The sequence below is a fragment of the Anaerotignum faecicola genome, assembly GCF_003865035.1.
GTDB lineage: Bacteria > Bacillota > Clostridia > Lachnospirales > Anaerotignaceae > Anaerotignum_A > Anaerotignum_A faecicola.
Window position 1 is genome coordinate 400,698 of sequence record NZ_BHVZ01000014.1, and the last position, 57,671, is coordinate 458,368.

52 protein-coding genes, 1 rRNA gene and 1 other annotated feature are annotated in these 57,671 nt (G+C 49.3%); of the genes, 45 read left to right on the forward strand and 8 right to left on the reverse strand.

Features of this window, described 5'->3' with window-relative positions:
• Positions 1-69 precede the first annotated feature (69 nt).
• Positions 70-316, reverse strand: a binding site (T-box leader).
• 341 nt (positions 317-657) lie between these two features.
• Both EJE48_RS11940 and EJE48_RS11945 read left to right on the forward strand, forming a co-directional pair.
• A complete protein-coding gene (locus EJE48_RS11940; RefSeq protein WP_016407420.1) occupies positions 658-2,115 on the forward strand; it encodes a nicotinate phosphoribosyltransferase in 1,458 nt (485 codons plus the stop codon).
• Between the two features lie 142 nt (positions 2,116-2,257).
• Positions 2,258-4,675 (forward strand): LuxR C-terminal-related transcriptional regulator, encoded by a 2,418-nt coding sequence (locus EJE48_RS11945; RefSeq protein WP_160117378.1) that lies wholly within the window; start codon positions 2,258-2,260, stop codon positions 4,673-4,675.
• A gap of 576 nt (positions 4,676-5,251) precedes the next feature.
• Here the strand turns inward: EJE48_RS11945 and gpr are convergent.
• Entirely contained in the window at positions 5,252-6,259 is a 1,008-nt protein-coding gene (gene gpr, locus EJE48_RS11950; RefSeq protein WP_124984589.1) for a GPR endopeptidase, read from the reverse strand.
• 263 nt (positions 6,260-6,522) lie between these two features.
• Here gpr and rpsT point away from each other — a divergent pair, with 263 nt between their 5' ends.
• The 8 genes from rpsT to ybaK all read left to right on the forward strand — a co-directional run bounded on the left by rpsT (position 6,523) and on the right by ybaK (position 13,871).
• Positions 6,523-6,783, forward strand: coding sequence for a 30S ribosomal protein S20 (rpsT, locus tag EJE48_RS11955; protein ID WP_016407417.1), 261 nt, complete (start codon positions 6,523-6,525; stop codon positions 6,781-6,783).
• 199 nt (positions 6,784-6,982) lie between these two features.
• Positions 6,983-8,332, forward strand: a complete 1,350-nt coding sequence (locus EJE48_RS11960; RefSeq protein WP_124984597.1) for a C-GCAxxG-C-C family (seleno)protein — start codon at positions 6,983-6,985, stop codon at positions 8,330-8,332.
• Positions 8,333-8,499: 167 nt separating this feature from the next.
• The gene (locus tag EJE48_RS11965) at positions 8,500-9,816 is read left to right on the forward strand and encodes a thymidine phosphorylase (RefSeq protein WP_124984590.1); all 1,317 of its coding nucleotides are present in this window, start codon (positions 8,500-8,502) and stop codon (positions 9,814-9,816) included.
• Positions 9,817-9,818: 2 nt separating this feature from the next.
• A complete protein-coding gene (locus tag EJE48_RS11970) occupies positions 9,819-11,000 on the forward strand; it encodes a phosphopentomutase (protein ID WP_118582153.1) in 1,182 nt (393 codons plus the stop codon).
• A gap of 75 nt (positions 11,001-11,075) precedes the next feature.
• Positions 11,076-11,633, forward strand: a complete 558-nt coding sequence (locus EJE48_RS11975; protein ID WP_118582150.1) for a GNAT family N-acetyltransferase — start codon at positions 11,076-11,078, stop codon at positions 11,631-11,633.
• A gap of 135 nt (positions 11,634-11,768) precedes the next feature.
• Positions 11,769-12,173 (forward strand): DUF6762 family protein, encoded by a 405-nt coding sequence (locus EJE48_RS11980; RefSeq protein WP_118582147.1) that lies wholly within the window; start codon positions 11,769-11,771, stop codon positions 12,171-12,173.
• Positions 12,163-13,377, forward strand: a complete 1,215-nt coding sequence (locus EJE48_RS11985; protein WP_118582144.1) for a hypothetical protein — start codon at positions 12,163-12,165, stop codon at positions 13,375-13,377. Before EJE48_RS11980 ends, EJE48_RS11985 begins: the two co-directional genes overlap by 11 nt.
• A 14-nt stretch (positions 13,378-13,391) precedes the next feature.
• Positions 13,392-13,871 (forward strand): Cys-tRNA(Pro) deacylase, encoded by a 480-nt coding sequence (gene ybaK / locus EJE48_RS11990; protein ID WP_016407410.1) that lies wholly within the window; start codon positions 13,392-13,394, stop codon positions 13,869-13,871.
• A 93-nt stretch (positions 13,872-13,964) separates the two neighbouring features.
• Here ybaK and EJE48_RS11995 read toward each other — a convergent pair whose 3' ends face one another.
• Positions 13,965-15,221: a stalk domain-containing protein gene (locus EJE48_RS11995; RefSeq protein ID WP_118582141.1), complete on the reverse strand. Its 1,257-nt coding sequence runs from the start codon at positions 15,219-15,221 to the stop codon at positions 13,965-13,967.
• Positions 15,222-15,371: 150 nt separating this feature from the next.
• On the opposite strand from EJE48_RS11995, the gene EJE48_RS12000 reads away from it, so the two are divergent.
• From EJE48_RS12000 to EJE48_RS12045, 10 genes are all read left to right on the forward strand, one after another.
• Positions 15,372-15,896 (forward strand): GNAT family N-acetyltransferase, encoded by a 525-nt coding sequence (locus EJE48_RS12000; protein WP_118582138.1) that lies wholly within the window; start codon positions 15,372-15,374, stop codon positions 15,894-15,896.
• Positions 15,896-16,861 (forward strand): ROK family glucokinase, encoded by a 966-nt coding sequence (locus EJE48_RS12005; protein ID WP_118582135.1) that lies wholly within the window; start codon positions 15,896-15,898, stop codon positions 16,859-16,861. The genes EJE48_RS12000 and EJE48_RS12005 overlap by 1 nt, the downstream gene beginning before the upstream one ends.
• Before the next feature lie 212 nt (positions 16,862-17,073).
• Positions 17,074-17,487: a hypothetical protein gene (locus EJE48_RS12010; RefSeq protein ID WP_016407406.1), complete on the forward strand. Its 414-nt coding sequence runs from the start codon at positions 17,074-17,076 to the stop codon at positions 17,485-17,487.
• Between the two features lie 531 nt (positions 17,488-18,018).
• Complete coding sequence (locus tag EJE48_RS12015; protein WP_118582132.1) at positions 18,019-19,326, forward strand: acetyl-CoA hydrolase/transferase family protein; 1,308 nt, start codon at positions 18,019-18,021, stop codon at positions 19,324-19,326.
• A gap of 106 nt (positions 19,327-19,432) precedes the next feature.
• Positions 19,433-19,876, forward strand: a complete 444-nt coding sequence (locus EJE48_RS12020) for a deoxycytidylate deaminase (protein ID WP_016407404.1) — start codon at positions 19,433-19,435, stop codon at positions 19,874-19,876.
• Positions 19,877-19,972: 96 nt separating this feature from the next.
• On the forward strand, positions 19,973-20,485 hold the full coding sequence (locus tag EJE48_RS12025) for a CarD family transcriptional regulator (protein WP_118582129.1): 513 nt from the start codon (positions 19,973-19,975) through the stop codon (positions 20,483-20,485).
• A gap of 132 nt (positions 20,486-20,617) precedes the next feature.
• Positions 20,618-21,226, forward strand: coding sequence for a Holliday junction branch migration protein RuvA (ruvA, locus tag EJE48_RS12030; protein WP_118582290.1), 609 nt, complete (start codon positions 20,618-20,620; stop codon positions 21,224-21,226).
• A 22-nt stretch (positions 21,227-21,248) separates the two neighbouring features.
• Positions 21,249-22,253, forward strand: a complete 1,005-nt coding sequence (gene ruvB, locus EJE48_RS12035; RefSeq protein ID WP_118582126.1) for a Holliday junction branch migration DNA helicase RuvB — start codon at positions 21,249-21,251, stop codon at positions 22,251-22,253.
• Between the two features lie 12 nt (positions 22,254-22,265).
• On the forward strand, positions 22,266-22,529 hold the full coding sequence (locus EJE48_RS12040; RefSeq protein ID WP_124984591.1) for a hypothetical protein: 264 nt from the start codon (positions 22,266-22,268) through the stop codon (positions 22,527-22,529).
• A 112-nt stretch (positions 22,530-22,641) separates the two neighbouring features.
• The gene (locus EJE48_RS12045; protein ID WP_124984592.1) at positions 22,642-23,394 is read left to right on the forward strand and encodes a DUF975 family protein; all 753 of its coding nucleotides are present in this window, start codon (positions 22,642-22,644) and stop codon (positions 23,392-23,394) included.
• 53 nt (positions 23,395-23,447) lie between these two features.
• Here the strand turns inward: EJE48_RS12045 and addB are convergent, their stop codons facing one another.
• Positions 23,448-26,846, reverse strand: coding sequence for a helicase-exonuclease AddAB subunit AddB (gene addB / locus EJE48_RS12050; protein WP_124984593.1), 3,399 nt, complete (start codon positions 26,844-26,846; stop codon positions 23,448-23,450).
• Positions 26,847-26,977: 131 nt separating this feature from the next.
• Between addB and EJE48_RS12055 the strand changes: the two genes are divergently transcribed.
• The 15 genes from EJE48_RS12055 to obgE all read left to right on the forward strand — a co-directional run bounded on the left by EJE48_RS12055 (position 26,978) and on the right by obgE (position 39,251).
• Positions 26,978-27,388: an FMN-binding protein gene (locus EJE48_RS12055; RefSeq protein ID WP_016407397.1), complete on the forward strand. Its 411-nt coding sequence runs from the start codon at positions 26,978-26,980 to the stop codon at positions 27,386-27,388.
• 51 nt (positions 27,389-27,439) lie between these two features.
• A complete protein-coding gene (locus EJE48_RS12060) occupies positions 27,440-27,802 on the forward strand; it encodes a hypothetical protein (protein ID WP_016407396.1) in 363 nt (120 codons plus the stop codon).
• A 1-nt stretch (position 27,803) separates the two neighbouring features.
• Positions 27,804-28,247, forward strand: a complete 444-nt coding sequence (locus tag EJE48_RS12065; RefSeq protein WP_160117379.1) for a M23 family metallopeptidase — start codon at positions 27,804-27,806, stop codon at positions 28,245-28,247.
• 344 nt (positions 28,248-28,591) lie between these two features.
• Complete coding sequence (locus tag EJE48_RS12070; protein WP_124984594.1) at positions 28,592-30,037, forward strand: Rne/Rng family ribonuclease; 1,446 nt, start codon at positions 28,592-28,594, stop codon at positions 30,035-30,037.
• Between the two features lie 201 nt (positions 30,038-30,238).
• Entirely contained in the window at positions 30,239-31,762 is a 1,524-nt protein-coding gene (rny, locus tag EJE48_RS12075; protein ID WP_118582109.1) for a ribonuclease Y, read from the forward strand.
• 77 nt (positions 31,763-31,839) lie between these two features.
• Complete coding sequence (locus EJE48_RS12080) at positions 31,840-32,205, forward strand: hypothetical protein (RefSeq protein WP_118582106.1); 366 nt, start codon at positions 31,840-31,842, stop codon at positions 32,203-32,205.
• 116 nt (positions 32,206-32,321) lie between these two features.
• Positions 32,322-32,543, forward strand: coding sequence for a hypothetical protein (locus tag EJE48_RS12085; RefSeq protein ID WP_016407391.1), 222 nt, complete (start codon positions 32,322-32,324; stop codon positions 32,541-32,543).
• Positions 32,544-32,821: 278 nt separating this feature from the next.
• The gene (locus EJE48_RS12090; RefSeq protein ID WP_118582103.1) at positions 32,822-33,475 is read left to right on the forward strand and encodes a hypothetical protein; all 654 of its coding nucleotides are present in this window, start codon (positions 32,822-32,824) and stop codon (positions 33,473-33,475) included.
• Entirely contained in the window at positions 33,472-33,687 is a 216-nt protein-coding gene (locus tag EJE48_RS12095) for a PF20097 family protein (RefSeq protein ID WP_118582100.1), read from the forward strand. Before EJE48_RS12090 ends, EJE48_RS12095 begins: the two co-directional genes overlap by 4 nt.
• A 109-nt stretch (positions 33,688-33,796) precedes the next feature.
• Complete coding sequence (locus EJE48_RS12100; RefSeq protein ID WP_160117380.1) at positions 33,797-34,420, forward strand: RecX family transcriptional regulator; 624 nt, start codon at positions 33,797-33,799, stop codon at positions 34,418-34,420.
• A gap of 6 nt (positions 34,421-34,426) precedes the next feature.
• Complete coding sequence (locus EJE48_RS12105) at positions 34,427-36,679, forward strand: tetratricopeptide repeat protein (protein WP_118582094.1); 2,253 nt, start codon at positions 34,427-34,429, stop codon at positions 36,677-36,679.
• 130 nt (positions 36,680-36,809) lie between these two features.
• Entirely contained in the window at positions 36,810-37,115 is a 306-nt protein-coding gene (rplU, locus tag EJE48_RS12110) for a 50S ribosomal protein L21 (protein ID WP_016407385.1), read from the forward strand.
• A 9-nt stretch (positions 37,116-37,124) separates the two neighbouring features.
• Positions 37,125-37,457 carry a ribosomal-processing cysteine protease Prp gene (locus EJE48_RS12115; RefSeq protein WP_016407384.1) on the forward strand — a complete coding sequence of 111 codons (333 nt, stop codon included), beginning with the start codon at positions 37,125-37,127 and terminating at the stop codon, positions 37,455-37,457.
• A gap of 3 nt (positions 37,458-37,460) precedes the next feature.
• Complete coding sequence (gene rpmA / locus EJE48_RS12120; protein WP_016407383.1) at positions 37,461-37,751, forward strand: 50S ribosomal protein L27; 291 nt, start codon at positions 37,461-37,463, stop codon at positions 37,749-37,751.
• A 222-nt stretch (positions 37,752-37,973) separates the two neighbouring features.
• Positions 37,974-39,251, forward strand: a complete 1,278-nt coding sequence (gene obgE / locus EJE48_RS12125) for a GTPase ObgE (protein ID WP_016407382.1) — start codon at positions 37,974-37,976, stop codon at positions 39,249-39,251.
• A 129-nt stretch (positions 39,252-39,380) separates the two neighbouring features.
• On the opposite strand, the gene EJE48_RS12130 is transcribed toward obgE, so the two are convergent.
• Both EJE48_RS12130 and EJE48_RS12135 read right to left on the reverse strand, forming a co-directional pair.
• Complete coding sequence (locus EJE48_RS12130) at positions 39,381-40,040, reverse strand: YczE/YyaS/YitT family protein (protein ID WP_016407381.1); 660 nt, start codon at positions 40,038-40,040, stop codon at positions 39,381-39,383.
• 26 nt (positions 40,041-40,066) lie between these two features.
• Positions 40,067-41,173: an FAD-binding protein gene (locus EJE48_RS12135; protein ID WP_118582091.1), complete on the reverse strand. Its 1,107-nt coding sequence runs from the start codon at positions 41,171-41,173 to the stop codon at positions 40,067-40,069.
• A 200-nt stretch (positions 41,174-41,373) separates the two neighbouring features.
• Here EJE48_RS12135 and EJE48_RS12140 point away from each other — a divergent pair, with 200 nt between their 5' ends.
• From EJE48_RS12140 to EJE48_RS12155, 4 genes are all read left to right on the forward strand, one after another.
• On the forward strand, positions 41,374-42,609 hold the full coding sequence (locus tag EJE48_RS12140; protein ID WP_118582088.1) for a M16 family metallopeptidase: 1,236 nt from the start codon (positions 41,374-41,376) through the stop codon (positions 42,607-42,609).
• Complete coding sequence (yfmH, locus tag EJE48_RS12145; RefSeq protein WP_160117381.1) at positions 42,599-43,831, forward strand: EF-P 5-aminopentanol modification-associated protein YfmH; 1,233 nt, start codon at positions 42,599-42,601, stop codon at positions 43,829-43,831. The genes EJE48_RS12140 and yfmH overlap by 11 nt, the downstream gene beginning before the upstream one ends.
• A gap of 170 nt (positions 43,832-44,001) precedes the next feature.
• The gene (gene lgt, locus EJE48_RS12150) at positions 44,002-44,868 is read left to right on the forward strand and encodes a prolipoprotein diacylglyceryl transferase (RefSeq protein WP_118582083.1); all 867 of its coding nucleotides are present in this window, start codon (positions 44,002-44,004) and stop codon (positions 44,866-44,868) included.
• Positions 44,865-46,778, forward strand: coding sequence for an ABC-F family ATP-binding cassette domain-containing protein (locus EJE48_RS12155; RefSeq protein ID WP_330548515.1), 1,914 nt, complete (start codon positions 44,865-44,867; stop codon positions 46,776-46,778). The genes lgt and EJE48_RS12155 overlap by 4 nt, the downstream gene beginning before the upstream one ends.
• A 102-nt stretch (positions 46,779-46,880) precedes the next feature.
• Here EJE48_RS12155 and EJE48_RS12160 read toward each other — a convergent pair whose 3' ends face one another.
• Positions 46,881-48,191 (reverse strand): Na+/H+ antiporter NhaC family protein, encoded by a 1,311-nt coding sequence (locus tag EJE48_RS12160; protein WP_174707778.1) that lies wholly within the window; start codon positions 48,189-48,191, stop codon positions 46,881-46,883.
• 249 nt (positions 48,192-48,440) lie between these two features.
• Here EJE48_RS12160 and EJE48_RS12165 point away from each other — a divergent pair, with 249 nt between their 5' ends.
• Entirely contained in the window at positions 48,441-49,700 is a 1,260-nt protein-coding gene (locus tag EJE48_RS12165; RefSeq protein WP_243108025.1) for a hemolysin family protein, read from the forward strand.
• A 322-nt stretch (positions 49,701-50,022) separates the two neighbouring features.
• On the opposite strand, the gene EJE48_RS12170 is transcribed toward EJE48_RS12165, so the two are convergent.
• Complete coding sequence (locus EJE48_RS12170) at positions 50,023-51,960, reverse strand: NAD(+) synthase (RefSeq protein ID WP_118582074.1); 1,938 nt, start codon at positions 51,958-51,960, stop codon at positions 50,023-50,025.
• Positions 51,961-51,974: 14 nt separating this feature from the next.
• Positions 51,975-52,583 carry a transcriptional repressor LexA gene (gene lexA / locus EJE48_RS12175; RefSeq protein WP_118582071.1) on the reverse strand — a complete coding sequence of 203 codons (609 nt, stop codon included), beginning with the start codon at positions 52,581-52,583 and terminating at the stop codon, positions 51,975-51,977.
• A gap of 250 nt (positions 52,584-52,833) precedes the next feature.
• Here lexA and yneA point away from each other — a divergent pair, with 250 nt between their 5' ends.
• From yneA to EJE48_RS12195, 5 genes are all read left to right on the forward strand, one after another.
• Entirely contained in the window at positions 52,834-53,154 is a 321-nt protein-coding gene (gene yneA, locus EJE48_RS12180) for a cell division suppressor protein YneA (RefSeq protein WP_016407371.1), read from the forward strand.
• Positions 53,155-53,366: 212 nt separating this feature from the next.
• Positions 53,367-53,831, forward strand: a complete 465-nt coding sequence (locus EJE48_RS12185) for an NfeD family protein (RefSeq protein WP_118582065.1) — start codon at positions 53,367-53,369, stop codon at positions 53,829-53,831.
• 15 nt (positions 53,832-53,846) lie between these two features.
• Positions 53,847-54,857: a flotillin-like protein FloA gene (floA, locus tag EJE48_RS12190; protein WP_118582062.1), complete on the forward strand. Its 1,011-nt coding sequence runs from the start codon at positions 53,847-53,849 to the stop codon at positions 54,855-54,857.
• Positions 54,858-55,029: 172 nt separating this feature from the next.
• Entirely contained in the window at positions 55,030-55,185 is a 156-nt protein-coding gene (locus EJE48_RS12315; protein ID WP_016407368.1) for a hypothetical protein, read from the forward strand.
• A gap of 695 nt (positions 55,186-55,880) precedes the next feature.
• A 16S ribosomal RNA gene (locus tag EJE48_RS12195) occupies positions 55,881-57,415 on the forward strand.
• Positions 57,416-57,671 lie beyond the last annotated feature (256 nt).

Below are 57,671 nucleotides of genomic sequence, written 5' to 3' on the forward strand. Positions count from 1 at the left end.
CAAGCTTATGAAAATTTATTCCTGCCTTGCATTCTTCGCTTTTTTGTAAATAAAAAAACCCTTTCATCCCTACAGGACGAAAGAGTTCGCGGTACCACCTGAATTGACGGCACAAAATGCCGCCCAGCTTATTGACATCACCATCATGATGCTTTCCCTTAACGCGGGCTACGGCAGAGCCTACTGAGCAAAAGAACGGTTCGGACTGCCACTCCGGAGTGATTTTCTGTATCTTCCTTGTCATCGGGCTCCCACCAAGCCCCCGACTCTCTGCAGGCAAGCTGAGGATACATACTGTCTCCTTCATAGTGTTTTTTCGTATTTACCTGTGTATTATACAATGCGTACAAAAACTTGTAAAGCATTTTTTGCAAAGAAACCAAAAGAATGGTGTATTCATGAAAACTGTATACAAAAGTACCGAAATTTCAAGAGAAAATAAGGGAAAAACGCGAAAAAAACGTGATTTTTGCATACAATGTGTAAATTTACATGTAAAGACAGTTAAAAAATTTGATTTTCCGAGAAAAACTATGTATAATTGGTAATCAGAACCACGCACGGTTCTGCTTTTGTAAATATTATCTTGACAGGGTGCAGAAAACAGAAAAAATAAGAAAACCGGACATCCTGTAACACCGAAAAGGAGATTTTAAAATGAAAGGTAGAGACTTTGCACTGCTGACAGACTTATATGAGCTGACCATGATGCAGGGCTACTATGAAACAGGCGCATATAACAGAAAGGTCGTATTCGATCTGTTCTATAGAAAGAACCCCAGCGGCAACGGCTTTGCAATTACCGCAGGGCTGCAGCAGGCGATTGAATATCTGGATGGGCTGCATTTTACAGAGGAGGATATTGCATATCTGGAAAGCTTAAATCTTTTCTCTGAGGACTTCATTGACTACCTGAGAAGCTTCCGCTTTACGGGCGAGGTTTATGCCGTTCCCGAAGGAACCATCGTATTCCCGCATGAGCCGCTGATGCGTATCAAGGCCCCCATCATTGAGGCACAGCTGATTGAAACCGCACTGCTGAACATCATCAACCACCAGAGCCTGATTGCAACAAAGGCTTCCCGTGTAGTACACGCAGCACAGGGCGACCCCGTTCTGGAATTTGGTCTGCGCCGTGCGCAGGGTCCCGATGCAGGTACGGTCGGTGCAAGAGCGGCAGTCATCGGCGGCTGTGTGGCAACAAGCAACGTGCTGACAGGCAAGCTGTATGATGTTCCCGTAAAGGGTACCCATGCGCATAGCTGGGTAATGAGTTTCCCCGATGAGCTGACAGCCTTCCGCACCTATGCAAATCTGTTCCCCGATGCGTGCATCCTTCTGGTAGATACCTATAATACACTGAAAAGCGGTGTTCCCCATGCCATTCAGGTGTTTGATGAAATGAAGGCGGCGGGCACATTGCCCGAAAAAGGCTATGGTATCCGTCTTGACAGCGGTGACCTTGCATATCTTTCCAAGAGAGCAAGACAGATGCTGGATGAGGCAGGCTATCCCAATGCAGTCATTTCTGCCTCCAGTGACTTGGATGAAAATCTGATTACAAGCCTGAAGCTGCAGGGCGCAACCATCACCCTCTGGGGCGTTGGTACAAAGCTGATTACCTCTGACGATTGCCCTGCCTTTGGCGGTGTGTATAAGCTGGCGGCAGAGGAAACCGAAAGCGGTGATTTTGAACCTAAGATTAAGCTGTCTAATAATGTAGAGAAGGTAACGAATCCCGGCATCAAGAAAATTATCCGTATTTATGATAAAAAGACAGGCAAGATTAAGGCTGACCTTCTGGCATTGGAGGAAGAAGAATTCACAGAGGATTCCGATTTGTATATCTATGATACGAATGCAAAATGGAAAAGCATGCAGCTGCCTGCCGGCAGCTTCACGCTTCGCGAACTGCTTGTTCCCATCTTTGTGGATGGTAAGTTGGTGTATGAATGCCCCAAGGCAATGGACATTCAGGCATACTGCAACAGAGAAAAGGATACCCTCTGGGAAGAACAGAAACGTCTGAAAAACCCCGATATTGTGCCGGTTGACCTTTCCGATAAGCTGAGTGCAATGAAGCTGAAGCTGATTGAAGCGGCAACAATGATTTAAAAAGTATAAAAAGAAAAGCAATGAAAACGCTGTGCGGAAACGAAAAAGCCGCATGGCGTTTTTTTGTGCTTTTCCGGGGATTCTTGCACAATCTGTGAAAAATTGGTATACTGATGCCAAGAAAAGGGGAGGGGGGATTTATTTGCAAACGATTTATTTTTCTGAAAGATTGCTGTGCCAGCTGGAACGGCTGCATACCGTGCCGCTGACGCTTGTAGAAGCACCTGCCGGCTATGGAAAAACAACCGCCCTGAAGCATGCCCTCAGAGATGTGCCGTATGGGGCATTGCGCTGGCATAATGCGCAGGATGCCACAGTCTGCTGCGATTGGCTCGTGCGCCAGATTGCACAGAAGGACTCTGCTCTGGCACAGCAGATTTTCGATTTATATCATGAAAACGGGCCTTTGGTGCATGCAAAGCCTGCGGAGGAATCCTCGCTTTATCTGATGATTGATAATTTTCAGGTGATTGCGGCGCAGTTCCCGTTTTCCGTTTTGCAGCTGCTTTCTGCCCTGAAGGGTACCGCTGTGCATGTTATTTTTCTTTCTCGCAGCTTTTGGCAGCTGCCGATACAGGATTTGATGCACGTCTGTTATATTTCCAAAAAGGATTTTTTCCTGCGAAAAGAGGATATTATCTGCTTTGCAGAGGAGCTGGGCATTTCCCTTACGGAAAAGCAGGCGATACATATTCAGAAGGAAACAGGCGGTTGGGCGGCGGTTGTTTCGCTGTATCTGCAAAACGGCTGCGAAGAGGTGGAATGGAAAAAGCTGAGCCGTCTGATGGAGGATTTATTCTGGAGAAGGCAGGAGGATATCCTTAAAAAGGCGCTGCTGCGTCTTGCGCAATTTGAAACGGTAGATGTAGAAATGGTGCGCGCGCTGACAGAGGACATTGCGGATTTGCAGCAGATGGGCGAGTGGTTTTATAGTCTGCCCCTGCTGTACTATGATGCGGAGCAGCAGAGGTACTGCCTCTGTGCGCTGCTGCGGAAGTTTTTGCTTTATCGCCTGCATAATGCGTCCTTTCTGACGCAGTGGGACAGCTATCATCGCTGTGGCTGCTGGTATCGGGAGCATGGGGAGACGAAAAAAGCCGTTGCCGCCTTCTATAAGGTTCTGGATTATGCGGGAATTCTTTCCTGCGATTTGACAGGGCTTCTATTCGAAAAATTCGATAAGCTTTCCTATACGGAAATTGCAGGGGAGATTCTGAGACATTGCCCGATGGAAACGAAGCAGAGGTATCCCTTATCCCTTCTTCGGCTTTGCTATGCGCTTTTTGCCGATGCCGCTTTTACGGAATATCAACAGCTTCTGGAGGAAGCGAAGGGCATCATCTGTGATGGGAATGACCCCAATCTTCTGGGAGAATGGGAGCTGATTGCCGCCTTTCAGGATTTCCCCAATCTGGAAAAAATGGAACAGCATTATCAGCGGGCAAAACGCCTGATGACAGCGCCATCTGTTATCTTTACGGTGGGAGAACCGTTTTTGTTCGGCAGTATTTCCATGTGGCGGCTGTTCTATACAAAGCCGGGTGAACTGGAACGAACCGCAGAAACATTGGAACGCGTCATGAAGCTGTATAATTCCCTGACGGCAGGGCATGGCAGCGGTGCGGCGGAGCTGTATCGGGGCGAGGTCTGCTGTGCGCAGGGGCGCTTCGCCGATGCGGAAATCTATGGCTATCAGGCGTTGTATGCGTCTCTGCAAAGAAAGAATGCCTGCGTGACCTATGGTGCGGCGCTGCTTCTTGGCACCAATGCAGTCTATCGCGGAGATTTGGAGGCATGGAAGCGGATCTTGGACTATCTGGAGGACCCTGCGCATACCTATGCCTTCCTGCAGGATAGCTTTCTGGATGTGTGCATGAAGGAAACGGTACAGAGCTATTTTGCTATGCTGCAGCCGAAGGAGAGCAGATTGCGAAAACGCCTGCAAGCGGCATCCAATCGGCTGTATGATTTGAATTTTACAAACAGTGCCATCAAGGGCGTGCGTATTCCAAGAATTATTCTGAAGAAGAATTATCATAAGGCGATTGGGATTCTGGAGGTAGCATTGAAGGTGGATGCAAGGCTGATTGCCCTTCCGTCCCAGCTTTTTATCCATACCAATCTGGCGCTTTGCTATTTTGCCATCGGACGCAGCCGAAAGGCGGCGGAGCATCTGGAATTTACGCTTTCCCTGGCAGAACGGGATCAGGTGCTTTCGTTTGCGGCTTATTTCCGCGAATATTTGGAGCCGTTGTTTTATCTGCCCTCTGTTTCCAGAAAATATGCCGCTGTCATTCAGGAAATCCGTAGCCTGCCGATACAGAATATCCCTGCTGTGCCGGAATGGAAGGCGTTCATTCCCAAGCAGGAGAATGAATGGGAGGAGCCGCTCAGCAAACGGGAGCGTGAAATTGCGGAGCTTGCGGCAAGAGGACTTCGCAACGGAGAAATTGCCGAAATGCTGCATATTTCAGAGGGTACGGTCAAGAATCATCTGAAGATTGTGTTCCGAAAATTGAATATCGACCGCCGTTCCAGTCTAAGGGGACGGTTGCGTTAAGAAAAAGATAAAAAATGTCCCTTTCGTGATATACCATAAAAGCGGAAAAATTTGTAAAATAAAGGAAGATAGAGTTCAGTTGCGTGCATTTGTCCGCAGAGGAAAAGGGGTATTTTTCCTGCGGGAGGGAACAGGTGCAGATGAACAGTACCCATAGCAGAAATGTAAAAAGCGAAATGTAAAAAGCATGGAGGGGAGGGAGTTTTTTGGTACAGGCTGAGAAATTGCTGTTATGGGATATTTTTCAGGGGAAATCTATCAGAACGGAATCTCTGCACGCGGGACAAAAATGTGGAAATGAAAGAGGGGCACAGCTGCGCGCAGAAATCCCAACAGGCGGAATGTGATAAGTTGGGCAAACGCATCCGTCGGAACCTTTGTGGTACAGGTAGATACACCAAAGCGAAGGATCGGAAAATGGTGTGCAAAGGGGCGGCTGTCTTGGCATAGAATAATCAGCAGACCCTTTGCAGGCGAAAAAGGCTTTGGTGCAATCGGTAAGTGCAAATACATAGAAGAAGGAGCCGCAGTGGGGATACCCCCGTTACGGCTCCTTTTTCGCTGCTTTCTGTGGCGTTACCATGCGTATTTATTGATATCCTCAAGCGTAATACCGGGGTGCAGTGCAATGTTGATGCTGTTGGCAATGATGTTTGCCAGACGATCCACAACGGCATCCACCTCCTTCGGTGTCACGAACAGATTGCCTGTATATGGCCCAAGGATTTCGGCAATCATCTGATATTTTTCCTCCTGCTCCAAATCGGCAAGCGTCTCGTAAAACGCCGTTCCCTTTTCTGTCTGCCGAATCATTTCCTCCAGAATACAGTCCATTGTGTCATTTACAAGCGTTGCGGCATCCACCACAGTCGGTACGCCAATCGCAATCACGGGAATCCCCAGATGTGCCTCATCCAGCAGCATCCGCCGATTGCCGACCCCTGCGCCCGGCGCAACGCCGGTATCGCTCATCTGAATGGCGGCGTTAATGCGGTTGGAACGGCGTGCGGCAAGGGCATCAATCGCAATCAGCAGGGAGGGGTGCAGCTTATCCACAATCCCCTTTACGATTTCTCCTGTTTCTATCCCCGTAATCCCCATTACCCCCGGACTGACGGCGGCAACAGGGCGTACAGCCTTCTCGATTTCTGCAGGAAGTGTGCCGCTGAGGTGTCGCGTCACCAGAATTTTGGAAATTACCTTCGGGCCGAGTGCATCGGGTGTGATGTTCCAATTACCAAGCCCGATTACCAGAATACAATCCTCCCTTTTCGGCTTTGCCAGAGAGCGAATCTGCTCTGCCAGAAGCCCAATCAGCTTTTCGTGACAATCTGCATCATTTTCCTTTAGCTTTTCCGATTCCAGTGTAATATAATGCCCCATCGGCTTGCCCATGCGCGCGCTTCCTTCAGGAGAGAGAATGTGCACATGGGTGAGGGAATAGTCTGCCTGCTCATCCGTTTCCACCGCTACGCCCTCAAGGGTATCCGTGGTGTCCTTCTGCGCCAGCTCCCGTGCCTCAATGGCAAGGTCTGTGCGGACAGAAAACGTCTGCGGCGCTTTTTTTTCGTCTTTTTCGTTCATGCTTTCACTGCCTTTCTGTATTTTCCTAGGGTTTTTCATTATTTTTTTCGTAGTTTTGAAAAGTATTCATTGACTTATTTCGCTCCATAAGGTAAAATATATCCGTTAAGTTAACCATGGGGTACTCGAGAGAGTGGAAAAAAAGCCCCAAGCCGTGTCGGAGGGAGCATGCCCTCAAGGTGGTTAATAGTAAGAGGAAAGAGCGATATTCCCCAAAATATCGACAGAGAAAACCACATTAAAGTAATTAGGAGGAAATAACATTGGCTAATATCAAATCTGCTAAGAAAAGAATCAAAGTGATTAACAAAAAAACACTGAGAAACAAAATGATTAAATCTCAGGTGAAAACAGCTATGAAGAAAGTAATCGTTGCTGTAAATGCAGGCGATAAGGAAACAGCAGCTGTTGCTCTGAAAAACGCAGTATCTGCAATCGACAGAGCATACATCAAAGGCATCTACCACAAAAATGCAGTAGCAAGAAAGAAATCTTCTCTGACAAGACTGGTAAACAGCCTGTAATTTTTTCAACAGATCTGAAGGGATATTCCAAACGGAATATCCTTTTTTTCTGTCCCAAAACAGCCTGACTTCGCAGGGGAGAAATTCTTGCTTTCCGCCAGAAAAGGGCATATAATGAAGAACAAGTGACATTTTGAGAAAAATTTTGAGAAAAAGAGAGAGAATTTGATTTTTCGGAGAGATGAAGGAGGAATTATTGATGCTGAAGGAAAAGGCAGGACAGTATTATTTTGTGCAGGATAAAAGCTGCGCAGAGGCCATTCTGCTTGCGGCAAATGAAGCATATCATCTTGGCATGACAGAAGAAGCAACGAAGCTGTTTGCAGGCTTCCGCACCGGCATGGGTATGGGCGGCACCTGTGGTGCGCTTTCCGGTGCCATCGGTGTCTTGAGCAGCAAATACGGCACGAGAGAGGATTTAAAGACAATCTGCGCGGATTTTGTTGCCGCATTTGAACAAAAGCTGGCGCTCGGCACAACGGAATGTGCCCCTCTTGCGGCGAAGTATAAAACAGAGGGCAAACGCTGTCGGGATGCGGTGGAGCTGACCGCAGAGGCACTGGAGGAATTTATTGATAAGCTGGAGGGCAAGGCTCCTGCGGAGGGCTGTACCCTGCGCCCCGAGGATATCAAGCGCGTAAAGGGCATGGGCTTTTTGCAGCATAAGGGCACGAATCTGTTCAACGCTCGCGTCATCACCAGAAACGGACGCATTACCACGGAGGAAGCAAGTGTCATTGCGGAAGCGGCAAGGCTTTATGGTGATGGACACATGATGATGACCACCCGTCTGACGATTGAGGTTTCGGGGATTGCTTATCACGATATTGATGCCTTCTGCGCGCATCTGGCAAAGGCAGGGCTTTCCGTCGGCGGTACAGGCAGCAAGGTGCGTCCTGTGGTTTCCTGCAAGGCAACCACCTGTCAGTATGGTCTGTATGATGCCTATGCGCTGAGCGATGAAATCCATACACGCTTCTATCAGGGCTATCGTGGGGTATCCCTGCCGCATAAATTCAAGATCGCAACAGGCGGCTGTCCCAATAACTGCGTCAAGCCGACCTTGAACGATTTGGGTATCGTGGGCGCAAGAGTGCCGCAGTATCATATCGAGGATTGCCGTTCCTGCAAAAAATGCCAGTTGGAGGAGGCTTGTCCTATCCATGCGGCGAAGAAAAACGCAGATGGCAAGCTGGAAATTGATGCAGAGCTTTGCAACCACTGCGGTCGCTGTATCGGCAAATGTCCCTTCCATTGCAATGATGAGGGCGTGGATGGCTATAAGGTCTATGTCGGCGGACGCTGGGGCAAAAAGATTGCCCATGGGCAGATGCTTCATAAAATCTTTATGGATCAGAATGAGGTTCTGGATACCGTGGAAAAGGCAATTCTGCTGTTCCGTTCCGCAGGGGAAAGCGGCGAACGCTTTGCGGATACCATCAATCGTATTGGCTTTGCGAACGCGGAAAAAATCCTTCTGAGCGATGAATTGCTGCAGAAAAAGGCAGAGATTCTGGGATTGGATGTTGTCGGCGGCGCAACCTGCTAAAAAAGAGTATTCAGAAAGAAATTACTTGGAAATAAGACTGCTTTGAGGGAGACTTCGGAGCAGTTTTTTATTTTATACAAAGCAGATAGGAATTTTATCGTCATTTACTTCTTTTTATGGTAAAATAGGAAAAAAAGAAAGGTTCGATCCGAAGGGAGGATTCCTGCGTGAATTTTGTAGATAGCATCATCAAAAAAAGAGACGGCGGCAAGCTGACAAAAGAAGAAATTGCCTTTTTTGTGAAGGGCGTGACGGATGGCACTCTGCCCGATTATCAGATTTCCGCCTTGCTGATGGCAATTTTTCTGAAGGGCATGGATACGGAAGAAACGGCACAGCTGACCATGGAAATGGCGCATTCGGGCGGTATGTTTGACCTCTCCGCTCTGGCAGGCTGTAAGGTGGATAAGCACAGCACAGGCGGTGTTGCGGATACCACAACGCTGATTCTTGCGCCCTTGGTTGCATCTGTGGGTGTGCCTGTGGTAAAAATGAGCGGTCGGGGGCTTGGCTTTTCCGGCGGCACGATTGATAAGCTGGAATCCATCCCCGGCTTTCGGGTGGATGTGACAGAGGAGGAAGCACTGCGCTTTGCGAAGGAAAGCGGCATCGTGCTGATGAGCCAGACGGATAATCTTACGCCTGCGGATAAAAAGCTTTACGCTCTCCGCGATGTCACAGGAACGGTGGATAGCATCCCTCTGATTGCGGCAAGCATTATGTCGAAAAAAATTGCCGCAGGCGCGGATGCAATCGTACTGGATGTGAAATGCGGCAGTGGTGCCTTTATGAAAAATGCGGCGGATGCAGAAAGGCTTGCAGGCATTATGGCAGATATGGGCAGGCATGTCGGCAGAAGGGTAACGGCGGTTATCAGCAGTATGGCACAGCCCTTGGGCATGTATATCGGCAACAGCCTTGAGGTAATGGAAGCCATCGAGGTGCTGAAGGGCAATGTCGGCGGCGATTTGCTTGAGGTTTCTCTGACGCTTGGCGCGAATATGCTCCTTCTGGCGGAGCGCGTGCAGAGTGAGGAGGAGGGCAAGGCACTTCTGCTCGAGAATATCAGAAATGGCAAGGGGCTTGCAAAATTTAAGGAGCTGCTGATACAGCAGGGCGGCGATGTCCGCGTCATTGCGGATTATAGCCTGCTCCCTCTGGCAGAGGAAAAATGGGAAGTAAAAGCAACGAAATCGGGGTATCTTACCCGTATGGATACAGCCATGATTGGCAGAGCCTCGCAGGAAACTGGCGCAGGGCGGATGTTCAAGGGACAGACGCTGGATTTTGGCGCAGGTATTGTCATGAAAAAACGCACAGGTGATGTAATTGCAACAGGTGAAACCTTGGCGGTGGTATATAGTAAGCGCAGAGAAAAATGTCAGAGTGCGGCGGATTTCCTGCAAAAGGCCATCACAATCGAGGCTGCACCGCTGACAGAGCAGACACCTTTGATTTTGAAAACCATCAGACAGGAGGGTTAAGCATGAAAAGAGCGATTATTATTGTACTGGACAGCGTTGGCATTGGCGAACTGCCCGATGCGGCGGATTTTGGGGATGTTGGCAGTAACACCCTGGTCAATATCAAGAAGGTGCGTCCGCAGACGAGCCTGCCAAACCTCTGCGCCTTAGGTCTTGGGGATATCCAAGGCAAGGATATCTCGCTTCTTGGCGAGGTTGCCGCACCGAAGGGCTGCTACGGCAAAATGGCAGAACGCTCCATCGGCAAGGATACCACAACAGGGCATTGGGAAATGGCAGGCATTATCACCAAAAGACCCTTCCCGACCTTTACAGAAACAGGCTTCCCCAAGGAGGTCATGGATGCCTTTGAAGCGGCAATCGGCACAAAAACACTCGGCAACTATGCCGAATCCGGTACGGTCATCATTCAGGATTTAGGCGTGGAGCACATGAAAACAGGCTACCCCATCGTCTATACCTCTGCGGACAGCGTGTTCCAGATTGCGGCACATGAGGATGTCATTCCTGTCCAAAAGCTGTATGAAATGTGCGAAAAGGCAAGAAAAATCCTAACAGGGAAGTATGGCGTTGGGCGTGTCATTGCGCGTCCCTTCATCGGCAATGCAAAGGATGGCTTCACCCGCACCAAAAACAGAAGGGATTTTTCTCTGGAGCCGACAGGCCCGACCATTCTCGACCTCACAAAGGCGAAGGGCATGGAGGTTGTGGCTGTCGGAAAAATCGAGGATATCTTCGAGCATCGCGGCATGACCCGTACCGACCATACCACCAATAACCACGACGGCATTGAAAAGACCATTCAGTTCTTGAAAGACGATTTTGAAGGACTGCTGTTCACCAATCTGGTGGATACCGATATGATTTACGGGCACAGAAACGACGTAGAAGGCTACGCGGGCGCACTGGAATATTTCGACAGCAGGCTGCCCGAAATTCTGGCACAGCTGAAGGAGGAGGATGTGCTTTTTATCACGGCAGACCATGGCTGCGATCCGACCACACCCAGCACCGATCATTCCAGAGAATACGTCCCCATTCTGGCTTACGGCAAGCCCATCAGGGCAGGCGTTGACCTTGGTGTCAGAAAGACCTTCGCAGATCTGGGGCAGACCATTTCCGATTATCTGGGTCTGGATGCTCATTTTGAGGCAGAAAGCTTCTGGAAGGAAATCGCGAAATAAAACGGGAACGCCTGCTCTTTTATGGGGCAGTCTTTCCTGCTTCATATACTGCTTCATATACAAAGGAGAAGTTCTATGAAAAATATAGAGGAAATCACAATCAGACCCGTAACCGAGGCAGATGCAGAGAAACTGCTTTCCATTTATGCCCCCTATGTAACCGATACCTTCGTCACCTATGAATATACCGTTCCGACCGTAGAGGAATTTCGGGAACGCATCCGCAATACCCTGCAGGCATATCCCTATTTTGCGGCAGTGGAAAACGGCAGAATCATCGGCTATGCCTATGCCTCTGCATTTCATCCCAGAAGGGCGTATCTCTGGTCTGCGGAAGCAACAGTTTATCTGGAACGCGGGGTGCGTGGGCGCGGTGTCGGCAGGCTGCTGTATGAAAGGCTGGAGGAAACGCTGAAGCAGCAGAATGTGCAGAATGTCAATGCCTGCATTGCTTATCCGAATCCGCAGAGCATTGCCTTCCATGAAAAAATGGGCTATCGTGCGGTCGGGAAATTCACTGACTGCGCCTATAAGCTGGAGCAGTGGCTCGGCATGATCTGGATGGAAAAAATGCTGGGCGCGCACGAAAATCCCCCGAAGGAATTTATTCCCTACCCCGAAATTCTGAAATAAAACGGGAACAAAGCTGAGAAATTTTCGTCAGAGGGGATAGACCTGTGAAATTGTGGGATTTGTTGCAAGAAAGCGGGTTTTGTAGTATACTGAACAGATAACTGTGGGTATCATTGTGAATGAAGGAGAACATTTATGGAAGAAACAACAATCGTGATCATGTTGAAGGATGAAGAAACCGGCTTTCTGGATCAGGAGCTTGGCTCCTATTCCGTTCCCGAAAGGGCAGAGCTGATCTGGAGCATTTATGTCAAGAGTAACGAGGTTGTGCTTCGCTTAAGCTGCGACAGAGAGCTTGAGGATTGGGAATACGAAGCGGTTTTTGATTATTACGATACGGAACCTGTAGGTGCTCTGGTGGATACCATCATAGAGGAGGAGGGCCATTGCGACCCTGTCTGGATTGTCGGGTTCCCCTTTATTGATGATCAGGATGCCATGGAAGAAAAGCTTGCAAAAATCCTGCAGGCACACGAAAAAGAGCTCTGTTCTGTTTTTGATGCAATCAAGGATAAAGAGGATGATTACCGTGAGGAATAAAGGTATCTTTTGCCTGCTTCTGGCTTTTTGCGTGTTCTTGATGAGCAGCTGCAACCTGAGCAGTCCCCTTCCCCCCGATGCAGATGCTGCGGATGGAAAGGGCGGCACAACGGAGATTATCGTGCCGGGTGGAAAAACGGATAAAGCCGATGAAAAGCAGGCGGCTGAAAAGGCCAAGAATGATGAAAAAAAGAACGAAAAGTCGGACAGCAAGAAAGGCACGCAGAATAAGCCCTTTTGGCAGGCATCCAAGGTGTATGACACTCTGACGGCGGTTGCCGCGGCGGCACAGCAGGATTATAAGGTCAACGGCGCGAAACGCGGCTGGATGAGCAAAAACGGCAAGCTTTACGGCTATTATGATGGCTGCTACATAACCCCGGACATGCTGGTGAAGGAGGGCTATCTGGAAAGCGGTCTGGATACGTCCGGATTTGAGCTCTTGCTGATTGATGGGGAGGATTTGGCGGCGTATAATGGCGCAAGCGTTTCCTCGGGCAATATGAATTTCGGCGTATTTGCGGCAGTGAAGCAGAATGGGAAATATCTGCTGGCCTCTCCGAGCGGCAAGGCGGGGCAGATTGTCCAGTCTGATTATCAGTCGCTTCTGGCAAAATATAACCAGAGCCATGGCAATATCGGGCGGCTGTCCTCCGCAACGGCGGAATATGGGCGGATTCTGAATTATATCTGCCTGTATGAAGGGCGCTTCGCGGATTATTATGTGCGTGAAATCCGAAAGGATAATAAATATGCCGTTGTGGTATTTTCCACCACAGGCAATACGGCAAATATCAAGGAATATGTTTTGAAGAATGATAATGGCTTTTGGGAGGTTGTCTATCCCAATGTGCAGATGGATGCTTATCCCATTACTGCCATCAATCGGCTGATTCCCGATTTTAATGTGGAAGTTCTGCCGAAATATAACCTTGCGGCATGGCGCGGTCTGGTGAAGGCGGAGCAGGGCGGCGCAGTGGCGGCAATGTTCGGGAAGTATTATATTACCAGCAAAACGCAGATTCAGTATCAGTGTGCAACGGCGAACTGTGCGTATTTCCGCCTGACAGACGGCTCTCGCTATGTTGCCTATTCCAACGGAGATTACTGGACGGCGGCACCCGTTTCCTCTGATATTGCGGCAAGGAATTATTTCATGGAACGCACCGGCGGCGATTACAGCTTTATTATTCTGGATGATTAAAAGAGGGTGGTTTTATGACAAAGACCAATGTGATGCGTCTTCTGGAGGCGGCAGGGATTGCCTACCGCACTGCGGAGTATGAATATGATGAAGCGAACCTTTCGGGACTGCATGCGGCGGAGCAGGTTGGCATGGATGCGGAGCAGGTGTTTAAAACACTGGTAACCAGAGGGGATAAAACAGGGATTCTGGTATTCTGTATCCCTGTGGATATGGAACTGGATTTGAAAAAGGCGGCATCTGTTTCCAAAAATAAGAAGGTGGAAATGACGCACATGAAGGAGCTGCTGGGGCTGACGGGCTATATCCGCGGCGGCTGCTCCCCAATCGGGATGAAGAAAAAATACCCCACCTTTATTGATGAAACCTGTATCCTCTTTGATGAAATCGCGGTCAGCGCAGGGGTGCGCGGCGAACAGGTGATTCTGAATCCGCAGGATCTGGTGCAGTATATCGAAGCGACAGAGGCAGACATCACAAAGCCGATGGAATAAAACAAAAAAAGAAAAATAAAAAAATAAGAAGAAATAAGAAAACAGCGACTTCTGAGAAACCGGAAATCGCTGTTTTTTGCTATTGCTTTTCTGTTATTTTGTAATTTTAATGCTCTCGCTGGGAGCGCTTTCCTGCCCATCAATCACTGTGGTCACACGCAGATAGCAGGTACCGTTGACAGAGATGCCGAAGCACTGTGGATATCCCCAGTACCATTTTTCGCTGCTGTTATTGCTGATGCGCGTGTATGGCCCATCCGGAGTGAGGGATTTGTATACATAATAATGGTCTGCGCCGTAAACGGGAGCCCATGAAACGTATGCGTAGCCGTCCTGCGCCAGCCTTGCGCGCAGATTCTGCGGTGCAGAGGGGGTATAGGTGTAGCCCTGCATTGCGCTGAGCGGCAGAGAAAGCTTCTGCGGCACCTGCAATACCTGTGCGATGGGGATAGAGAAATAATGCGAGTCCCCAAAGAAGGAGGTCATGCCGATGACCTCACCGGTGCTGTTGAATAAAGCACCGCCGCTGCTGCCGGGGGCAATGACGGCGGAGGTGGAAATCACATCCGTATCATAGCCGTTGATTGTGCCTGTGCTGACAGTGTTGCGCGCGCCGCCGGGAGAGCCGATGGACGTAACCGCATCCCCAACCTTGTAGGAAAAGGCAGGCGTTGCGGCAGAAAGGTCCGTTTTTTCGATTCTCAGAAGGGCGATGTCGGCGGAAGTATCAAGTCCGACTACGGTTGTCGTGCCTTGATAAATCGTGCCGTCCGCAAACACAAACTGCGCGGTTGCCGCACCCTTAATTACATGGTAATTCGTGGCAATCAGACCATCTGCGGAAAGCACAATGCCACTGCCCTGCATTTTATTCGTCTGGATATAAACAACGGAATCATTGTTTTCTGTCTTTTCCGGTGCCGTATATTCCGCGGAATGGATGGAAACCGAGGAGGTGCTCTGGTTCCATGTGACCTCTGCGCCGCTGTATTCGGCTAAGAAGCGAAGCGGCACGAAGGTGCGCCCATTCCTGATTTTTGCCGGAGCATCAATAGAAACCGCTTTGCCGTTGACGATGGCTGTTTTTTCGTCAGGATGCAGGGAAATCTGTATTTCGTCCTTTTCTGCGAGGACGGTTTTGCTTTCCTCCTGCCATGCAACAGAATACCCCAGAGATTCCAGAATGCCGCGCATGGGTACTAATACGCGGTCGTTTTCGATAAAGGGAGCTTCAGCAAACGAAACAGCCTTATCATCCAGAAAAATGCGAATGGATGCCGCTGCCGCTGTCTGCATGGAGCATAAAAAGAGAAACAGAAAGAGGAAACTACCTCTTACCAATCGTTTCATGGTGGTTCACTTCCTTTCTAGCATAAAGTATATCACAGAACAGGGCTTTGCGGACAAAATTTAGAAAAATTTAAGAAATGTGCGCGCATGGCAGGAGGATTTGATTTTTTCCTGTATTTATAGTATCCTCTTAGGACGGAGGTGAGGATAATGTTTGAACGAATTACGGAGAAAACCTTTGATGAAATTTTTCCCTTGCTGGAAAGCGCGTTCCCTGTGACGGAATTACGCGTGAAGGAGGACCAGCGCGCACTGCTGAAAGAGCCATGCTATCGGCTTTACGGCGTGCGCAGAGAAGGCGTGTTTGCGGCAACCTTTGCGACATGGGAAATCGAGGATTTTTTATATATTGAGCATTTTGCGGTAAAAGAGGAATACCGCAACGGCGGCTACGGCGGCATGCTTCTGGATGCCCTTCTGGCGGAGAAAAAACGCCCGATGGTGCTTGAGGTGGAGCTGCCGGAGGATGCGCTGACAAGGCGGCGGATTGGCTTTTATGAGCGGCATGGACTTGTGTTCAACAGCTATCCCTATTTGCAGCCGCCCATGCGAAAGGGGCAGGGAGTCCTGCCGCTGCGGCTGATGACGAAGCCTGCCGCCATCGATGCAAAAACCTATCAGCGGTATAAGAAACGGATACACAGCATCGTATATAAATATGAGGGTGATTTGTAATGGGCTATTGCTTTGGAATCGATATCGGCGGCACGACGGTGAAAATCGGGCTTGCGGCAGAGGATGGAACGCTTCTGGAAGGATGGGAAATTCCTACCCGAAAGGAGCCGACACCGGAGGGTCTTCTGTTGGACATCAGGGTGTCCATACTGGACAGATTGGACAGGGGACTGGACAGGGGAAAAAAGCAAAAAATCCGCAGAGCGGACATCCTCGGCATCGGCATGGCTGCCCCCGGTGCGGTGACGGCGGATGGCATCCTGCATGGCGCGGTCAATATCGGCTGGGGAGATGTGGCACTTGCCGAGGAGGCAGAGCGCATCATCGGCATTTCACCCGTCTGCGTTGGGAATGATGCCCGTCTGGCGGCATTGGGCGAAGCAGCCTACGGCGCAGGTGTCGGGGCGAGGAGCATGCTCATGGTGACGCTTGGCACGGGAGTTGGCGGCGGCGTGGTGCTGAACGGGAAGGTTCTCATGGGGGAGAGCGGTGTGGCAGGCGAAATCGGGCACATGACGGTGAATCCCTTTGAGACGGTGCGCTGCAACTGCGGCAAAATGGGCTGTCTGGAGCAATATGCCTCTGCGACGGGAATGGTGCGCGTGGCGAAGCAGGTTCTTGCTAAGCGGAGAGAGGATTCCCTGCTGCGGCAGAAGGAGGTAACGGCAAAGACCCTCTGGGATGCGGCGCGGGCAGGCGATGCGCTTGCCAATGAGATTACGGATGCGGTTTCGGCGTATCTGGGGATGGCGCTTGCCAATGCGATGTATCTTGTGGATACGGAGAAAATCGTATTTGGCGGCGGCGTTTCTAAGGCAGGGGAGCTGCTTCTGCAAAAAGTCGAAAAAGCCTACAGGAGCAGGGTTTTCGCGCACAGCAGAGAAAAGGAATTCCTTTTGGCAAAGCTGGGCAATGCCGCAGGGATGCGCGGCGCGGCGGCATTGTTGCTACAGAAAATCAGATAGAAGCATGTAAATAGTGGACAAAAACGGTGTTAAGTTTTTGTGAAAATATGCTGAAAAAGAAAAATGACAAAAATTCCGCGCAAAAAAGAAGGAAAACACGGAGTTTTGGAGAATTTACAATATAACAGGAAACATCCGAAGCGGATATCCTGTCAAATTATGAATGATTCAAAGGCATACCACCGGAAAACTATTTAAAGGGGGAGATTGCAATGGTTAAAATTCTTGCAGGCGAAAAAGGTGAAGGCAAAACAAAAAGAATGATCGACATGGCAAATGCAGCCGGCAAAGAGGCAAAGGGCAATATTGTCTTTGTTGATGACGACAACAGCCACATGTACGATTTGCATTATAGTGTGCGTTTCGTAGAAACACCGAAGTTCATTATGGAAGATCCACAGGTATTCAGAGGCTTTGTGTGTGGTATCCTTTCTCAGAACAGTGATATTGAAACCATTTACATTGATGGGTTGAACCATATTATGGACAGAATCAGCGACGCAGATTTCACAGCCTTCATTCAGGAATTGGATAAGACTTCCAAGGAAGCGGAAATGGATATGGTTATGATTATCAGCCGCAAAACAGATGCACTTCCTGCAGAGGTACAGCAGTATCTGATTTAATCTTTTAAAATTGAAACATTCATGAACCGAAAAGGGACTCTTTTTAGAGTCCTTTTTAGGTGTCGACAAAGTCGACCCCTAAGTCGAAATCAGGATTTCGACTTGTTTAGACAGGTGAATAAACAGACGAGTTCCATCGGCTAAAAAGCCTTGAAACTCGCCGTTTTCCTCGCCGGAAATGAATTCCGACTGCGGATTCCATTCAGGAAACTCCTTCGTTTCCCGAACCTTTCCGCGGCATCAAAACAACCTTGTCTACAGACTGAGGGGGGCTCTTTTTAGAGTCCTTTTTTATTGTAAAGGAATATTGTTTGCAAGAAAAAACAGTTGTAGGACAAAAAGGACAAAATTTGCTTAAATTTTTGTATAATTTGAAGAACAGAACAGTATTTCGCTTTACTTTTTGGCTTTCTTTGTGCTAAAATACAAGCTATAGAACGTATTTTGTATGCAAAAATGGAAAAATAGAACAATTCTTTGTTTATTTTTTTTAACGAAATCATGGAGAGAAACCAGAAAGGGAGAACAGACATGAACAAATTTCAGGAAATGTACCGTGCAAAACTGAAAACGGCGGAAGAGGTTGCAATGTATGTAAAATCCGGTGATATCTGTGCCTGTCCTACAGGCCTGGAGGAGCCCGAAACCATCTGTGCGGCTGTCGGCGAAAGAGCAAGACGCGGCGAAATCACAGGAGTACAGCACCATGCGATTCTGTCCGTAAAGGGCAATGCGTTTATGGACCCTGCACTCAAGGGTAAATATGATTATGTATCCTGGTTTACAGGCGGCGCAGGCAGAAAAGCGATTCAGCAGGGCTACTATACCTATGTACCGAATAACTACAGCACAGCACCCGGCTACTGGAGAGACTGTATGCCCAGACTGGATGTATTTTATGCTGAGGTTTCCCCGATGGATAAGCATGGCTATTTCTCCTGCGGCATGGCCGGAGCAGAGGTGGTTGCGCTGAGAGATAAGGCAACTATCATCCTGCTGGAGGTCAACGAAAAAATGCCCCGTGTTATGGGGAATAACCTGATTCACATTTCTCAGGTAACGGCTCTGTGCGAATCCTGCCATGAGCTGCTGGAGCTGCCCGAAACCGTACTGACAGAAACAGATAAGAAAATCGGTCAGATGATTGCGGACGAGGTTCCCAACGGCGCAACCCTGCAGCTGGGGATTGGCGGCGTTCCCAATGCGGTTGGCGTTCTGCTGCGCGATAAGAAGGACTTGGGTCTGCATACCGAAATGTTTACAGACAGCATGGTTGACCTGCTTGAATGCGGCGCAGTAACCAATATGAAAAAGCCCATCAATGTCGGCAAAACGATTGCCACACTGGCTTGGGGCACAAAGAAAATGTACGAATACATGGACGATAACCCTGCATTTGAAATGCACCCCGTTGATTATACAAACAACCCCTATGTCATCGGTCAGCATGACAACTTCATTTCCGTGAATGCCTGTGTAGAGATTGACCTGTTTGGTCAGGTATGTGCGGAATCTCTGGGCACACTGCATTACAGCGGTTCCGGCGGTCAGGTGGACTTCGTGCGCGGCGCGAACCTTTCCAAGGGCGGCAAGGGCTTTATCGCGATGACCTCTACCGCGAAAAACGGTACGGTTTCCAAGGTAAAACCCGTGCTGACACCCGGCTCCATTGTGACAACCTCTAAGAATGAAGTGGACTTCCTGGTAACGGAAAACAATATTGTTCGTCTGAAGGGCAGAACCGCAAGCGAAAGAGCGAAAATGATTATCTCTCTGGCGGCACCCGAATTCAGAGATGAGCTGCTGTTTGAAGCAAAGAAAATGAATCTGATTGTATAAGTGGTAGTAACACAAAAGCCCGACCGAAAGGTCGGGCTTTTGTGTTGCGTTTCGGATAGATTTATGGTATGTTGAAACAAAACCATGGAAAAAGGAGGTAGGAGCGGTGAGAAAAAGCTGGGACGAATATTTCATGGAAATTGCTGAGATTGTAAAAACACGCTCGACCTGCCTGCGCAGACAGGTGGGGGCGGTGATTGTAAAGGATAACCGTATCATTACGACAGGCTACAACGGTGCGCCCTCGGGGCTGCGCCACTGCACGGACATCGGCGGCTGTGAACGGGAGCGGCTGCATATTCCCTCGGGACAGCGGCATGAGCTTTGCCGCGCACTGCATGCGGAGCAGAACGCCATCATTCAGGCGGCGAAGGTGGGTGTGAGTACGGAGGGGGCGACGATTTATATTACTTTGCAGCCCTGTGTCATCTGTGCGAAAATGTTGGTTAACGCAGGCATCACGCGTATTGTGCACAGGGGCGAATACCCCGACCCCCTTTCGCAGTCCATTCTGGCAGAGGCAGGGATTGAGGTTATGGCAATGGACTGATTTTTCGGGATTTTTCCCAGTTGCATCAGAAAAAATTTTTGTGGTATACTTATATCAGAAAAGCTTATGAATATGGAGGATGCAGGAGGGAGAACGATGTTTCGGAAGGGTGAATATGTCATTTATGGAAATAACGGTATTTGCTGCATCGAGGAGATTGGTGTGCCGCGCGATACGCCGCTGGGAGACAGCGGGAAGGAATATTACACGCTTGCGCCGGTATTTTCCAGTGGGAAAATTTATGCGCCTTTGGATACGAAGGTATTCATGCGCCCGATTCTGACAAAGGCGGAAGCGGAGGAGTTGATTTTGCAGATTCCCGAAATTCGGGCAGAGGAGGTCATCGGGCAGGATGTGCGCGCCCTTGGAGAGAAATACAAGGGCTGTCTGGATACGCACCGATGCGAGGATTTGGTCAGGCTGATTAAAACCGTTTACCGCAAGGAGAAAAGACTGGAGGAAAACGGCAAAAAGCTTGCAAAGACTGAACGGGAATACAGCAAGCTGGCGAAGGAGCTGCTTCACAGAGAATTTTCTATGGCACTGGAGGTTCCTTATGATGAGGTGGAGAATTATATTACGGAAAAAGTGGCGGCATTGCAAAAGTAAGATGAGGAATAACCCTGAATCGAGTGGATTCGGGGTTTTTTGTTTGGCTTGCGCTTTCTTTCCGCTTTGGGTATAATGAAGCTAAAAGAGAAACGAATGTTCTCTTGTATTCTGAAGAAATTTGGTGAGAGTATGATTTCCTATATCAAAGGCACATTGGAGCGGCGCGGCGAGAATGACATTATTGTGGAGGCAGGCGGTATCGGCTACCGTATTTTTGTTTCCCCTGCCACATTGGCGAAGCTGCCGCAGACGGGCGAAGCGGTGCAGATTTTTACATATTTCAGCGTGAAGGAGGATGGTATGAGCCTGTACGGCTTTGCGGCGAGAGAGGAGCAGGAGATGTTTGAAAAGCTGCTGCTGGTAAACGGCGTAGGCCCGAAGGGGGCATTAGGCTTTCTTTCGGTGCTGAACCCCTCCGAAATTGTGATGGCAATTTTATCGGATGATGTGAAAACGCTTTCCAAGGCACCAGGGGTCGGCAGAAAAACGGCACAGCGCGTGATTTTGGATTTGAAGGATAAATTCAAAACAGAGGATGCGGTTTCCTCGTTCGAGGGGGCGGCAGGCATTGCGGAAAGCGTTGGCGGCGGTGATGCGAAATTTGAAGCGATTGATGCCATGACGGCGTTGGGCTACAGCCGCAGTGAGGCGGCACAGGCGGTCAATGCGGTTGCGGCAGAGGGCATGACAACAGAGGATATTTTGAAGGCGGCGCTCAAGCGCATGATTACCTTCTGAGGATAGAGGACAGGTGTTTTAGTTGGAAAACAGACGAATTTTGACGACAGGCTTACGGGAGGAAGACCGCGAGCTGGAGCCAAAGCTGCGCCCTGCTACGCTGGAAAGCTACATCGGGCAGGAAAGCGTAAAGGAGAATATGCGCGTGTTTATCGAGGCGGCAAAGCAGAGGAAAGAGGCTCTTGACCATGTGCTTTTATATGGCCCGCCGGGGTTAGGGAAAACTACGCTCTCGAACATCATTGCAAATGAGATGGACGTGCATATCAAGACGACCTCCGGCCCTGCGATTGAACGCCCGGGGGATATGGCGGCGGTGCTGAACAGCTTAAATGAGGGGGATATTCTCTTTATTGATGAAATTCATCGGCTGAACCGCATGATTGAGGAGATTCTTTATCCTGCGATGGAGGATTTTGTGATTGATATTATGATTGGCAAGGGGCCGGGGGCACGCTCTGTGCGGCTGGATTTGCCGCGGTTTACGCTGATTGGCGCAACGACTAGAATCGGGCTTCTGACTGCCCCTTTGCGCGACAGATTCGGCGTGGTGCAGCGGCTGGAGCCATACAGCGTGGAGAATCTGAAAATCATTCTGAAGCGCTCTGCTGCGGTGTTGCAGGTGGAGATGGAGGAAGGCGGTGCAGAGGAGATTGCGCGCCGCTCCCGTGGGACACCGCGACTGGCAAACCGCATGCTCAAGCGTGTGCGTGACTTTGCACAGGTGCGCTATGACGGGGTGATTACGGAGGAAGTGGCGAGATTCGCACTGGATTTACTGGATATTGACAAGGTGGGGCTTGACCAGACGGACAGAAAGATGCTGCTGACGATGATTGAAAAATTCGGCGGAGGACCAGTTGGGCTGGATACCCTTGCGGCATCTATCAACGAGGAATCCGAGACGATTGAGGATGTGTATGAGCCGTATTTGCTGCAGCTGGGGTATATTCAGCGCACCCCCAGAGGACGCGTGGTGACAAGGCTTGGCTATGCCCATTTCGGCATGACACCGCCTGAGAATTGAAAGGAGAGCAAAATGAAATTAAAGATAAACGAAGTGATTGCGGATGTGAAGGATGAGCTGCTTTGCTACGAGGAGGGCGAAGCGGTGGTAGACAGATGGGAAAAGGAATTTCGGGAATGGATTGAGAAAAACAAGGGCAAGCACAAGGATATTGTTGCGGATAAGAACGGCGTTTTTCTGAAAATCAAGGATGAGGAGGAAATTTTCGAGATTGCCGATTCCTATCTGGATGCAGTTGCGGAAGGAAATGTAAAGAAATATTGGGAAACCTTCTAAGCCGGAAATTGATTTTCTAAGATTTTCTTAAGAATCGGGCGGCGTTGTTGTGTCGAAGAATGTTTTCTGCTATGCTGAAAGAAAAGGTCAGCTTTTGAAAGGGGGACACAATATGAGATGTGCGGCGGATTTTCGGGCAGAGGCCAGAGCGGCGTTGAAGGGACGCTGGGGACTTGCAATCGGGATTGGTTTTCTTGCGATGGTTTTGGGCGGCTTTACAGGCATGGGACTGCCAGAGATCACATTGAGATTTGAGGGCGGCGACCTTCAGATCACCCTTGAGGCATTGGGGCAAACCCTGCACCCGTTAGATATGATTGCAGGAGGAACCCTTCTTGTTGGGCTTGGTGTTATTATCGTGCTTGGCTGGCTTGTGCGGATGCTGATTGGAATGATTGTTACGGTTGGCTATATGAAATTCAATATGGATTTGATTGATGGCGAGATTGGCGGCGTGGAAATGCTGTTTCGGTATTTTCGGCAATGGCGCACAATGCTTGCGGCAGGCTTATTGCAGGCGATATATATCCTTGGCTGGACGCTGCTGTTCATTATTCCGGGGATTATTGCGATTTATCGTTATTCCATGACAAGCTGCATTCTGGCGGAAAATCCTGAGATGGGGGCAAATGATGCTATTACCCGTTCCAAGGAATTGATGAAGGGGAATAAGTGGCGGCTGTTTTGCATGGAAATCAGCTTTATCGGCTGGATGATTTTATCTGTTTTTACATTCGGCATTGGGGATTTATGGCTGACACCTTACAGAGCGGCGGCACACGCAGCATTTTACAGAGAGCTGGTGCCTTTGGCACAGCCTGTGGCAGAGGAAATGCCGACAGAAGAAAACAGTATTTCAGAATAAAATGAAAGTCCTTCCCATGGGGGTAAGCCTGTGGGAGGGACTTTTTTGCATGATTATTCGGTTTCGGGGGGCTGTTTGGGGGTGATGCTTTCCCAGAAATCCACTTTATCTATTTTCTTCAGCTTTCGCCACTTGGGTGCCTCGGCATAGCTATGGCGGCAAAGGGAGCGATAGCTGCAATAGGCGCAGGGGGTACGCTGCCCATCGCGATAGGGGGCAGGGGCAATGATGCCTGCCTTCATGGCATCGCCGATTTCCTGCGTGCGCGTGGCAACGAAATCCAGAATGGCGGCATACTGCTCCTCGGTTGCGAGATTTGAGGCGGCGGTAGGGTCGCCTTTTTTGGTATAGCCGACAGGCACGATGGCGGAGCTGCGGCTTTCGGCAAGGCTATGATCTAAGCCATGGATAAGAACATCCTCCTGCAAAAGCAGTCCCGACATTCGCATTTTTTCATAGAGAATTTTTTCGATTGCCTCGGCGGAAAGCTCCTCATCAAGGGCAAGGGTGGGGTCTGTGATGCGGAAATAAAAGACACCGCCCGGCTTGAAGGATGCGCCTGTTTTTTTATAATACTTGAGATACGCATCCAGATAAACGAGAAGCTGTAATTGCAGACCGTAATAAATATCCTGAAAATGGAAGGTCTTATTGCCCGATTTGTAGTCGATGATTTTGACATAGCGTGTGCCGCTGGCATCAAGCAAATCCACGCGGTCGATTTTACCGTTAAGAATCAGACTGCCGCCATCCTGTAGGCGAATGACAATCGGGGGGAGGGCTTCATGTGCGCCGAAGCCGACCTCATAGCCTGCCGGAACGAAATCTCCCTGCTGTAAATGCTGCACCAGCGTCCATGCGGCACGGGTGGAAATGCGTTTCAGGCGGCGGATAAGGTATTGATTTGCGGCAGAATCCAGAAGGATACGATTGCCCAGACGAGGGGCGGCATCCTCTACGGCGGCATGGATACGGGCGGTGGTTTCTTCCTTCGTGAGCGATGTCCAGGGGAGGCTGTCCTGCTCCAATTTGTTGGAGAACAGCTCCAGAACCTCATGGAACAGAGACCCCAAATCGGGGGTATTGAGCTGATAAAGCCGCCGTTCCTCCGCCTTCAGACCATATTCCGCGAAGAAGGAGAAGGGGCAGCCTGCGAATCGTTCCAGACGGGAAACGCTCGAAAAAATATTTTTGCCGTAAAGCGTCTTTGCCGTTTTCGGGGAGAGCCGCTCGGGCTTTGCCGTTTTGCCGATGCCCTGCTTCAGAAGGGAAAGGTGCTTCTGCCATTGGCTGTTTTCGTCAAAAAAGCCATAGATATCCTGCCAGAGGGGAGAAAGCGGCGCTTCTGCCGTTGCCTTCCGCATTTCGCCGCCAAGCAGATGGAAAACGGCGGCAGGGGCGGTTTCTTCTAAATCGAAGGCGGGCATGGGCTCGATTTGCAGGCCTTCATCCAGACGCTGAAGCCGTTCAATCAGAGAGGAGGGGGACAGCTCCCGACCCTCGGCATCATTGGCGGCATAGGTGAGCCATAGACCCTTGGAGGGTCTGGTTAAGCCGCGATAGATGAGGAATTGCTCCTCGAAGATTTTCTGCTTGCCGCCGCTTGCCAGCTCTACGCCTTGGGCGGTCAGAAGGTCGCGCTCGGCTTCGGTGAAAATGCCCTGTGCCGTGGCAGGAGAGGGGAGAACGCCTTCATTGACACCAAGCACGAAAAGATATTTGATTTCGGGCAGGCGGCTGCGTTCGATATCCCCAATCAGAAGGCAATCGGCGGTCGGCGGAATGACACCCATGGAGCATTTTTCCAGACCTGCCTTGAGAATTTTTGCCATTTCTTCTAAGGTGAGTTCTTCCTTGCCGAGGATGGCATCTGCCTTTTCCAGAACATCCATTACTAATTGCCAAATCTGGCGGTATTCCTCCGCCTTATTGAGATTGCCTGCGGAGGTGGCGGATTGCGCCCAGACATCGAGCGTTTCGGCGGCGTGGAGCTGCTCCAGATGGGAGAGCAATGCCTGTAAAAATTCCCGAAGGGGAAAGACCTTCTTCTGCGGAAGGGCAAGAAGGGGGGCGAAGGGCGCAAGCACCCTGTCCCGCAGAAGATTAACCGCATCTACGGCTTCTGCGCCCTCGCGTTGGATGCCGTAATCCCAAGTATCCTGCCGCCACTTCCAGCCCTTGATGCCATAGGCAAGGACGTAGTTTTCCAGAATATCGATTTCCTCTGTGGAAAGCAGGCTCAAGCCGGATTTTAAATAGGAGAAAACGGCTTCATATTTAAAATCATACACCAAAATATCCAACAGAGAGGTCAGCAGGGTGACAAGGGGGTGTGCGGTGGTTTCGCGGCGCGCGTCAATAAAGCAGGGGATATCGTATTCCTCTAAAATGCCGCGCAGACTCTTTTCATAGGTCTCCATGGCGTTTGTTACAATGGCAATTTGGCGGAAGCGCAGACCTTCCTCGCGCACCAGACGGAGGATTTTCCCTGCGGCAAAGCGAATTTCCTCCTGCAGGGAAGGGCAGGCAACCACATGAACGCTTTCGGCAAGCGGTGCTTTGCGGAAAAAGCTGTGGAAATATTCCTGCTCCAGATTGCGGAGGGCATCCGTTTCGGCACGGAAATTTTTTTCAAGAAGGGTCGGCGGCACGGGGGCAAGCTGTAATTCTTCTGCCAGAGCGAGCAGCTTTTTCTTCGTCAGATATGGTTCGTAAAATGGCGCGGAGGGCGGCAAAAATGCACCGTAAAAGCTGTTTTTATCCATCGGCAGGGTGATGTTGACCTGCGCGGAAAGCTGCAGCAGGCGGCGGATGACGCTGTATTCCTGCGGCGTGAAGCCATAAAAGCCGTCCAGCCAGAATTCCGTATCGGCAAAGCCAAGGCTTTCATCCAGACGCTCCGCCAGAAGCCCAAGGGTTTCATCGGCGGAAATATATTCCTGCCTGAGAAAATCCAGATAGGAACGATAGATGCGGTTCAAATCAGTCAGCTTTTCTCTTGCGGCATGGGAAAGCCCTTCTGCCTGCGCGAGGGTTTCTGTATCCTCCGGAGAAATGCGGTACTGAAAAAATTCGGAGATGGTCAGACCCAGCTGGTCGATAAAGCCGGGCTGCTCCAGAACGCTGTGGAAATAGGAAATATTGTCCTTTTCCGCCAGAAGGATTTTCCGCAGTGCCATTGCCTTGCCGATATCCCCCAGAGGGAGGCGATTGCCGATTCCCTTTTTGGAGAACACCCGATGCGCCAGACGACCGAAGCTGAGCACTTCGGCGGTGAGGATGGCGTTCTGCCCGGTTGCGGCAATCAAATCCCGTTCCGCCTGTGAGGTGAACTGCTCGGGCACAATGAGAATCTGCCGTTTCGCTCCCGTATTCGATTGATGGATGATTTCCTCTATGCAGAGGTGGGTTTTGCCTGTGCCGGCTCTGCCGATGATGAAACGCAGTCCCATTTTTATCCCTTCTTTCTGATTCGTTTCTTCCTCTATGATACAAAAGGGACAGCCTTTTTTCAAGGGATGACAGCATAAAGAAGGAAAAAACGGAATATGGTAGGGATAAGAAGGACTGAGGAGGGATTTTCGTGGGGCGCACGAGGTTTATGGTAGTGAAGGCGAAGGAGTTAATCAAAACAGCGGTGTTTGCGGTACTGGGTGTGATTATTCTGGTGGGGTTGATTGCATTTTTTCTGAATATGGGGAAGCATGACGGCGCATATCGGGACGGTACCTATTACGAGGAAATGCAGCTTGGCGAAGAAACGGCGGAGATTGCGGTAACGATTGCGGAGGGGCGCATTGCGGAGGTTTCCATGGAGGAGGCAACAGAGGCGGTGGCGGTGTTTTATCCCCTGCTGGCAGAGGTGACGGAAACGGTCGGGCAGGCGGTGATTGAAAACCAATCGGCAGAGATTGCAGTGGAGAGCGAGAATCCACATTCTGCACAGGCGATTCTGGATGCGGTGGCGGCGTGTCTGGAGCAGGCGGAGAGATAAGCGCAGGTCGAAATCCTGATTTCGACTGAAAGAAAGTAGGGAGGAATACGCATGACGGAGCAGGAAAAACGCCGACGCAGGAGAGAGATGGAGCGGCGGATGCGCGCAAGGCAGAATTTTCGGGGGAGAGAAGGACAGGAGCGAAGCGGCACGCTCGCGTTTCGGACGTATGTGACGGCGGTTTTGGTGGGCGGCTGTCTGCTGATTTCTTTATTTGAGAGCAAAACCTCGGATATGGTCTGCAATAAGCTGAAGGAGACGATTGCTTACCAGATTTCGACGGAGGAAGTGCAGAAATGGAAAAGCAGAGGGGCGGCACTGCGGAAGGGCGTGGAGGAAAGTTTGCCTGTTTTTCGGGAAAAGCAGGAAAGGGATGAAAGGGTCTACCGTCCCGATACGGAAGAATCGCCCTAGTGTGCTGGTGTGGAAGGGACTTGCATGGGAACGGAAAACGGAGGACTGGCTTGCGCCTGTTTCGGGGGTGGTGACCTCGGACTGCGGCAAGCGGGAAAACCCCATTTTACATAAACAGGAGCTGCATGACGGGTTGGATATTGCCGTTCCAGAGGGGACAGAGGTGGTAGCGGTTAAAAGCGGCAGGGTGACGGAGGTGCGTACTTCTGCGACGTATGGCAAGCTGCTGCGATTTGAAACAACGGACGGGTATACGATTTTATATGCACACCTTTCAGAGATATTGGTGAAAAAGGGGGAGAAAATCAAGCAGGGACAGGTGGTGGCAAAATCAGGGAATACGGGGCTTTCCACAGGGCCGCATCTGCATTATGGGATTTATCGGGATGGGAAGCTGCTGAACCCGATGGAGTATTTGCCGGAGAGGGCAACGGAGAAGGTATAGAAATATCATCGGAGGTTGGTGAAGATGAGAAGTTCGCCAGTTTAGAACTTTCACGGCAAAACAAAGGCGTTCTTCCTTACTTTTTATGCTAAAAAGTAACAAAAACCCGGGACCCGTTTCGTAATGGGTCCCGGACCCCCACAGACGAGGAAAGGGACACAAGGTTTCCCTTTCCAAACCCTTCCCCACAGTGCCGGAAACGGCAGGGAGAAAAGCGGCGCAGGCGCGCCTGCATGTTCTAAACTGGCGAATGACTTATTTTCGCTAAGGGTATATTTAAAGAAAGAGGTGCAAAACTTGCTTTTTTCGGGTATGATGGTAGGGAGAAAGGTGAGGGATGCAGCTTGAAACGAGTTTTGATGGATATTTCCGCCGACCTAACGCGGATTGCGTTAGCGGAGGACGGCGAATTAAAGGAATTATATTATGAAAGCAAGCGGGAGGAAAGCCTTGTCGGGAATGTTTACGCGGGGCGTGTGGCAAATGTCATGCCAAATTTGCAGGCGGCGTTTGTAGACATCGGCGCGGAGAAAAACGGCTATTATTATTACGGCAATGCAAGAGCCGTTTCCGATGCGGAGAAAAACAGCGCAAGACCGAAGGTCGGGGATACGTTGCTATTGCAGGTGGAGAAGGATGCAGTCGGCACGAAGGGCGCGGTGCTGACAGGAAAGTTTTCCTTTCCGGGGAAATTTCTGGTGCTTTTGCCGGAGGAGGGCGGCGAAATCGGCATTTCCAGAAAAATTACGGATTCGGCGGAGCGTGCGCGGATTCGGGAAATTCTGACGGAGCTTCTGCCTGCGGACTGCGGCGCGATTGTCCGCACAAACGGGGAGGGCAAAAGCAGAGAGGAATTTGAAAGAGAATGGAAGCAGCTTTGGGCAAAATGCGAAAGGCTGAAAACGGGCGAATTTCTGAAGCCGCCTGCGCTGATTTCACAGGAAAACCATCCCGTCAAGCGTGCCGCAAGGGATTTTTACGGCGCGGATGTGGAGGAATATGTGGTCAATGAGGCGGAAAGCTATCGGGAATTGCTGGAAAGCGGAGACTTTAACGGCGAGGGACAGCCTGCCCTCAGACTGCATACCGATGCAATTCCGCTATTTGAGGCGTATTTTCTGGAGAGCCAGAGCGAGAAGGCACTGGACGAGCATGTCTGGCTGAAAAGCGGCGGTTTTCTGGTGATTGAGGAAACCGAGGCTTGCGTGGTGATTGATGTGAACACAGGGAAGGCAGCAGGCAGAGGGGATTTGCAGAAAACGATTCTGAAAACGAATCTGGAGGCGGCGGAGGAAGCGGCAAAGCAGATGCGCCTTAGAAATCTTTCGGGGATTATCATCATTGATTTTATTGATATGGCAGATACGGCGGCGCAGAAGGAGGTTACACAGCGGCTGAAAAAGGCTGTGGCGAAGGATCGCATTAAGACGGTTGTGGTCGGCATGACAGAGCTGGGGCTGATGCAGGTGACGCGCAAAAAGACCAGACCCTCCCTGAAGCGGCAGATGACAACAAAATGCCGTGCCTGCGACGGCAGCGGCAGACTGCCCTCGATTGAATGGACGGTGACAAGGATGCGCAGAGAGGCGGAAAGCGTTTTTGCACATACGATTTATAACGAGCTGACAGTGCAGGCGGACAAGCGTCTGCTGGCTGCCTTTGCCGGAGGGGACGGTGCATGGAAAACGGCACTGGAGAAAAAAAGCGGCGGCACGATTCTTTTGGAGGAAAGCGAAATGGGCTTTGGGCAATATGCCATGGAGAAGCGGAAGAAAAAAGTAAATGTATGAAAGCGCCGCAAAGGCGTTTTCTTTGTTGCTTTTGCGCTTTGTACACTTTACTGTGCTGAATTGTTTCTTGACACACATGTGAAAAAGTTATAAAATGAAAAAGGTGTATTTTCGCCATTACTTACAGATTATGTAAAACAATTAAAAATTGCACTTTGAAAACTGAATAAGAGGGAGGTGTTTTTCATTAATCCGATAAGTATGATTTGTGCTGTCGTAGGTTTGCTGATTGGCGTTATCATCGGTATTGCATACCGCAAGAAGATTGCGGAGGGCAAGGTTGGCGTTGCGGAGGAAAGAGCCAACAAGATTGTCGAGGATGCAGTAAAGGATGCAGAGGCCAAGAAGAAGGAAATTCTTCTGGAGGCAAAGGAAGAGAGCATTAAGACAAAAAATGAACTGGAAAGAGAGGTTCGTGACAGAAGAAACGAGCTTCAGAAAAATGAAAGACGGCTGTTCCAAAAAGAAGAAACTCTGGACAAGAAGGTAGAGGCTCTGGAAAGAAAAGAGGAGCACATGACCAAAAAGCTGGAGGATTTGGACAGACAGAAGGAAGAAGCAAAGGAACTGAGAGAAAAACAGCTCAGAGAGCTGGAACGAATTTCAGGACTGACCACCGAGGAAGCAAAGAATCACATTCTGGCAATGGTGGAAAACGATGTGAAGCACGAGGCAACCCTGCTCATCAAGGAAACGGAAAGCAAGGCGAAGATGGAGGCGGAAAAACGCTCCAGAGAAATTGTTGCAAATGCAATTCAGCGCTGTGCGGTTGACCATGTGGCAGAAACAACGGTTTCTGTTGTACAGCTGCCCAATGATGAGATGAAGGGACGTATCATCGGCCGTGAGGGCAGAAACATTCGCGCTTTGGAAACACTGACAGGCATTGACCTGATTATTGACGACACGCCGGAGGCAGTCATTCTCTCCGGATTTGACCCTATCAGAAGAGAAATTGCAAGATTGGCACTGGAAAAGCTGATTGTAGATGGGCGTGTACACCCTTCCCGTATCGAGGAAATGGTGGAAAAGGCAAGAAAAGAAGTGGAAACCACAATCCGCGAGGAAGGCGAGTCTGCAACCTTTGACACAGGTGTCAATGGGCTGCATCCCGAACTGGTAAAGCTGCTGGGGAAACTGAAATACCGCACCAGCTATGGACAGAATGTATTAAAGCACTCTATCGAGGTATCCCATCTGGCCGGACTGATGGCGGCAGAGCTGGGGGTAGATGTCGTTCTGGCAAAGCGTGCAGGCTTACTGCATGATATCGGTAAGAGTGTGGATCATGAAATGGAAGGCTCTCATGTCAGCATCGGTGTTGGCTTGCTGAAGCGTTACAAGGAAAACCATACCGTTATCAATGCGGTGGAGGCACATCATGGCGATGTGGAGCCGCAGAGCATTATCGCGGTGCTGGTACAGGCAGCAGATGCCATTTCTGCGGCAAGACCCGGCGCAAGACGCGAAACCTTGGAATCCTACATTAAGAGATTGCAGAAGCTGGAGGAAATTGCGGACAGCTTCAAGGGCGTTGAAAAATCTTTCGCAATTCAGGCAGGGCGTGAGCTGCGAATTATGATAGTACCCGAAGATGTGACGGACGAAGGTATGACACTTCTGGCAAGAGAAATTGCTAAGAAGATTGAAGAGGAATTGGAATACCCCGGTCAGATCAAGGTAAATCTGGTGAGAGAGACCAGAGCCGTGGAATACGCAAAATAATTTTAACACCTGAAACAGAAAGAGCCATTCGGAAACGGATGGTTCTTTTTTGGTATTTTGACGAAGGAGGAAGCAGCATGACGATTGATACCTTTTCTTTCAGATATGCCGATACGGCAGGATTTATGGAATGGTTTCGCTATAATCCGGCGCAGGGGCTTTGGATTGACAGATGTGACGGGGCAATGCAGGCGAAGCGGTGCCGGATGACGGAGGAGGAGCTGGCAGAGCTGGAGGAAATCATCCGCGCGCATAAAATTGACGAATGGAATGATTTCTGCAAGCTGGATTTATGTATGTGCAGCGGCAACAGCTGGACGATTCATGTGACCTACAGGGAAAGCAGGGACGAATATATTCATGCGATGGGACACAGCGAAGCACCTGACGGATTTGCAGAGGGCAAACGTGCGATAGAAGCATTTTTTGAGCGATATCTTTAAAAAGAAGGGGCTGTGGGGCAAAAATGCCCCATGGCTCTTGTATTTTACGGCAGTTTGTGGTATGTTTAAAACAGGAAGAATTGGAAATATCAGGTAATTCGTAAGGAGGGACAAAAATGTACACTGCTTTTTCCCCGGGGACAAAAAATCTATTTCTTGTGCTGTCTGCTGCCTGCTGCATTGTGGCATTTTTTTTGATGGATGCCATGCGGAAGGAACAGAAGCGCAGAAAATGGGTCTGTGGGATATTGCTGTGTATTCTGGTTGCGATCGCTGTGGCAGGGTTTCATGAGGCGAAGCAATCGGCAGGGGTGCTTTCGGCGGCAGGCTGGATATAAGGGAAAGAAAAAATGGCTGTGGGAAGGGATTCCCGCGGCTTTTTTATGTTGGAAAGTTTTTTATGTTGGAAAGGGATTGTCGGGGATTCTGCAAAGGACGGCTTTTTTGTGATGTATACGTTATTTGAGAGAAAGAGGGGGGATTTCTTACGAATTTCTTAATTTTGCGGATGGGAAACGATTTTGCGGCGGGATTTGCTTTACGGAAGGGGGATTTTATTGTATGCTCGAAATAGGAAAAATGCGGCTGTGAAGGGCTACAAAGGAGGGGGATGGCAATGAAGAAGCAAAGGAAATGGGCGGTTGGCATTTTGCTGTGTATTGTTGCGGTGGTTCTTGCAATCTGGGTTGGTGCGGCAAAGGATGAGAAGGACGGAGACAGGGAGAGTCTGTATGAAAATGTAGATTACGGTCTTGGGTTTTGGATGCCGCAGGGCTATACGGAGAATCCGTTTTATATTTCCGACATGGAAACGGTTGGAAATGGGCTGATGGTCGGATTTTTTGCACCGGAGGCGGATATGCAGATTTTCTCCTTCTGGTATCTGGATAAGGCGTATTGGGAAAATGAGGTCAAGGAAAGCTATTCGGGGATGTACCGACAGGTTTATGCGGATGAGGAACGGGTGCTGCTCTGCGTTTTTGTGACGGATGTGCAGTATGATCCGGAGAATCGGGAGAAAAAGAAGGAATATGAAAAATTGCATGACTTGCAGGATGAAATGTGTGACAGCTATTATTTCTTTGAAGTGCCGGAACGGGGCGAGCCTGTGGGCAAGATGCCGCAGTTTGATATTCCGGAAGGGGATGCACATATAACGGTAGCCGTTGCTGTGCATGATGGAAAGGGATATGCTTTGACAAAAGAGGAATATCTTTTTCTGGAAAATGGCGGCGACGTTGAGGAGATGTTAAAGGAGAGAGAAAAATGAAATGTCCGATTTGCGGAGGAGAAATGCAGGAGGGCTTCCTTGGGAGCGGTCGCGAGATTGTATGGACACCGCAGACGGGAAAAATAAAGCCGCCGCGGAACACAAAGGGAGCGGAGCGATTGGAAAGAAATGAGGAGATGCCGTTCTGGTGGATGTATTATTATGTGGATGCAAAACGATGTGAAAAATGCGGATTGATTCTGACAAGATAGATTTGATGAAGGAATCAGCCCCCTTTGCCGACCTGCGGCGAGGGGGTTATTTTATTTTTAAGGAAGATATGCTATAATGATGTATCGAAAAAAGAAAGGAGGCAGTGCCATGCGGATTACAGCCATCACGCAGCAGAAGCGTGACCCAAACAGATACAATATTTTCATTGACGGCGTATATGCCTTTGCACTGCCTATGCAGGATATTCTGTATTTCAAGCTGAAGGAGGGGCAGGAGGCGGCGGAGGAGACGATTGCCTTTATCCACAAAAACCTGATTTACATTAAAGCGCAGGATACGGCCTTGCGTTTCCTTGGCTACAAAATGCGGACGGTGCAGGAGATTCGCCAAAAGCTTCTGGAAAAGGAGTTTGCGGAGGATGTGATTGTGGAAGTCCTTGTCTTTCTGGAAAAATACGGCTATGCGGATGACAGGGAATACTGTCGCAGATATATCAGAGAAAGGCTGCGGCTCAAGCCGAAAAGCGGCTATGCGCTCGGACTGGAGCTGCGGCAGAGGGGCGTTTCCTCCCGTATCATTGAGGAAGTGCTTGCGGAAACGGAGATTGACGAGGCGAGCGATGCCCTGCGGTGGCTGGAGAAAAAAAGCCGCGGACAATGGCCGCCCGAAAACGAAAAAAAGAAAAAACAGCTGTTTGATTTCCTGCTGCGGAAGGGGTATTCCTACGATATCATCAAGGAGGCGTTTCGGCAGATGGAGGAACGGAGGTGAAAGCAAATGGCTTTTTATATCGGAGAAATGAAGAAGGTACGGAACAGCTTTTTTGAGGCCTACAAGGACGGGGACTACAAGAAGGCGATTGTTCTGGGGAATAAGCTATTGCAGATTTATGCGGAAAACGATGACTGCGACTGTATTGAGTATGCGGTGGATATGAGCAATCTGGCGATGGTGTTTGACCGCTTGCAGCTATATCCGCAGGCGGAGAAATATTACAAGCAGGCGGCGGAGCTGAAGAAGCGCTGCGGCGGAGAGAGCCTTTCCTATGCGGACACGCTGAACAATCTTGCGATTGTATATAACCAGACGAGCAGACAGACGGAGGCACTGCGTCTGCACCGAAAGGTGCTGGAGATTCGGGAGGCAAAGCTTGGCAGGGAGCATGCGGATTTTCTGCACAGCCTGTATCATATCGGGAATACATACGAGCTTTTGGGGGAATATGACAAGGCGATCGAATACCATGCGATGGCATTGAGGAACAATACCTTTTCTACGCTGGAGCTGGCGGATGTGCATGGGGCGCTTGCCAGAGCCTATGAGGCGAAGGGGAATTATAAAAAGGCAATCTATTATTACGAGATTTGTCTGGATCTGATTGAGAAGGCGCGCGGCTGTGATACGTTTTATTACATGATGAACGTGCTGACGCTGGCTTCTGTCTGCGAAAAGGCCGGACTATTGGATTTGGCGGTGGAATACTGCGAAAAGGCGGTGGAAATCCGCAGAGAGCTGATGAGCGAGGAGCATCTGGATTTCATCAACAGTCTGAATTCTCTGGCGGCGCTGTGCTGTAAGGACGGGCAATATGACAGAGCGCTGGAGGTGCATCGGGAGGTTCTGGAGATTGTGGAGCGGATGCTGGGGAAGGAGCATATTTTTTATGCGGATGCGCTGAGCAACCTCAGTGTGGATTACGGCGGCAAGAAGGAATTTAAAAAGGCACTTGCGCTGAGCAAAAAGGCTTTGCAGCGGAAGAAGGAGCTTCTGGGCGAGGAAGATCCGCAGATTGCGGCGTGCTACATGGCGATGGGGACGCTGTATGAAAGCATGGGCAAGGCGGAGGAGGCTTTGCAGTGCTACGAGGCTGCGGAGGCACTGCGCAGTGCGATTGCGGACGGAAGGAATACAGCCTATGCGGATACGCTGACGGCAATCGGCAAGCTTTACGAAGGACAGGAGGCATACGACGAGGCGGAGCGCTTTGTCAGAAAGGCACTGGAGGTGCGGAAAAGCTGTGGCGATGAAAAAAGCGGCATGTATCTCTGGTGTTTGCATCTGCTGGCGGAAATCGAGCGGCGGCAGGAGGATTTCGATGCGGCGGTCGGACATTGCCGACAGGCGGCGGAGATTGCGAAGGAACGCTTCGGAGCAGAGCATCCCCGTTATGCAACGGCGTTGGAAAAGCTTGGACTGATAGAGGAAGCGGTGGATCATCTGGAGGAGGCGGAGGAGGCCTTTACCAGAACGGCAGAAATTCGCAAGGAAATGCTGGATGAGGATAATCCGCTGTATCTGGGAACCTTGGAAGCACTGGCGCGTGTATTTGTGAAGCAGGAGGCATACGAAAAGGCAATTGAACTGTATCAGGAAAAGAATGATTTGAATTTTGAGGAAACACCGCAGGAGCAGTTGGCGGCGGCAAATAATCTGCTTGCGATTGCGAACTGCTATCGCCTTTCGGGTGTAGAGGAAAAGGCGGCGGCGTATTTTGCAGAGGCAGAGGCAAAGCAGAAGCGGAGCGGACTGCCAATGGATGAGACCTACGAAAAGCGCAGAGGGCTTTATCTGCGGCAGAAAATGGAGCATGCCATGCCGCCCAAGCCGAAGAAGGGCGGAGATATCCGGAAGGAGCTGGAATATTACAGCGCGTTGGCGCTTTCTATTCGCAACAAGGAGGGCGAGGGGCAGAGCTTTGCCAAGGTGCTGCTGAAAACGGCTGCGCTGCATGCAAAGCTGGGAAATCAGCGGGATACGGAAACGCTGCTTGACCGTGTGCTTTCCATCGGGGCGAAGGAGGGGATATTTACGACCTCCTTCGGCAGACTCTGCGACCGCGTTGGCAGGATTTACGCCGAGGCAGGCAGCAAGAATAAAGCGGAGGCAACGCTGAGACAGGCATACCAGATTCAGACGATGACCGAAAAATGTATGACCGGACAGGGACAGGCACTTCTGCTGCGCCTGTTGCAGGAAAAAGGCGATGAAAAAGCCTATTTTGCAGTAAAAAATGCAGGAAAATTGGAATAATTCAGTTGACAGGGCGGTTTGGGTGTGGTAGTATATTGAAGTATGTTCAGCCGCGTGGAGAGGTTCGAGAAAATCGGAGAAAGGCTCCGATTACCGTATCCAGCGAGTAAAATTGCGAGGAGGTGTCAACATGTACGCAATTATTGAAACCGGTGGTAAGCAGTATAAAGTATCCGAAGGTGATATCATCACAGTGGAAAAGCTGGCAGTAGAAGCAGGCTCCGAATACAAATTCGATAAGGTTCTGGTTCTGGCAAAGGAAGGCGATATCAAAGTAGGTGCTCCTTACGTGGAAGGTGCCGCTGTTACAGCATCCGTAATCGGTGACGGCAAGGAAAAGAAGGTTGTAGTTTACAAATACAAACCTAAAAAAGGTTTCCACAAAAAAAGAGGCCACAGACAGCCTTTCACAAAGCTGCAGATCAAATCCCTGTAATTTTCAGCTATGATTAAAGCAAGGATTTATCGCAAAAATCAAAAAATCTGCGGATTTGAGATTTCCGGTCACGCAGGTTATGCACAGGCAGGCGAGGATATCGTTTGTTCTGCGGTAACAGTGCTTTGTTTTAACACAGTCAACGCTGTGGAGAAATTCACTGACATCCCATTCAAGGCGGATGTGGATGAAAAACGCGGCGGTTATCTCAAAGTCTTGTTTCCCCTTGAGGGAATGGAGGACCATGATACACAGCTTCTTCTGAAAACGCTGGTCATGGGGCTTTCCGATATAGCATTAGAATACAAAAACTATCTCACTTTGATACATGAGGAGGTGTGAAGTATGTTCAGATTGAACCTTCAGTTCTTCGCGCACCATAAAGGCGGCGGTTCCACAAAGAACGGTCGTGATTCCAACGCGAAAAGACTTGGTGCAAAACGTGCAGACGGTCAGTATGTACTGGCTGGCAATATCTTATACACACAGAGAGGCACAAAGATCCATCCCGGCGTAAACGTTGGCAAGGGCGGTAACGATACACTGTTCGCTCTGGTTGATGGTCGTGTAAAATATGAAAGAAAGGGCAGAGACAAAAAACAGGTTTCTGTTTACCCTGTCGAAATCGCTGAATAAGATTTGCGAAGGCTTCAAATGATAATACCATTTCATTTGGAGCCTTTTTTCAATCAGAGAAAGCAGAAAGAAGACTTGACAGGTCTAACGGATGCAGAGCTGTGAAGTCTTCTTTTATAGGAAATATCAAAAGGATATTGTTGATTTTAAAGAAAAATGTTCCAACCCCGCCGCAAAGAAGGTTTGCGGCAAAGCCCCAAGGAAGGAAAGGAGAATTGGAAAATGTTTGTAGATAGAGTCAAGATTCATGTAAAGGGCGGCGACGGCGGCGACGGTAAGGTTTCCTTTTACAGAGCAAAATACATTACGCACGGCGGCCCCGATGGCGGCGATGGCGGCAAGGGCGGCAATGTGGTTTTTGTCGGCGAAAGCGGCATGAGCACACTGATGGATTTCCGCTATAAGAGAAAATTTGTGGCAACGCCCGGCGAACCCGGCGGCAAGCGCAACTGCTTCGGCAAGGACGGCGAGGATATCATCATTAAGGTGCCTGTCGGTACGGTAATCCGTGAGGCGGAAAGCGGCAAGGTAATGGCGGATATTACAACGGCAGGAGAGGAAAAAATCCTCATCCACGGCGGCAAGGGAGGCAAGGGCAATCAGCACTTTGCAACCCCCACCAGACAGGCCCCCAGATATGCAGAGCCGGGCAGAAAATCCAAGGAATATGATGTCATTCTGGAATTAAAGCTGATTGCGGACGTTGGTCTGATTGGTTTCCCGAATGTTGGGAAATCCACACTGCTTTCCATGGTAACAAACGCAAACCCCAAGATTGCAAACTACCACTTTACTACACTGGCACCCAACCTTGGTGTTGTGGAAGGACGCTTTGGGGACAAATTCGTGATGGCGGATATTCCAGGTCTGGTGGAAGGTGCGAGCGAGGGCGTTGGCTTGGGACATGAATTCCTGCGCCATGTGGAACGCACGAAGGTATTCATTCATGTGGTGGATGCGGCAGGCGTAGAAGGGGATGACCCTGTGGAGAATGTGGAAAAAATCAACCGCGAGCTGGCAGAATATAAGGAGGATTTGCTGAAGCGTCCGCAGGTGATTGCGGCAAATAAGACGGATATCCCAGGTTCGGAGGAGAATGTGGCACGGCTGAAGGAGACTTATGAGCCACAGGGCTTCAAGGTGTTCCCGATTTCTGCGGCAACGAATAAGGGGCTGGATGAGCTTCTGACAGAGGTTGGCAGAATCCTGAGAGAATATCCTGAGGATATTGTATTCGAGGAGGAATACGAAGAATATGATGAAGTGAAGGTCGATCAGGAGCCCTTTACCATCGAGGAGGTCGAGGATGGCTATTTCGTGGTTACAGGTGTCGGCGTAGAAAAAATGATTGGCTATACCAATATTGATACCGAAAAGGGCTTTGCCTTCTTCCAGAAATATTTGAAGGAAAAGGGCATTATCGAGGCCTTGGAGGAAAAGGGTATCGAAGAAGGCGATACGGTTCATATTTACGATTTGGACTTTGAATTCTGGAAGTAATGAAGGATGTCGGTGCATCCAAATCAGAAAGCAAAAAAAGCAAGAAATTCTGAAAAATCGGAATTTCTTGCTTTTTTATATGAGAACGATTTGTTTTCTGATTTGGCAGGCTGCCTTTGACAGCCTTTTTTAATGCGATAACAGCAGCTTTGTTGCTTCCAGAAGATTCAGATGCTTGACATTTCTTGGCTCAAAGTGCATGATGCGGCAAACGATTTGCAGAGCCGTTCCCGCAACAAAAACGGAAATGACGGTGCCGATGCCGATAGGGCCATCCAAGACCCAGCCAATCAGCAAAACTACACCGACGATGACGGACTGCACCAGACCGACGGGATGATTTGGGAACCGCTTGCCCAAGGCGATTGTCAGAGAATCGCGCGGGCCGCAGCTTTGCCCGGCAGACATATAAAAATACTGCCCGAAGCCCATCACGAACAGCCCGACAATAACAAGAATAATGCTCAGACAGAGATTGCGGCTGACGGGAATGGGATGGAAATACGAAATCCAATCGACATAATTGCCGACTAAGAGGGCATCCAAAATTGTGCCGAAGCCGATTTTTTCCTTCAAAAGCAGGTCAATCCCCAGAATAATGATACCGCTGACGGTATGAACAAAGCCGAAGCTCAGCCCGACCTTGCCGGAAATTGCCATGGAAAGACATTCCCATGGGGCAATGCCGATATTTGCCTGCACGGTCAGATAGACACCGCAGGAATAGAGAAACAGCCCGAAGGCAGATTTTAGAATTGCTTTTATCATTTGCAGGGATTTGTTTTGCATTGAGGTCTCCTTGTATTTATGGACGCTTATTTTTTTGCGAAAAACGGAGGATTCGCAAGGGTTTCTGTGATTTTTATGCTTTGGATACCGCTTTTCATCACCAGCTTCCGCAGGAAGGAACGATAGAGGAAGGGACTTTTCAGCACCTTCGTGAATAATTTCAAGCGCAGAGGCAGGGTTTTCTGCCAATAGCGTTCATTCGGATTGCTGCGGGGGTGGTTCAGCACGCCGCTGAGTGTTTTTGCACTGCCGATGGCGGAGCTGATGCCCTCCAAGGAGCTTGCGCTGATAAAGCCGGCAGCTTCACCGATGAGGAAAATTCCCTTTTCTCCCTTGCAGAAATCGCGGAAGGACGCAGGACGCAGCACCAGACATGCCTCTGTTTTCAAGGGCGCGCCGAAACGAAACCCGATTTCCTCCAGCTTTGCCTTTTGCCGTTCAAAGCGTTCTCTGGCATGATCCAAAGGAAAGGCACCGCCGAAAATAAACTGATGATCCTTGGAAATCGACCATGAACAGCAATCTGTTGTTTCCGGGTCAAAAATGCAGGAATAAAACGGGTTCCGGTGTGTTTCGGGGAACCACTGCTGTATGGAAAGATACCGGCGCAGCTTCTTTTCGGGATAGAACGTTCTTCTGACGATGGAATTTGCGCCGTCCGCCCCGACGAGAAATTTCGCTCGAACGGTGCGGATTTGCTTTGTTTCCAAATCCTGATAGGAAATGAGAAAGCCGCCGTTTTCCCGTTTCAGCTCTGTGCAGACAGCATTGCTGTGCAGCTCGACCGTTTTCGGCAGGAGAGATTCCAGCCAAAGGTCGAATTTATGGCGATCCATATTGATATAGAATCGCTGGTAATGGCGAATCAGCTTATTTTTTAAATCAATCGTCTTTACGGCGAAAATCTGCGGATCGACCAGAACATCCTTTGGCAGGGTAAGGTCGAAGCTTGCCAGTGCCTTCTGTGCATCTGTGCAGATGAGACCGCCGCAGGGCTTCTGAAAGCCGTCTCCATGGGGGGTCTTTTTATCAATCGCGATGATGTTATACTTTGGGTACAGGAGCCGCGCGAGCGTTGCGCCGGCAGGCCCTGTGCCGATGATGGCGATATCATACAAATCCTTTGCTTTCATACAAACACTCCCTTTCAAGAGAAGTGTAGCACAAAAGGGCTTCGGAAAACGAAATGTCTGAAAACCTTAGGGCATTTGTAAGAAAATCTTAAGGATTTAGAATTTGTAGATAAGTATAACATGAAGGTGGTGTGGATGCAACCATACATACTTTTCTTTTCCGGAGAAAGAATAGGATAAAAAGAAAAAGAGGTGGCAGGATGGTTGCGATGAAAAAATGCGAGCCGAAATATGAACCGAGGTGCAGGATTTTCTTTGCAGAGGGGCAGAAATTTCGGACAAATCTGTTGGTTTTATTTTTTGATTTGTCGCTAAAACGGGAAACGGCAACGAAAACAGCCCTTCTGGCAGAGGTGCTGCGGCAGGGGGAAAACCCTACAGGGGCTGCAAGGCAGGCAGAGCTGCTTTTTGGGGCGCATTGGGATATCAGCGTGGTGAAAAAGGGGGGACGGCAGCTGCTGCTGTTTTCCTTGGAGACACTGAAAAATGTGGAAACAGAGGAAATGCTTGCGTTTTTGCGAGAGAGGCTGTTTGCGCCGTTGCAGAACGGCTTTACGGAGAAAACCGTGGAGCGGCAGAAGAAAATTCTGCGACAGAAATTGGAAAACCAAAGGGATGATAAAAAGGCATTTGCACGCAGACGAGCCATGGAGGAAACCGCAAAGGGAACAGCACTTGCGATTTCGGGGGACGGCTATGCGGAGGATTTGGAGGAAATCAGTGCAGAGGGGCTGCTTGCATTTTATCGGGAGCTTCTGGAAACGGCAAAAGTAAAGGTCTTTTTCTGCGGCGAAAAGGATGAAGCCTTGCTTTCTCTGCGGCAGAATTTTAAGGGGAAGGCGGCAGCGGAGGAAGAAGCTGCACCGATTTTAAAGGAAAAGCCGCATTTTTTGAGGGAAGAAACAGATGCGGCACAGGCAAGGCTTCTGCTCGGCTTTCTGGGGGATGTGGAAAACAGCACCAGAGAGACGGCACTGCTGCTGCTGAATCAGCTTCTGGGCGGCGACCCGGATTCGTTTTTGTTCCGGAAGCTGCGGGAGGAGGAGGGGCTTTGCTATGAAATCAAATCGTACCGATATCCGCTTTCGCCGTATTTTTTTGTGCAGGCAGGGATTCGGGCAGAGGATGCCAAGCGCGTTTGTGCGGAGCTGCTTTCCTGCTTAGAGGAATGGAAGAAAAACGGCATTTCCGAGGAAAGGCTTGACCATGCAAAGGAAAGCCTGATACGGGAATATACCGCATTGGCGGACAGCCCATGGGGGATGGTGGATTTCCTGACAGAGCAGGCATTGCAGGGCAAGGAGCTTACCACGGAGCGGCTTTTGCGGCAGATAGAAAGAACAGAGGCGGCGGATGTTGTGCGTGCGGCAAAGCATTTCAGATTACAGACGGTGTATCTTTTGCAGGGAAAGGAGCGGACGCAGGATGCGGATTGAAAAAACGGAGCAGGGCAAAACGAAAAACGGTCTGCGGTATTATCTCTTTCCCCGAACGGGGTTTGGGGAGCAGATAGCGGCGGTGCTGGTGCAGAGAGGGGCGAATCACCTGTTTTGGAAGGGAAGGGATGGCGAGAAAATCTGCTTTCCGCAGGGAACGGCGCATTTTATCGAGCATAAGCTGTTTCAGCAGGAATGGGGCGATGCCTTTGCGCGCTTTACGCAAAATGGCGCATCTGCCAATGCCTTTACCGATGGCGACCGGACGGTTTATTATTTTACCTGTTCGGATAAATTTACGGAAAATTTAAGGCTTTTGCTGGATTTTGTGCAGAAGCCGTATTTTACGAAGGAGGACACGGAACGGGAAAGGGATATCATCGTGAGCGAGATTACGATGTATGAGGATGACCCGATGTGGGTGGGGCATTATCAGATGCTGGAATGTATGTATGGAAAGCACCCCATCCGCAACCGCATTGCGGGAACGGCGGAAACGGTGGCGGAAATCACAGAGGAAACCTTGCAGAGGGCGTACGCATGCTATTACACAACGGACGAAATGGCACTGGTCTGTGCAGGGGATATCCCTTTGGGCGAGGTGCGGCGGATGGCAGAGCATGTTGCGAGACGGGAAACGGCTGCACGCGTGTATTTTCCGACAGAGGATGCAGAGATTGCGGAGAAATATCGCGCGTGTGAAATGAGACTTTCTGTGCCGCAGTTTCAGATTGGATGCAAGCTGCCGCCGCTTCCGAAGCAGGATTGGCTGAAAAAACGGATGGCGGCAGGGTTCTGCATGGAGCTTCTGGCGGGGGAGAGCAGTGTGTTTTTCCAAAAGGCGTATGAATGGGACTGGCTGGATGAGGCACTTGGTTCTGCCTTTTTCTGCGGCGAGGGGTATGCCTTTGCGGCATTTTCGGGCAGCGGGACGCATCCGGAGGAAACAGCGGATTTTCTGGGAAGGGAGCTGGAGCGTCTGCAACGGGAAGGCTTTTCGCAGGAGGACTTTCAGCGTATCCGCAAAAAGCATTTGGGGCAGCTCCTGCGGCAGCTGGATACACCGCAGAAGCTCTGCTTTGGACAGCTTGCGTGGGCGCGGATGGATGCAACGGCAATCGACCTTTTGACCTGCATCAAGACCATGCGGCAGGAGGAAGCGGAAAAAATGCTGAAGGAAGACTTTTCAAAAGAAAATATGGTGCTTTCGGTTGTGAGATAAAAAGGATGCCCTCTATACGTTTATCGGGAGGGCATTTTTTTATTGTGCCGCAAAGGTGAATTTTTCGGCAGGGAAAACAGAAAGGTTGATTCTAAGAGGTGGTTGTTATAAAATAATATTGGTATGCCGAAAAATCGGCAGAAAAAATCAAAGAGAAAAGAGGGATTTTTATGCCTGAAATATGGTTTCCCAATCTGGGAATTGAGATTGCACACCTAGACCGTGTGGCGTTTACGGTATTCGGAAGGAACGTCTACTGGTACGGTATTTTTATCGGGCTGGCGGTGGTTCTGGGGGTGCTGATGGCAATGAAGGAGGCAAAGCGGACGGGACAGTCCCCTGATATGTACGTTGATTTTATCATCTATGCGCTGATTTTTGCCATTATCGGGGCAAGGCTGTATTATGTTATTTTTTCGTGGGATTTTTACAGCGCGCATCCCGAAAAGATATTTGCCCTCAGAGAGGGAGGTCTTGCCATTTACGGCGGCATCATCGGCGGCGTGTTGACGGCAATCGTCTATTGCAAAAGGAAAGGGGTCAATTTCTGGCTGTTGGCGGATACGATTGCACCCTGCCTTGCGTTTGGGCAGATGCTGGGACGTTGGGGGAATTTCTTCAACAGAGAAGCGTTTGGCGGCTTTACGAATGGTCTGCTTGCGATGCGCTTGCAGGTGAGTCAGGTGCGGACGAGCGATATTTCCGCAGAGGTGATGCAACATATTGTCAATTATGGCGGCGTGGATTATATTCAGGTGCATCCGACCTTTTTATATGAATCGCTTTGGAATCTTTGCTTATTCTTGCTTTTGATAAAATTCCGCCCGAAAAAGAAATTTGACGGGCAGGTGCTTGGCTTATATTTTCTGGGCTATGCGCTTGGGAGAGTCTGGATTGAGGGGCTGCGGACAGACCAGCTGATGTTTGGCCCCTTTGCGGTGAGCCAGCTGCTTTCGGGTGGTTTGATTATCTGCGCGGCAGTATTTTTAATCCGGAAGGGCAAGCAGGAAAAGGCGAAGAAGGAATCAGAAAGTTGAGTGAAAATATGGTTTTATTGACAGCAGAAAATATCAGAAAAAGCTACGGTACGCGCGTCATTTTCGATGATATTTCCTTCAGCATCCATGAAGGGGATAAAATCGGGGTTATCGGCGTGAATGGGACGGGGAAATCTACCCTATTGAAGATTATTGCAGGGGTGGATCAGGCGGACAGCGGCTCGATTGTTACCATGAATGGGATGCGTATCGGCTATCTTTCCCAAAGCCCCGTTTTTGTGGATGGCACAACGGTGCTGCAGCAGGTGTTCCGCGGAGAAAATCCGCAGCTTGCTCTGGTGCGGGAATATGAGGAAACGATGGCGGCACTTGCAAAAACGCCTGAGGAGGAAAGGCTTGTGAAGCGGGCGGCGGAGCTTGCGGAAAAAATGGATAAGGCAGAGGCATGGTCTTTGGAGAGCGAGGCGAAAACGATTCTTACCAAGCTTGGCATTTCTGATTTCGGGCAGACGGTGGAAACGCTTTCGGGCGGACAGAAAAAGCGCGTGGCATTGGCGGCGGCACTGATTGCACCTGTGGATTTGCTGATTCTGGACGAGCCGACAAACCATATTGATAATGATACGGTGGATTGGCTGGAAAAGCATTTGGAGAAATATTCCAAGGCGCTGCTGATGGTGACGCATGACAGATATTTCCTTGACCGTGTGGCAAACCGTACACTGGAGCTGGAGCAGAGCAAGCTGTATTCCTATCAGGCGAACTATTCCAAGTTTCTGGAAATGAAGGCAGAGCGCGAGGAGCTGATTGCCGCAGGGGAACGCAAGCGGCAGAATTTTCTGCGGACGGAGCTGGAATGGGTGCGCCGCGGCGCACAGGCGAGAAGCACCAAGCAGAAGGCAAGATTGCAGCGCTTTGAGGAGGTTTCCGCAATCCGTGCGCCGGAGGAAAAGCAGAGCGTGGAGCTTTCCTCTGTCGGCAGCCGTCTGGGGAAAAAGACGATTGCGCTGAGAAACATCTGCAAGGCGTATGACGGGAAAACGTACATCAAGGATTTCAGCTACATCATTCTCCGAGATGACCGCGTGGGTATCATCGGGGATAACGGCTGCGGCAAATCTACACTGCTGAACATTATGACCGGAAGGCTGAAGCCTGACAGCGGTGAGGTGGAGATAGGTGAAACGGTGAAAATCGGCGTATTCGCGCAGGAAAACGTGGATATGGACGAGAAACAGCGTGTGATTGATTACATTCGTGATGAGGCGGAAATTATCCGCACGGCGGATGGACATATCACCGCATCCCAGATGCTTGACCGCTTTCTTTTCCCACCTTCTATGCAGAGAGGCCCGATTTCTGTGCTTTCGGGTGGGGAAAGAAGAAGGCTGTACCTTTGCCGCGTGCTGATGGGCGCGCCGAATATCCTCTTTCTGGATGAACCGACGAACGATCTGGATATTGAAACGCTGATGATTCTGGAGGAATATCTGGAGCATTTCAACGGGGCGGTGGTTGCGGTTTCGCATGACAGATATTTCCTGGATAAAACGATGGGACGGATTTTTGCTTTCCTTGGCAACGGCAGAATTAAGCAATATGAGGGCGGCTATTCCGACTGCAAGGCGGCAAGAGAAAAGGAAGCACCTGTTTTCACTGAAAAGGCAGTTAAGGTGAAAAGGGAGGAACCGCAGAAGGAAAAGGCTCCCATCAAGAAAATGAGCTATAAGGACCAACGGGAATATGATACCATTGGGGACGAAATTGCTGCGTTGGAGGAAAAAATTGCAAAGGCGGATGCGGATATGGCAGCCTGTGCGACAGATTTCACCCATTTACAGGAGCTTTCTGCTGAAAAAGAAGCACTGGAGGCGAAGCTTGAGGAACGGATGGAGCGTTGGATGGAGCTGAGCGAGCTGGCGGAGGAAATTGAGAGAAATAAAGCGTAAAAACAGGGTGTCGACTTTGCCGACACCCTTAAAATATTTATTTTTTCGTTTCTTATAGAAGGTCTTCAGCGGTTGCGGAAGAACATCCTGTGGCTGAACCGCTTATTTCTGCTTTTCCTTTCCGAAAAAGATGAACAGAAGAGAGCTGATGAGCAGCATATAAGGATAGAACAGCTTCGGCATGATTTCAAATGCGTTGACGGTTTCGCCCAGACCGGATGCGGCGGCAATGGCAACGAGCATCTGTGCGCCGTAGGGCAGGATACCCTGAAATACACAGGAGAAGGTATCCAGAATGGAGGCAGCTTTTCTGCTGCTGATGCCGTAGTCCTTGGACATTTCCTTTGCGATGGGGTTTGCCATAACGATGGCAACGGTATTATTTGCGGTTGCGATATCCATAAGCCCGACCAATAAGCCCATGCCGAGCAGACCGCCCCTTCTGCCCTTAAAGACCTGCTTAATCCAATGCAGGAGAGCGGCAAAGCCGCCGTATTCCTTAATGAGTGCGCAGATAGCGGCAACCAGAATTGCAACCATGCTGGTTTCAAACATCCCTGCGGCACCGGTGCCCATATTGCCAAGCAAATCGGTTGGCGTAATCATGCCGGTTGCAATCATGATAACAGAGCCGCTGATGACACCGATAATCAGTACAAGGAACACATTCAGTCCAACGATGCCGCCAATCAGTACCAGAATATAGGGAATGGTCTGAATCAGGTTATATTTTTCCGCAACAAAGCCGCCATTATAGCTTTTTACGGAAAGAACAAAGATAATGATTACGCTGACAATCGCCGCAGGCAGGGCGATAAAGAAATTTTCCTTAAATTTATCTGTCATTTTACAGCCCTGTCCGTTGCAGGCAGCAATGGTTGTATCCGAAATAAAGGACAGGTTATCCCCGAACATTGCACCGCTCATGACAGAAGCAATGCAAAGAGGCACGGAAAAGCCGGATGCCTTTGCAACAGCAATGCCGATGGGGACAATCAGCGTAATTGTGCCGACAGAGGTGCCCATGGCGAGCGATACAAGACAGCTGACGATGAAAAGCACCGCAACCGCGAACTGTGGTGGAATCAGAGAGAGAATGAAGTAGGCAACGCTGTTTGCGGAGGATCTGCCGACAACGCCGACAAAAATCCCTGCCAGCATGAAGATGAGAATCATCGTGATAATATTCGGGTCGCTGATGCCGGTGCCCATAACGGCAAGCTTATCATTGAGCTGCAGGGAACGGTTTTGCAGACAGGCAACAAGCAGGGCAATCAGAAATATGACAACAACAGGGATTTTGTAAAAGCCCATTTCGATGCGCAGGCCATATTCAAACAATATGCCAAGACCTAAATATAAAACAACAAATACGAATATGGGAAGCAATGCCTTCCCGTTTCTCTTTTCCATTTTCTTCTTCCTTTCCATACGATAAAACTACTAAGTTTTTGATTGAGATTCCATTTTTTTACAGCAATCTGCATGATACATTCATAGGCATTTCCCGCTCCTTTGAAAAATCTGTTGTATAACATCCTTTATATCCTAACATATTTTTTTGTTTGCTACAAGGATTGGGTTTTGTACAAAGGAGTTTTTGTTGCAAAAAAGTCACTTTTATAGTAAACTATTCAGATATATAGAAAACATTTGAGAGATATGGAGAGTGATGACCGTATGGACGGCAGTCCAGTGTTAATTGGCTTATTGATTTTTTTGGTATGTTGTTCTGCGTTTTTTTCCGCATCGGAAACGGCGCTGACTTCCCTGAGCAGGATTCGTCTGCGGAATATGGTGGAGGAAAATGTAAAAAATGCGGATTTGATTATGCGTCTGCTGGAAGACCCGAACCGCTTGCTGAGTTCCATTTTGGTTGGGAATAACTTAGTAAACAACGGCGCGTCTGCCCTGACAACCACATTGGCAATTCAGATTTTCCGCGGCAATTCCGGCGGAGCGGGGATTGCGACCATTGTGATTACCGTTATCATTCTGATTTTCGGGGAAATTACTCCTAAGACGATTGCGGCGCAGAAGGCGGAAAAGGTTGCTCTTGCAGTGGTAAAGATTATTTCCTTCTGTGTGCTGGTGTTCCGCCCTGTGGTTGCAGTGCTGAATGTGGTGACAGGCGGTTTGATTCGTCTTCTGGGATGTAATCCGAATGAAAAAGCACCGCTGATTACAGAGGCAGAGCTGAAAACCATGGTCAATGTCAGCCATGAAGAGGGCGTGCTGGAGCTAGACGAAAGAAAAATGATTAACAACGTGTTCGATTTCGGGGATTCCAAGGCGAAGGATGTTATGACTCCCAGAACGGATATCGTTGCGGTTCCGTTGGATGTGACCTATGGGGAATATGTCCGTCAGGTGCAGGAGGAGGGCTTTTCCCGTATGCCTGTTTATGGTGAGGACTTGGATGATATTGTCGGTATTCTGTATGTCAAGGATATTTTCTATCTGGATGAAGCGACCTTCTCGGCAGAAAAATATATGCGAGAGCCATTTTTCACCTACGAAAGCAAGCCTCTGGATGAGCTGCTGGCGGAGCTGAAAAACAGCCGTCTGGCGGTTGCAATCGTTCTGGATGAATATGGCGGCACATCCGGTATGATTACAACAGAGGACATTGTTGAGGAAATTGTCGGAGAAATCGGAGACGAATACGATGATGAGGAAGATGAAATCGAGGTCATCAAGGATAACGAATTTGTGGTGGACGGCAGCACCCGTCTGGAGGATTTCAACGAAATTGTCGGTACTGAGCTGGAAAGCGAGGAAGTGGATACCATTGCAGGGTATATTCTTCAGCTTTTAGGGAATTTTCCGAAAAACGGCGAGGTGATTGAGACGGATGGACTGCGGATTGTGGTTGAGGAAATGGATAAGAATCGTATTGAAAAGGTTCGTGTTTATAAATAAAAAGGAAATGGGGTATCTCCGTTGAGTGGCACCCCGAAGGGATAGACAAATATTTTTCAGCAAAACAATTCAAGCAACCGAAAGGGCTTATTGTCTGTATATTGCAGACGATAGGCCCTTAAATTTTGCCTTTATTCGGCTTATTCTGCGGCGGTGATGCGTCTCCTCCGGCATTGCCGGTATTGTCGGTTTCTTAAATTCCGATGCAGTATCGTTTGCCTGGCAGCTTTTTTGAGATAGGAAAACACCCCACCTGTGAAACAGTATACTGTCTAACAAATGGGGTGTCTGTAATAGATCTCTCAGCTTTTTTTGTATAACATTACAGCTTTTCGACCTCGTCCATCCAAATGCGGCTGACTGCATCGGTAGGCATTCTCCAGTCGCTTCTGGGAGACAGGCACAATGCCCCGACCTTCGGGCCATCGGGCAGACAAGAACGCTTGAACTGCTGGATAAAGAAACGGCGGTAGAAATTCTTGAGCCATTTCAGAAGGGTTGCTCTGTCATATTCACCGGCAAAGGCTTTTTCTGCAAGGAAGAGAATCTTTGCAGGATGATATCCGAAGCGGATAATCTGATAAAGGAAGAAATCGTGCAGCTCATAGGGGCCGACCAAATCCTCGGTTTTCTGATTGATTTTCCCGTTTTCATCCGGCGGCAGCAGCTCGGGGCTGACAGGGGTATCCAGTACATCCAACAGAGCGGCGGATGCCTCTGCGTCTACCTCGCCGTTTGTTGCGACCCATTTTACCAGAACACGCACCAGTGTTTTAGGGATGCCGCCATTGACACCATACATGGACATGTGGTCGCCGTTATAGGTTGCCCAACCCAAAGCCAGCTCGGATAAATCGCCTGTACCAACAACCAGACCATTGTATTTATTTGCCAGATCCATCAGAATCTGGGTGCGTTCACGCGCCTGTGCGTTTTCATAAGTAACATTATGCAGGCTGATATCATGGTCGATATCCTTGAAATGCTGAATGACAGCATCGCGGATAGGAATTTCCTTCATGGTGATGCCAAGACAACGCATCAGCGTCAGGGCGTTTTGATAGGTTCTGTCCGTTGTGCCGAAGCCGGGCATGGTTACGCCGATGACATGGGTGCGGTCAATGCCGAGATAATCACAGGCTTTTGCACAGACCAGCAGTGCCAGCGTGGAATCCAGACCGCCGGAAATGCCAATCACCAGAGAATCGGCATGGGTATGCTCCATACGTCTTGCAAGACCTGTTGTCTGGATGGCGAAAATATTTTTGCAGCGTGCATCCAGCTTTGTGGTTGGGGTGAAGGGGACATTGGACAGGGGTCTGCTCCAGTTGTCCAGTGTGGTGTCCTCTGCCATATCGAAGAAAATCTGGCGATAGAATTTTTGTGCCTCTGCTTTTTGCAGATGGGTCATGAAAGTGGTGTGCTTTCTGCGCTCGCTCATCAGCATTTCTACGTCGATATCGGCATAAACAAACTGGCTTTCGCGAGAGAAGGACTCTGTTTCCGCGAAAAGCGTACCGTTTTCGTAAATCATGCTGTGTCCGCTGAATACAGCGTCCTGTGTGGATTCGCCTGTGCCTGCGGAGGTGTATACATAAGCGGACAGGCAGCGCGCGGACTGCTGAGACACCAGCTGACGGCGATAGCCGGGCTTGGAGGCAAGCTCATTGCTTGCGGAAAGATTCAGCAGCAGCGTTGCGCCGTACAGGCTCAGATAGGAACTGGGGGGAATGGGTACCCAGAGGTCTTCGCAGATTTCTACGCCGATTTTCAGTGCAGGGAAATCTGCAGCGGCGAAAATCAGGTCTGCGCCGATGGGAACATTCTGCCCTGCATAAGTAATTTCTTCCGTCAAAAGGTCATCCGCAGAGGCAAACCAGCGTTCTTCATAAAATTCGCTATAGTTGGGGATATGTGTTTTGGGAACGATACCCAGAAGCTTACCCTTGTAGAGGGCAACAGCGCAGTTGAACATCTGATTATCCACAGCGATGGGCGCACCAATCAGGAGGAAGATATTCAGTGCTTCTGTTGCTTCTGCAATCTCCTGAATTGCCTGCTCGGCGGCGTGCAGAAGCGGTGTTTGAAAGAACAAATCCGCACAGGTATAGCCTGTAACGGAAAGCTCGGGGAAGGACAGCACGCGCACCTGCTTTGCGGCGGCTGCCTCCACCAGCTTCAAGATTTCCTCTTTATTATAGACACAATCGGCAACCCGCAGCTTTGGTACAGCGGAACCGACCTTTACATAACCATACATACTTTCATCTCTCCTTAGAATTTTCTGAACAGACCGATGACCTTGCCCAAAATGGCAACGTCCTTTACGATAATGGGTGACATAGAGGGATTTTCCGGCTGCAGGCGGATGAAATCCTTTTCCTTATAGAAGGTTTTGACGGTTGCAAAATCCTCGATTAAGGCAACGACGATATCGCCGTTATTGGCATCCTGCTGCTGGCGGACCAGAATCAGATCCTTATCAAAAATGCCTGCTTCAATCATGCTTTCCCCCTTGACACGAAGCATAAACACGGTGTCATTGTGAATATAATCCACGGGAATCGGGAAGGTATCCTCGATATTTTCCACGGCAAGAATCGGGATGCCGGCGGTGATATTGCCGACAATCGGCACATTCACAAATTCACGCTGGGGTGCATCAAAGTCGGAATCCAGAATTTCAATGGCTCTGGGCTTGGTTGGGTCGCGGCGAATCAGCCCCTTCTTTTCCAGACGGGACAGATGCCCATGCACCGTTGAGGTGGACTTCAGCCCAACGGCATCACAGATTTCCCGTACCGAAGGGGGATAGCCCTTTTCCCGCACTTCTGCTTTCATATATTCCAGAATTTGTCTTTGCTTTGCGGACAGCTCACTCATATACTCACTCCTTATGATTGTATCCAAATAGATGGGAATTATCAAGTCGATGGCAGAAATATCCTGCCGAGAAACGGAAATCGCCGGAGTTTCGGTAATTCCCGATGTTGCTTTTCATTATAGCATGGAATTAATACAAAATCAAACCTATGTTCGCAAAAAATGCAAAAAAGTGTTGACAAGGAATAGATGTTCGTGTAATATACAAGCATAAAACGAAGAAATGTTCGGAATGAATGGGGGCGAAAGCATGGAAAGAAGAACACAAAGAAGGGTCGTAAGAAAATCCAGAAAAATCAGAAAAAACGTATTTCTGCTGCTGACACTGGCGTTGATTCTCTGCCTGGGAACCTTTGCCATGGGCGCGCAGAAGGGAAGAGAAACAAAAACGTATTATGAGTCTGTGGAGATTCAGAGGGGCGATACGATTTGGGATATCGCGAAGGAATATAAAGCAGAGGGACAGAAAACCGAACAGATGGTTGATGCAATTTGTGAGGTGAACGGGCTAAAAACGGCGAACATACGGACGGGCGAAAATATCATCGTACCGGTGACGAGAGAAATATAAAAAAGGGAAACACAAAATACAGAAGGGAGATGAAGGAGCTTCATCTCCCTTCTGTAAATGGGGATAATTCTTAAGAAAATCTTACAGTTTTTAAAATCCGTTGCAAGCGAATTACTTTTTATGATACTATAAAGTCAAGAAGGGCATATTTGCTCCATGCGAATATACTTTGCCTAGACAGGGTAAAAAACTGCATAAAGGAGGTTGAAGAAATGTTTCCATGGATTGTTGTTTTGGCGGTTCTCGGTTTAGTGATGATTTTTGCAGAGATTCTAATGCCGGGGTTTGGTCTGTTTGGCATTTTGGGTACAATCTCCCTTTTCGGTTCGCTTGCGCTGACGTTTAAGATTTACGGATTGATTCTATTTTTAATCATGCTGGTTGCAGTTGTGGTTGTATTTTTTGCAATGGTATTTCTGGCAAAGCAAAGTGGACTGTACAATAAGATTGTATTAAAGGATAAGCAGGAAGCGAAGGACTTTGATGAAAATGCTCTGCAGGGACTGCTGGGACAGACAGGTGTGACACATTCGACGCTGCGTCCCTTTGGCGTGGCAGAGATTGACGGGAAGATGATCGATGTCTGTTCGCAGGGTGATTTTATTGACAGAGACGAAAAGGTGCAGGTTGTGCAAATCACGGGGAAAACTGTGATTGTAAAGGTATGCGAAGCATAAAAGGAGGCGTATGAGATGTTTGAAATTTTTGGTTTTATTATTCCGCTGATTGTCATTCTGGTGATAGTGGGGATTTTCCTGAGCTTTGTTCCCCTGGGGTTATGGATTTCCGCGGTTTCCGCAGGCGTTAGGGTAAATATTTTTTCGCTGGTCGGGATGCGTCTGCGTCGGGTGCGTGCGGATAAGATTATTCGTCCTTTGATTAAGGCGCAGAAGGCAGGGATGAATGTTAACGCAAATCAGCTGGAATCCCATCTGCTTTCCGGCGGTCGTGTGGATAACGTTGTAGATGCTTTGATTGCGGCGCACAGAGCAAATCTGGATCTTTCCTTTGAACGTGCGGCAGCGATTGATCTGGCAGGGCGGAATGTTTTTGAAGCTGTAAAAATGAGCGTCACGCCTAAGATTATCGAAACACCTTGGATTTCTGCCGTTGCGATTGATGGCATCGAGGTGAAGGTGATTGCGAAGGTAACAGTGAGAGCGAATCTGAGCAGACTGGTCGGCGGTGCAGGCGAAGAAACGATTATTGCCAGAGTTGGCGAGGGTATTGTTACAACGGTTGGTTCTTCTCAGAGTCATAAGAGCGTATTGGAAAACCCCGATCTGATTTCCAGAACAGTTTTGTCAAAGGGTCTGGATAACGGTACTGCATTTGAGATTCTGTCTATTGATATTGCAGATGTGGATATTGGCAGAAACATCGGCGCACACCTGCAGATTCAGCAGGCGGAAGCGGACAAGCAGATTGCACAGGCGAAGGCGGAAGAACGCCGCGCGACGGCGATTGCCAAGGAGCAGGAAATGAGAGCGGAAGTGGAACACATGAAGGCAAAGGTTGTGGAAGCAGAAGCAGAGGTTCCTCGTGCGATGGCAGAAGCACTGCGCAGCGGCAATCTGGGCGTGATGGATTATTATCGTATGCAGAATGTGCAGGCGGATACCGCGATGAAGAACAATGTCGGCAATACGGATTTGTCTAAGGTGTTCCATAAGGAGCAGTGCATCGAAACAAAAGACAATTAAAAATGAAATTTCGACAAGGAGAGGGGCAACCCTCTTTTTTGTTATATAATAAAGAAGAAACAGAGAAAAAATCCTAATAAAAGGAAAACGAATAAAATGAGAAAGACGAGACATACTATGACTGCGAGAGATGCTCGCCGAGAAAAAAGAAGGATGACAGGAGGTCATAGTCATGGACAAAAACAATAACAAAACAAACAAAACGGAAAAGAACAACCAGAAGGGCATGAACAGAACAGAATTTGCACAGGAATACAGTATTGATACCGGCAAAAACGAAAAGACAAATAAAACCAATAAAACAAACAAGACAAATAAGTGTGACTAAAAAAGGTTTTATTATGAAAAAGGCGGCTTTGATTCCAAGGGAAAAAGGGCTGCCTTTTCCTTTTTTTGAGGGGAAGGAAAAAATATCGAAAAAAGGTGAAAAAAGGTGAAAAAAGGTGTTGACATTTTGTGTTAAGCGTGTATAATAAATAAATGTCGCTGCACGAAAGCAGTCGGAAAAAGAGTATAGGCATTGGTCAACAGCGAATGTTTGAAAAGAAAAACATTGACAAGCGGGACTACGGATGATATACTGATATCCGCTGACATAAACAGCGAAAACAAGCACAGAAAAATAAATAAAAAAGTGCTTGACAAACTGAATGATACTTGATAAAATATCATTCGCTGTCGAAAAAAACAGCAAACAAAATCGAATCAGGTATGGAAAATAATACTTGACAAGAAAATGAAGATTTGATAAAATAATCTTCGCTGCTGAAAAGCAGATTGATCCTTGAAAACTGAACAATGGATATGAATAAACACAACCCATAGTCAATTCTGTCAGAGTAGTTCTGAGCTGATTATGAAGCGCGACCATGTGACCAAAGGTTGCGGGAGGCGCTGAATAGCGAAGAATGGAGCGGTTTTCGCGAAGCGAAAAGACAACGCGAACTGACGAGATAATGAACTTGATTTTGCCGGTTTAGAAAAACCGGAGTTAGCCAGAAAAACTGGCTAGGAACAAAACTTTAACATAAGAGTTTGATCCTGGCTCAGGATGAACGCTGGCGGCGTGCTTAACACATGCAAGTCGAACGAAGATACTTAAAATGAGAGCTTCGGCAGGATTTTTATTTATCTTAGTGGCGGACGGGTGAGTAACGTGTGGGCAACCTGCCCTATACTGGGGAATAATCACTGGAAACGGTGACTAATACCGCATGTCATTACGGAAGGGCATCCTTCTGTAAGAAAAGGAGTAATTCGGTATAGGATGGGCCCGCATCTGATTAGCTAGTTGGTGAGATAACAGCCCACCAAGGCGACGATCAGTAGCCGACCTGAGAGGGTGATCGGCCACATTGGGACTGAGACACGGCCCAAACTCCTACGGGAGGCAGCAGTGGGGAATATTGCACAATGGGGGAAACCCTGATGCAGCAACGCCGCGTGAAGGATGAAGGTTTTCGGATCGTAAACTTCTATCAATAGGGACGAAGAAAGTGACGGTACCTAAATAAGAAGCCCCGGCTAACTACGTGCCAGCAGCCGCGGTAATACGTAGGGGGCAAGCGTTATCCGGAATTACTGGGTGTAAAGGGAGCGTAGGCGGCACGCCGAGCCAGATGTGAAAGCCCGAGGCTTAACCTCGTGGATTGCATTTGGAACTGGCGAGCTAGAGTACAGGAGAGGAAAGCGGAATTCCTAGTGTAGCGGTGAAATGCGTAGATATTAGGAAGAACACCAGTGGCGAAGGCGGCTTTCTGGACTGAAACTGACGCTGAGGCTCGAAAGCGTGGGGAGCAAACAGGATTAGATACCCTGGTAGTCCACGCCGTAAACGATGAGTGCTAGGTGTCGGGGAGGAATCCTCGGTGCCGCAGCTAACGCAATAAGCACTCCACCTGGGGAGTACGACCGCAAGGTTGAAACTCAAAGGAATTGACGGGGGCCCGCACAAGCGGTGGAGCATGTGGTTTAATTCGAAGCAACGCGAAGAACCTTACCAAGGCTTGACATCCCGATGACCGCTCTAGAGATAGAGCTTCTCTTCGGAGCATCGGTGACAGGTGGTGCATGGTTGTCGTCAGCTCGTGTCGTGAGATGTTGGGTTAAGTCCCGCAACGAGCGCAACCCTTATCCTTAGTAGCCATCATTGAGTTGGGCACTCTAGGGAGACTGCCGTGGATAACACGGAGGAAGGTGGGGATGACGTCAAATCATCATGCCCCTTATGTCTTGGGCTACACACGTGCTACAATGGCTGGTAACAGAGTGAAGCGAGACGGCGACGTTAAGCAAATCACAAAAACCCAGTCCCAGTTCGGATTGTAGTCTGCAACTCGACTACATGAAGCTGGAATCGCTAGTAATCGCGAATCAGAATGTCGCGGTGAATACGTTCCCGGGCCTTGTACACACCGCCCGTCACACCATGGGAGTTGGAAGCACCCGAAGTCGGTGACCTAACCGTAAGGAAGGAGCCGCCGAAGGTGAAGCCAGTGACTGGGGTGAAGTCGTAACAAGGTAGCCGTATCGGAAGGTGCGGCTGGATCACCTCCTTTCTATGGAGAAAAGCGGAGAAAAGCTGCATAAAAGCTTTTGTCAGAATGGATTGCTTGCAAGACAGGCTGACAAAGAGGTTTTAGGTAGGTTTGCGGAGCAAATACATGAGTAATGCGAAGCATTACGAATGGTTTTTCGTAAACATTTTTCAACGCAAGGTTGTGAAAGATATTCATTGTTCGGTTTTGAAGGATCAAACCTTCAAAACAACTTGCACCTTGAAAACTGAATACAAGTAAAGCAAAAATAGAGTCA

What these genes read in the sequence shown, in the direction of transcription:
- EJE48_RS11940 (WP_016407420.1), top strand. Translation starts at nt 658, where the DNA reads ATGAAAGGTAGAGACTTTGCACTGCTGACAGACTTATATGAGCTGACC.
- gpr (WP_124984589.1), bottom strand. Translation starts at nt 6,259, where the DNA reads ATGAACGAAAAAGACGAAAAAAAAGCGCCGCAGACGTTTTCTGTCCGC.
- EJE48_RS11960 (WP_124984597.1), top strand. Translation starts at nt 6,983, where the DNA reads ATGCTGAAGGAAAAGGCAGGACAGTATTATTTTGTGCAGGATAAAAGC.
- EJE48_RS11970 (WP_118582153.1), top strand. Translation starts at nt 9,819, where the DNA reads ATGAAAAGAGCGATTATTATTGTACTGGACAGCGTTGGCATTGGCGAA.
- EJE48_RS11975 (WP_118582150.1), top strand. Translation starts at nt 11,076, where the DNA reads ATGAAAAATATAGAGGAAATCACAATCAGACCCGTAACCGAGGCAGAT.
- EJE48_RS11980 (WP_118582147.1), top strand. Translation starts at nt 11,769, where the DNA reads ATGGAAGAAACAACAATCGTGATCATGTTGAAGGATGAAGAAACCGGC.
- ybaK (WP_016407410.1), top strand. Translation starts at nt 13,392, where the DNA reads ATGACAAAGACCAATGTGATGCGTCTTCTGGAGGCGGCAGGGATTGCC.
- EJE48_RS11995 (WP_118582141.1), bottom strand. Translation starts at nt 15,221, where the DNA reads ATGAAACGATTGGTAAGAGGTAGTTTCCTCTTTCTGTTTCTCTTTTTA.
- EJE48_RS12000 (WP_118582138.1), top strand. Translation starts at nt 15,372, where the DNA reads ATGTTTGAACGAATTACGGAGAAAACCTTTGATGAAATTTTTCCCTTG.
- EJE48_RS12005 (WP_118582135.1), top strand. Translation starts at nt 15,896, where the DNA reads ATGGGCTATTGCTTTGGAATCGATATCGGCGGCACGACGGTGAAAATC.
- EJE48_RS12010 (WP_016407406.1), top strand. Translation starts at nt 17,074, where the DNA reads ATGGTTAAAATTCTTGCAGGCGAAAAAGGTGAAGGCAAAACAAAAAGA.
- EJE48_RS12015 (WP_118582132.1), top strand. Translation starts at nt 18,019, where the DNA reads ATGAACAAATTTCAGGAAATGTACCGTGCAAAACTGAAAACGGCGGAA.
- EJE48_RS12025 (WP_118582129.1), top strand. Translation starts at nt 19,973, where the DNA reads ATGTTTCGGAAGGGTGAATATGTCATTTATGGAAATAACGGTATTTGC.
- ruvA (WP_118582290.1), top strand. Translation starts at nt 20,618, where the DNA reads ATGATTTCCTATATCAAAGGCACATTGGAGCGGCGCGGCGAGAATGAC.
- EJE48_RS12040 (WP_124984591.1), top strand. Translation starts at nt 22,266, where the DNA reads ATGAAATTAAAGATAAACGAAGTGATTGCGGATGTGAAGGATGAGCTG.
- EJE48_RS12045 (WP_124984592.1), top strand. Translation starts at nt 22,642, where the DNA reads ATGAGATGTGCGGCGGATTTTCGGGCAGAGGCCAGAGCGGCGTTGAAG.
- addB (WP_124984593.1), bottom strand. Translation starts at nt 26,846, where the DNA reads ATGGGACTGCGTTTCATCATCGGCAGAGCCGGCACAGGCAAAACCCAC.
- EJE48_RS12060 (WP_016407396.1), top strand. Translation starts at nt 27,440, where the DNA reads ATGACGGAGCAGGAAAAACGCCGACGCAGGAGAGAGATGGAGCGGCGG.
- rny (WP_118582109.1), top strand. Translation starts at nt 30,239, where the DNA reads ATGATTTGTGCTGTCGTAGGTTTGCTGATTGGCGTTATCATCGGTATT.
- EJE48_RS12080 (WP_118582106.1), top strand. Translation starts at nt 31,840, where the DNA reads ATGACGATTGATACCTTTTCTTTCAGATATGCCGATACGGCAGGATTT.
- EJE48_RS12085 (WP_016407391.1), top strand. Translation starts at nt 32,322, where the DNA reads ATGTACACTGCTTTTTCCCCGGGGACAAAAAATCTATTTCTTGTGCTG.
- EJE48_RS12090 (WP_118582103.1), top strand. Translation starts at nt 32,822, where the DNA reads ATGAAGAAGCAAAGGAAATGGGCGGTTGGCATTTTGCTGTGTATTGTT.
- EJE48_RS12095 (WP_118582100.1), top strand. Translation starts at nt 33,472, where the DNA reads ATGAAATGTCCGATTTGCGGAGGAGAAATGCAGGAGGGCTTCCTTGGG.
- EJE48_RS12100 (WP_160117380.1), top strand. Translation starts at nt 33,797, where the DNA reads ATGCGGATTACAGCCATCACGCAGCAGAAGCGTGACCCAAACAGATAC.
- EJE48_RS12105 (WP_118582094.1), top strand. Translation starts at nt 34,427, where the DNA reads ATGGCTTTTTATATCGGAGAAATGAAGAAGGTACGGAACAGCTTTTTT.
- rplU (WP_016407385.1), top strand. Translation starts at nt 36,810, where the DNA reads ATGTACGCAATTATTGAAACCGGTGGTAAGCAGTATAAAGTATCCGAA.
- EJE48_RS12115 (WP_016407384.1), top strand. Translation starts at nt 37,125, where the DNA reads ATGATTAAAGCAAGGATTTATCGCAAAAATCAAAAAATCTGCGGATTT.
- rpmA (WP_016407383.1), top strand. Translation starts at nt 37,461, where the DNA reads ATGTTCAGATTGAACCTTCAGTTCTTCGCGCACCATAAAGGCGGCGGT.
- obgE (WP_016407382.1), top strand. Translation starts at nt 37,974, where the DNA reads ATGTTTGTAGATAGAGTCAAGATTCATGTAAAGGGCGGCGACGGCGGC.
- EJE48_RS12130 (WP_016407381.1), bottom strand. Translation starts at nt 40,040, where the DNA reads ATGCAAAACAAATCCCTGCAAATGATAAAAGCAATTCTAAAATCTGCC.
- EJE48_RS12135 (WP_118582091.1), bottom strand. Translation starts at nt 41,173, where the DNA reads ATGAAAGCAAAGGATTTGTATGATATCGCCATCATCGGCACAGGGCCT.
- EJE48_RS12140 (WP_118582088.1), top strand. Translation starts at nt 41,374, where the DNA reads ATGGTTGCGATGAAAAAATGCGAGCCGAAATATGAACCGAGGTGCAGG.
- yfmH (WP_160117381.1), top strand. Translation starts at nt 42,599, where the DNA reads ATGCGGATTGAAAAAACGGAGCAGGGCAAAACGAAAAACGGTCTGCGG.
- lgt (WP_118582083.1), top strand. Translation starts at nt 44,002, where the DNA reads ATGCCTGAAATATGGTTTCCCAATCTGGGAATTGAGATTGCACACCTA.
- EJE48_RS12160 (WP_174707778.1), bottom strand. Translation starts at nt 48,191, where the DNA reads ATGGAAAAGAGAAACGGGAAGGCATTGCTTCCCATATTCGTATTTGTT.
- EJE48_RS12165 (WP_243108025.1), top strand. Translation starts at nt 48,441, where the DNA reads ATGGAGAGTGATGACCGTATGGACGGCAGTCCAGTGTTAATTGGCTTA.
- EJE48_RS12170 (WP_118582074.1), bottom strand. Translation starts at nt 51,960, where the DNA reads ATGTATGGTTATGTAAAGGTCGGTTCCGCTGTACCAAAGCTGCGGGTT.
- lexA (WP_118582071.1), bottom strand. Translation starts at nt 52,583, where the DNA reads ATGAGTGAGCTGTCCGCAAAGCAAAGACAAATTCTGGAATATATGAAA.
- yneA (WP_016407371.1), top strand. Translation starts at nt 52,834, where the DNA reads ATGGAAAGAAGAACACAAAGAAGGGTCGTAAGAAAATCCAGAAAAATC.
- EJE48_RS12185 (WP_118582065.1), top strand. Translation starts at nt 53,367, where the DNA reads ATGTTTCCATGGATTGTTGTTTTGGCGGTTCTCGGTTTAGTGATGATT.
- floA (WP_118582062.1), top strand. Translation starts at nt 53,847, where the DNA reads ATGTTTGAAATTTTTGGTTTTATTATTCCGCTGATTGTCATTCTGGTG.
- EJE48_RS12315 (WP_016407368.1), top strand. Translation starts at nt 55,030, where the DNA reads ATGGACAAAAACAATAACAAAACAAACAAAACGGAAAAGAACAACCAG.